Source organism: Desulfobacter latus (assembly GCF_013389365.1).
In the GTDB taxonomy this organism is placed as follows: Bacteria; Desulfobacterota; Desulfobacteria; order Desulfobacterales; family Desulfobacteraceae; genus Desulfobacter; species Desulfobacter latus.
The window spans coordinates 54,730-106,601 of record NZ_JACADJ010000006.1 but is presented as its reverse complement, the minus strand read 5'-3'; the positions used below and the strand labels follow the sequence as shown (position 1 = coordinate 106,601).

42 protein-coding genes, 6 tRNA genes and 1 pseudogene (1 of these 49 running past the window's edge) are annotated in these 51,872 nt (G+C 46.0%); 32 read left to right on the top strand and 17 right to left on the bottom strand.

Translation table 11 applies throughout. The features are described from left to right. Positions 1-114: 114 nt before the first annotated feature. Together HXW94_RS03360 and HXW94_RS03355 are read right to left on the bottom strand one after the other, a co-directional pair. Complete coding sequence (locus HXW94_RS03360; RefSeq protein WP_178365475.1) at positions 115-867, bottom strand: hypothetical protein; 753 nt, start codon at positions 865-867, stop codon at positions 115-117. A gap of 354 nt (positions 868-1,221) precedes the next feature. Further along, the gene (locus tag HXW94_RS03355) at positions 1,222-2,370 is read right to left on the bottom strand and encodes a Vps62-related protein (RefSeq protein WP_178365474.1); all 1,149 of its coding nucleotides are present in this window, start codon (positions 2,368-2,370) and stop codon (positions 1,222-1,224) included. Positions 2,371-3,140: 770 nt separating this feature from the next. On the opposite strand from HXW94_RS03355, the gene HXW94_RS03350 reads away from it, so the two are divergent. The 4 genes from HXW94_RS03350 (at position 3,141) to HXW94_RS03340 (ending at position 5,916) form a co-directional block, all read left to right on the top strand. Then, the gene (locus tag HXW94_RS03350) at positions 3,141-4,625 is read left to right on the top strand and encodes a cobyric acid synthase (RefSeq protein WP_178365473.1); all 1,485 of its coding nucleotides are present in this window, start codon (positions 3,141-3,143) and stop codon (positions 4,623-4,625) included. 105 nt (positions 4,626-4,730) lie between these two features. Continuing rightward, on the top strand, positions 4,731-5,033 hold the full coding sequence (locus tag HXW94_RS03345) for a helix-turn-helix domain-containing protein (protein WP_178365472.1): 303 nt from the start codon (positions 4,731-4,733) through the stop codon (positions 5,031-5,033). After that, on the top strand, positions 5,033-5,206 hold the full coding sequence (locus tag HXW94_RS19390) for a hypothetical protein (protein WP_246293711.1): 174 nt from the start codon (positions 5,033-5,035) through the stop codon (positions 5,204-5,206). The genes HXW94_RS03345 and HXW94_RS19390 overlap by 1 nt, the downstream gene beginning before the upstream one ends. After that, positions 5,197-5,916 (top strand): type II toxin-antitoxin system HipA family toxin, encoded by a 720-nt coding sequence (locus HXW94_RS03340; protein WP_246293710.1) that lies wholly within the window; start codon positions 5,197-5,199, stop codon positions 5,914-5,916. The genes HXW94_RS19390 and HXW94_RS03340 overlap by 10 nt, the downstream gene beginning before the upstream one ends. 293 nt (positions 5,917-6,209) lie before the next feature. Here the strand turns inward: HXW94_RS03340 and HXW94_RS03335 are convergent, their stop codons facing one another. The 4 genes and pseudogenes from HXW94_RS03335 to HXW94_RS03325 form a co-directional block, all read right to left on the bottom strand. Continuing rightward, positions 6,210-6,683 carry a universal stress protein gene (locus HXW94_RS03335; protein ID WP_178365471.1) on the bottom strand — a complete coding sequence of 158 codons (474 nt, stop codon included), beginning with the start codon at positions 6,681-6,683 and terminating at the stop codon, positions 6,210-6,212. 60 nt (positions 6,684-6,743) lie between these two features. Next, entirely contained in the window at positions 6,744-6,971 is a 228-nt protein-coding gene (locus tag HXW94_RS19385) for a hypothetical protein (RefSeq protein WP_246293709.1), read from the bottom strand. Positions 6,972-7,056: 85 nt separating this feature from the next. Beyond that, positions 7,057-7,176, bottom strand: a pseudogene (locus tag HXW94_RS20065) (universal stress protein); the annotation flags it as partial. Positions 7,177-7,248: 72 nt separating this feature from the next. Then, on the bottom strand, positions 7,249-8,826 hold the full coding sequence (locus HXW94_RS03325; RefSeq protein WP_218576546.1) for a bifunctional aminoglycoside phosphotransferase/ATP-binding protein: 1,578 nt from the start codon (positions 8,824-8,826) through the stop codon (positions 7,249-7,251). Positions 8,827-9,021: 195 nt separating this feature from the next. Between HXW94_RS03325 and cfa the strand changes: the two genes are divergently transcribed. Next, entirely contained in the window at positions 9,022-10,143 is a 1,122-nt protein-coding gene (cfa, locus tag HXW94_RS03320; protein WP_178365470.1) for a cyclopropane fatty acyl phospholipid synthase, read from the top strand. 95 nt (positions 10,144-10,238) lie between these two features. Further along, positions 10,239-11,186, top strand: coding sequence for an NAD(P)/FAD-dependent oxidoreductase (locus HXW94_RS03315; protein WP_178365469.1), 948 nt, complete (start codon positions 10,239-10,241; stop codon positions 11,184-11,186). Positions 11,187-11,189: 3 nt separating this feature from the next. On the opposite strand, the gene HXW94_RS03310 is transcribed toward HXW94_RS03315, so the two are convergent. After that, positions 11,190-12,251 carry a molybdopterin-binding protein gene (locus tag HXW94_RS03310; protein WP_178365468.1) on the bottom strand — a complete coding sequence of 354 codons (1,062 nt, stop codon included), beginning with the start codon at positions 12,249-12,251 and terminating at the stop codon, positions 11,190-11,192. A gap of 2 nt (positions 12,252-12,253) precedes the next feature. Next, positions 12,254-12,733 (bottom strand): cupin domain-containing protein, encoded by a 480-nt coding sequence (locus HXW94_RS03305; RefSeq protein WP_246293708.1) that lies wholly within the window; start codon positions 12,731-12,733, stop codon positions 12,254-12,256. 375 nt (positions 12,734-13,108) lie between these two features. Here HXW94_RS03305 and lipB point away from each other — a divergent pair, with 375 nt between their 5' ends. The 10 genes from lipB (at position 13,109) to HXW94_RS03250 (ending at position 24,749) form a co-directional block, all read left to right on the top strand. After that, positions 13,109-13,810 (top strand): lipoyl(octanoyl) transferase LipB, encoded by a 702-nt coding sequence (gene lipB / locus HXW94_RS03300; RefSeq protein ID WP_178365467.1) that lies wholly within the window; start codon positions 13,109-13,111, stop codon positions 13,808-13,810. After that, positions 13,807-14,718, top strand: a complete 912-nt coding sequence (gene lipA, locus HXW94_RS03295; RefSeq protein ID WP_178365466.1) for a lipoyl synthase — start codon at positions 13,807-13,809, stop codon at positions 14,716-14,718. Before lipB ends, lipA begins: the two co-directional genes overlap by 4 nt. 140 nt (positions 14,719-14,858) lie before the next feature. Beyond that, positions 14,859-16,145 carry a diguanylate cyclase domain-containing protein gene (locus tag HXW94_RS03290; protein WP_178365465.1) on the top strand — a complete coding sequence of 429 codons (1,287 nt, stop codon included), beginning with the start codon at positions 14,859-14,861 and terminating at the stop codon, positions 16,143-16,145. 315 nt (positions 16,146-16,460) lie between these two features. Next, positions 16,461-17,939 (top strand): ribosome biogenesis GTPase Der, encoded by a 1,479-nt coding sequence (gene der / locus HXW94_RS03285; RefSeq protein WP_178365464.1) that lies wholly within the window; start codon positions 16,461-16,463, stop codon positions 17,937-17,939. 125 nt (positions 17,940-18,064) lie between these two features. Continuing rightward, a complete protein-coding gene (locus HXW94_RS03280; RefSeq protein WP_178365463.1) occupies positions 18,065-18,220 on the top strand; it encodes a hypothetical protein in 156 nt (51 codons plus the stop codon). Positions 18,221-18,946: 726 nt separating this feature from the next. Next, positions 18,947-21,499, top strand: coding sequence for a DNA gyrase subunit A (gene gyrA / locus HXW94_RS03270; RefSeq protein ID WP_178365461.1), 2,553 nt, complete (start codon positions 18,947-18,949; stop codon positions 21,497-21,499). Further along, positions 21,477-22,193: a RadC family protein gene (gene radC, locus HXW94_RS03265; protein WP_178365460.1), complete on the top strand. Its 717-nt coding sequence runs from the start codon at positions 21,477-21,479 to the stop codon at positions 22,191-22,193. The genes gyrA and radC overlap by 23 nt, the downstream gene beginning before the upstream one ends. Continuing rightward, positions 22,193-22,465: a hypothetical protein gene (locus HXW94_RS03260; RefSeq protein ID WP_178365459.1), complete on the top strand. Its 273-nt coding sequence runs from the start codon at positions 22,193-22,195 to the stop codon at positions 22,463-22,465. Before radC ends, HXW94_RS03260 begins: the two co-directional genes overlap by 1 nt. Positions 22,466-22,473: 8 nt before the next feature. Then, positions 22,474-23,649, top strand: a complete 1,176-nt coding sequence (locus HXW94_RS03255; RefSeq protein ID WP_178365458.1) for a phosphoglycerate kinase — start codon at positions 22,474-22,476, stop codon at positions 23,647-23,649. Positions 23,650-23,693: 44 nt separating this feature from the next. After that, entirely contained in the window at positions 23,694-24,749 is a 1,056-nt protein-coding gene (locus tag HXW94_RS03250) for a hypothetical protein (protein ID WP_178365457.1), read from the top strand. Positions 24,750-24,859: 110 nt separating this feature from the next. Here HXW94_RS03250 and HXW94_RS03245 read toward each other — a convergent pair whose 3' ends face one another. The 8 genes from HXW94_RS03245 to HXW94_RS03210 all read right to left on the bottom strand — a co-directional run bounded on the left by HXW94_RS03245 (position 24,860) and on the right by HXW94_RS03210 (position 34,312). Next, on the bottom strand, positions 24,860-25,318 hold the full coding sequence (locus tag HXW94_RS03245; RefSeq protein WP_178365456.1) for an N-acetyltransferase: 459 nt from the start codon (positions 25,316-25,318) through the stop codon (positions 24,860-24,862). 3 nt (positions 25,319-25,321) lie between these two features. Further along, on the bottom strand, positions 25,322-27,034 hold the full coding sequence (locus tag HXW94_RS03240) for a HEAT repeat domain-containing protein (RefSeq protein WP_178365455.1): 1,713 nt from the start codon (positions 27,032-27,034) through the stop codon (positions 25,322-25,324). Between the two features lie 15 nt (positions 27,035-27,049). Continuing rightward, entirely contained in the window at positions 27,050-27,892 is an 843-nt protein-coding gene (locus tag HXW94_RS03235) for a CheR family methyltransferase (RefSeq protein ID WP_178365454.1), read from the bottom strand. A 32-nt stretch (positions 27,893-27,924) separates the two neighbouring features. Further along, positions 27,925-29,016, bottom strand: a complete 1,092-nt coding sequence (locus HXW94_RS03230; RefSeq protein ID WP_178365453.1) for a protein-glutamate methylesterase/protein-glutamine glutaminase — start codon at positions 29,014-29,016, stop codon at positions 27,925-27,927. Next, positions 29,016-29,465: a chemotaxis protein CheW gene (locus HXW94_RS03225; protein WP_178365452.1), complete on the bottom strand. Its 450-nt coding sequence runs from the start codon at positions 29,463-29,465 to the stop codon at positions 29,016-29,018. The genes HXW94_RS03230 and HXW94_RS03225 overlap by 1 nt, the downstream gene beginning before the upstream one ends. A gap of 38 nt (positions 29,466-29,503) precedes the next feature. Continuing rightward, positions 29,504-32,719 carry a hybrid sensor histidine kinase/response regulator gene (locus tag HXW94_RS03220; RefSeq protein WP_178365451.1) on the bottom strand — a complete coding sequence of 1,072 codons (3,216 nt, stop codon included), beginning with the start codon at positions 32,717-32,719 and terminating at the stop codon, positions 29,504-29,506. 236 nt (positions 32,720-32,955) lie between these two features. Then, a complete protein-coding gene (locus HXW94_RS03215; protein ID WP_178365450.1) occupies positions 32,956-34,185 on the bottom strand; it encodes a peptidase U32 family protein in 1,230 nt (409 codons plus the stop codon). A gap of 52 nt (positions 34,186-34,237) precedes the next feature. Beyond that, a tRNA-Arg gene (locus HXW94_RS03210) sits at positions 34,238-34,312 on the bottom strand. Between the two features lie 335 nt (positions 34,313-34,647). Here HXW94_RS03210 and HXW94_RS03205 point away from each other — a divergent pair. Further along, positions 34,648-36,561 carry an FAD-dependent oxidoreductase gene (locus HXW94_RS03205; RefSeq protein WP_178365449.1) on the top strand — a complete coding sequence of 638 codons (1,914 nt, stop codon included), beginning with the start codon at positions 34,648-34,650 and terminating at the stop codon, positions 36,559-36,561. A gap of 479 nt (positions 36,562-37,040) precedes the next feature. Continuing rightward, positions 37,041-38,417 carry a KamA family radical SAM protein gene (locus tag HXW94_RS03195; protein WP_246293707.1) on the top strand — a complete coding sequence of 459 codons (1,377 nt, stop codon included), beginning with the start codon at positions 37,041-37,043 and terminating at the stop codon, positions 38,415-38,417. A gap of 133 nt (positions 38,418-38,550) precedes the next feature. On the opposite strand, the gene HXW94_RS03190 is transcribed toward HXW94_RS03195, so the two are convergent. After that, a complete protein-coding gene (locus tag HXW94_RS03190) occupies positions 38,551-40,293 on the bottom strand; it encodes a LysM peptidoglycan-binding domain-containing protein (protein ID WP_178365447.1) in 1,743 nt (580 codons plus the stop codon). Positions 40,294-40,696: 403 nt separating this feature from the next. Here HXW94_RS03190 and HXW94_RS03185 point away from each other — a divergent pair. The 14 genes from HXW94_RS03185 to rpoC form a co-directional block, all read left to right on the top strand. Further along, positions 40,697-40,772 (top strand) — tRNA-Thr (locus HXW94_RS03185). Positions 40,773-40,782: 10 nt separating this feature from the next. Then, a tRNA-Tyr gene (locus HXW94_RS03180) sits at positions 40,783-40,867 on the top strand. A gap of 84 nt (positions 40,868-40,951) precedes the next feature. Then, positions 40,952-41,027, top strand: a tRNA-Gly gene (locus HXW94_RS03175). Positions 41,028-41,082: 55 nt separating this feature from the next. After that, positions 41,083-41,159 (top strand) — tRNA-Thr (locus HXW94_RS03170). Between the two features lie 53 nt (positions 41,160-41,212). Next, positions 41,213-41,371: a 50S ribosomal protein L33 gene (rpmG, locus tag HXW94_RS03165; protein ID WP_178365446.1), complete on the top strand. Its 159-nt coding sequence runs from the start codon at positions 41,213-41,215 to the stop codon at positions 41,369-41,371. Between the two features lie 15 nt (positions 41,372-41,386). After that, positions 41,387-41,463 (top strand) — tRNA-Trp (locus tag HXW94_RS03160). A 60-nt stretch (positions 41,464-41,523) separates the two neighbouring features. After that, positions 41,524-41,877, top strand: a complete 354-nt coding sequence (secE, locus tag HXW94_RS03155) for a preprotein translocase subunit SecE (protein ID WP_178365445.1) — start codon at positions 41,524-41,526, stop codon at positions 41,875-41,877. Positions 41,878-41,905: 28 nt separating this feature from the next. Beyond that, a complete protein-coding gene (nusG, locus tag HXW94_RS03150) occupies positions 41,906-42,436 on the top strand; it encodes a transcription termination/antitermination protein NusG (protein ID WP_178365444.1) in 531 nt (176 codons plus the stop codon). A gap of 36 nt (positions 42,437-42,472) precedes the next feature. Next, complete coding sequence (rplK, locus tag HXW94_RS03145; protein ID WP_178365443.1) at positions 42,473-42,895, top strand: 50S ribosomal protein L11; 423 nt, start codon at positions 42,473-42,475, stop codon at positions 42,893-42,895. A gap of 24 nt (positions 42,896-42,919) precedes the next feature. Further along, positions 42,920-43,609: a 50S ribosomal protein L1 gene (gene rplA, locus HXW94_RS03140; RefSeq protein WP_178365442.1), complete on the top strand. Its 690-nt coding sequence runs from the start codon at positions 42,920-42,922 to the stop codon at positions 43,607-43,609. A 195-nt stretch (positions 43,610-43,804) separates the two neighbouring features. Continuing rightward, positions 43,805-44,329, top strand: a complete 525-nt coding sequence (gene rplJ / locus HXW94_RS03135; RefSeq protein WP_178365441.1) for a 50S ribosomal protein L10 — start codon at positions 43,805-43,807, stop codon at positions 44,327-44,329. A 70-nt stretch (positions 44,330-44,399) separates the two neighbouring features. Continuing rightward, the gene (gene rplL, locus HXW94_RS03130) at positions 44,400-44,792 is read left to right on the top strand and encodes a 50S ribosomal protein L7/L12 (protein ID WP_218576544.1); all 393 of its coding nucleotides are present in this window, start codon (positions 44,400-44,402) and stop codon (positions 44,790-44,792) included. A gap of 112 nt (positions 44,793-44,904) precedes the next feature. Beyond that, positions 44,905-49,035, top strand: a complete 4,131-nt coding sequence (rpoB, locus tag HXW94_RS03125; protein ID WP_178365440.1) for a DNA-directed RNA polymerase subunit beta — start codon at positions 44,905-44,907, stop codon at positions 49,033-49,035. A 10-nt stretch (positions 49,036-49,045) separates the two neighbouring features. Continuing rightward, positions 49,046-51,872 carry the 5' portion of a DNA-directed RNA polymerase subunit beta' gene (gene rpoC / locus HXW94_RS03120; RefSeq protein WP_178365439.1) on the top strand. It continues 1,556 nt past the right edge of the window, so the window shows 2,827 of its 4,383 coding nt (coding positions 1-2,827); it begins with the start codon at positions 49,046-49,048; the stop codon falls past the right edge of the window.

Below are 51,872 nucleotides of genomic sequence, written 5' to 3'. Positions count from 1 at the left end.
CTTGCCGTAGAACCTGGAGCTGGCGAGCACCCCAGGGTACCTGTTTCCGATCTAACGTAGTGCTCGAAGCACTTAGACTGGTCAACTTTGGGGCTTTTTCAAGCCCCTCGGTCTTTAGCCGAGGGGTGGTTGACCGATATCTGTGTCATCTGTGTCATCTGTGTCATCTGTGTCTGTGTAATTAATATCTGTGTCATCTGTATCTGTTATAGTCGCATCTTTTTTGTTGGATATGATTTTGCTATTTTGATTGTCTTGCCGACTGATGATTTTGCTACTTTGATCGTCTTGCCGACTGATTGATGAAGATACACCAGCGTTCATATTGACCTTGGTGTCATATGAAATATTTGAAGCTTCTGTTTTTGCCACATCCTTGATGACATCCAGTATTTTCGCATAAATTGTCATAATTTGACCCGAATCGGCTTGAGTATTGTAGGCCATTTCATTTAACCGGTATAACAACTCCCTTGCGAGAAGCACATATGAGACTCTTCCAGTTAAAGGCAAGTCCTCGGAACCTTCACTGATTGAGTCTGTCTCTTTTTGGCTTCCTCCAACGTTCAAAAATGTTAACGCTATATTTGCATCATCATCATAGGAAAAGGCCGCATCAGGGGCAGCCTCCGAAAGAACCCAGTACCTGTCGCCATGTTTTAATAAATGAACTGCCCTCAGATCAGCAGTGTAAGATAAAGAATGCGCATTCTTATCAATTTGAACATGATGAGGTTTAGGATATTCCATTGATGAGCATCCATTAAAAATCAAAATACTTAACACAATAAACAAAAACAAAAATACTTTATTTATTGTATCATTCTTGTTCACAACGCGCAGGCGTTTTAGGTTGTTTTTTTTCATTTATATAGCCGATCCGATCATATCATATGCCTTGATGCTGAAATTGAGTTTTTAATATTTTAAAAACAATATGTTAATAATTTAAAATATTATCACTCAACCACAGCCGTTTTTGGTCTGAAAGAGACGGGATATTGACTCTCTTTTATCATAAAAATGGGCCTTGATCATCATTTGGACCACCGTGTAGGTTGGGTTGAATGGGTTGAACGAAGTGAAACCCAACATTTTGTATTTGTTGGGTTTCGTTCCTCAACCCAACCTACCTTCCACGCATTGGCCGAAACAATGATCAAGGCCTAAAAATGCTGTAAATTTTCAAACTTCTACGCATTTAGGTTACACTCTAATATTTTAGTCCCACCAACTTTTGTCTTCAGGGCCAGTTGGACCATTCCCATATGCTTTTGACGGAATTTTAGATACTATCAATTTTTCCACTCTACCTCGTGGATCAACACACCATTTTCCTGCAACACAACTTTTCCGAGGAATAGTGCGAGATACTACTTTATGGACCACCTTATCACACCGGGTTTGATTGCTTGGCCCCCACTGCCCTTTATAATAGTACCAATCGGGTGTGGAGACTTCTATTCCTGAAATATTTTCAACTGCAATCAAAGAAATGCGCTGAGATGTATCGTACCTTATTCCATTTTCATCACAATCATTTCTTAATCCGCCTCTTACAGTGAAGACACTTTTACATACTTTTTTGACTAGAATATTAATACATGCTTCGAAATGTGTAACAAAAGATGAAGTTAAATTTGAGCCAGGTTTATAGTAAGTAGCATGGCCATTTCTGGAGGAATAGACAACAGGATGACCTTTATCAAAAGTCATGTGGTCCTTCATTTCCGTTTTTGTCAAAATTTCTGCGTCACCATGCTGATATATACATATTTCTTGGATATTAAAATTATCATCATTTAATTTTACTATGATATGTTCCCAGTCCCCCTGATGTTCTCCAAAAGGGGCTAAACTTTGTCTGCGGAAATTTTTTAGAGACGTATGAATATTAAGACTGCCCGCGCCATTATACGGATAAAAGAAAAAATATTGTATATATAGTGAGTTATCTTTATGCTTAACCCTTACATATGTTTTTGATTTTTCAATATTTCCCCGGATAATATGAGTGTCTGTGATTTTTAAATGGTGATTTTTATCAAGATTTTTTAAATTCTGTTCGCTTGCTTTACCTAATCTGCTTTTGCCATGATATAAATCGGTTGCTTCTAAATAATCATCAACATTACCAGGCCGGTAATGATCATCAGAGTGCAAATATACGATCGGTGCATTTTCTTTTATAACCATATTCAATGCTTCGTTTGAGATATTAAAAGCCGATTCGCTATCTGGACTTTTTGGTATCTTCGGTATCTTCGGTAGCTGTATAAAATAATCATAAGAAGAATCAAAAGACAATACGCTATTTGTTTGAAAAACAAACAACCCCAGAATGACAAGTAATAAAACTTTTTTTTGCATTTTTTTCCCTTTCAGTAAATGTTCTGACCCTGAGAGCCAAAACGTGGATTAATTTCAGAGAGCATTAACTACTTAGCGTCCTCACACAAATTTGAAAGCCTGTTCTTAGAAAATTTGGAAAAATTGAACGGTAACGATTTAAGATTGTCTGTTTCCAAATGCATTTGTAACTTTTCTTTGGAATGAGAAATAAAGCAAATAACATGCCATAATTTTGTTCAGTATCACTTGAGGATCCAGCTTTTTGTCAAATCGTGTAAAAATACTGGGCTATATAGTTACCAACTCCATAGAGAAATATAGAGATTGGTCTTAAACAGGTTGATTGACTGTCAGCGGCGAACCACCTATCTCTCGAAGCGTATAGCTCAGTTCTAACCTGTCGGATGCACTACGAGCATCCGGAAACCGCTTAAAACAAAAACGGTTTCATTTTGCGAAAATCTGTTAAGTCCTTTAGCTCAACATCTCCAAAACGTTTGGCTATGTTTTTGCCAGCATTAACATTCGCATTATCGATGTAATAGGCGTATTTTGCTCTATTGTCAACTATTTTATGTTATATTTTATATGGAACTTCACGATACTATGATTTTCGGCATCCTTCATTTACCAGTTTACACTTTTTGGAGCAAGCACCCTATTTTTTATCAATCATTCCCCCAAAAAGTGTAAAGTAAAGATGATGATACTGGTAAAAGAGTCTTAATTTTACTATTTTTTGTTATTTCTTGATTTTGTTTTATAACCTGGGAAGAAGTGAGGATTGGATGAAACAGGCAAAATGTATCGCTGCCCTGGGCACAGGGTCTGATGTGGGCAAAAGCGTGGTGGCCACAGCCCTTTGTCGGATTTTTTCCGACCAAGGGTATAAGGTGGCGCCTTACAAGGCCCAGAATATGTCCAATAACTCCGGGGTTACCCCGGAAGGCCTTGAAATGGGTCGGGCCCAGATTGTCCAGGCCGAAGCCGCCCGCATTGCGCCCCATGTGGACATGAACCCGGTGCTGCTTAAGCCCGTGACCCAGGTCGGCTCCCAGGTGGTGTTGCTGGGAAAGGTGCATAAAGATCTGTCCGCTGCTGAATATCACCGGGAAAAGGCAAAGCTCTGGGATACGGCCTGCGGTGCCCTGGACCGCCTGCGCGCCGCCTATGATGTGGTGATGCTGGAAGGGGCCGGTTCCTGTGCTGAAGTCAATCTCATGGCACGGGATATCGTAAATCTGAAAATGGCCGCCTATGCCAAGGCGCCTGTGATTCTCACCGCTGACATTGACCGGGGCGGGGTGTTTGCCCAGATCGTGGGGACCCTGGCGTGTTTGAATAAGGCTGAACAGGATTTCATCGCAGGCTTTATCATCAATCGGTTCCGGGGCGATATTGCTCTGTTTAAAGATGGTGTGGACTGGATTGAAAAAAAGACCGGCAAACCGGTTTTCGGCGTATTGCCTTGGATGAAGCATCATATCCCCAATGAAGACTCTGTGGCGATCGAACATCCCGTGGCAAAAACTGATCCTGCCCAAACCCCTACAGTGCTGGTGGTGCGTACCCCTCATATCGCCAATTTTACCGATTTTGATGTCCTGTCCCAAGTGGAAGGATTGGGTGTGGATTTTGTTGAACATCCAAGGGACCTGTCCGCTTATAAAGCCGTAATCCTGCCTGGTTCCAAGAGTACTCGCAGCGACCTGAACTGGCTTGCCAAAACCGGATGGACCCCCAAAATTCAGGCTTACGTTAAGAACGGCGGCCATGTCCTGGGCATATGCGGCGGTTATCAGATGCTGGGCACAAAAGTCCATGATCCCCAGGGTCTTGAAGGCATGCCGGGCGACACCGACGGATTGGGGCTTCTCCCCCTTGAAACGGTTCTCAAAGCCCCGAAAACCACGACCATCTCCCGGTTTGAATGGGATGGCGCTCCGGGTCTTGGTTATGAAATTCACATGGGCCGGACAGCTTCGGACAAGGCCGCAAACGACGGCCTGTTAGACGTAAAAAAAAGAAATCAACAGGCTTGCATCGATTTTGACGGGACCATGGCCGACTCGGGCCGGGTCATGGGTACCTACATGCACGGTTTTTTTGATTCGGCACCCATTTTGAAAAAATGGCTTTCTCTTTTGGGCTTAAGCGAACTTGACCCCCCGGAATCCTGCGGCCTGCAGGGCCGGGACAGGCAGTATGATATGTTAGCCAGGCATTTTGAGAAACATGTGGATGTGGCCGCTATTATAAACGCCATGGGCTAAGGGATGCGGAAATTTTTATAGTATAATGAAAATAATTATTTTCATTAATAGGAATATATACTATATAACACAAATAAATATTTGTGTTATATATGGGTGTTGCTTATGAACGATTCGTTTTGTAATAATGTACTAAATCAGCTTGGGCAGCGTCTGAGGCAGGCCAGGTTGGTGCGGGAAGACACCCAGGCGGATTTTGCATTCAGAATCGGCGTTTCTATTCCTACGCTGCGCAAAATGGAGACAGGCAGTCCCCAGGTGTCCATCGGCACCTGGGTAAACGCGTTGGATATTCTTGGTTGCATTTCTGACATGGATAAGCTGATTGCACCTAAAGAATCGTTGGCAGAACGGTTTGAAATTCAACAAAAGTATGCAGGCCGACAACGCGTCAAACGGAGCAGGTAATGCTGAAGCTCAATGTTATGATAACCCTTCATGACGGTCGGCAGTTGTTTTGCGGTGAAATTTTTACTACCACACCTGATGCCCGGGGGCGGATTCAGGGATCCTTCCGGTATACAAAAGAGTACCTGTCAAATGCGGATGCGTTCCCCTTGATCCGGTACACTTGCCTTTAGGCACTAAAGCGCTGATTAGAAGCAATGACGGTAGGCAGTGGATCGCAAAATTTCCTAAACTCAATGACCACTATCATGTTGAAGCAATTGAAGCAGCAACCCTTTGCTTGGCAGACAATGCCGGCCTGAATGTGCCCAATTTTTTAATCCGAAAAGCCGGCAATCGAGGCGTCCTGCTTGTGGAACGGTTTGATATGACACCGTCCTGCGGTCGCAACCACATGATCAGCATGCAGACCTTACTGGACGCTGACGGATATTACAACTTGTCTTATTCGGATATGTTTGTGATTATCAATAAATTCAGTAGCAAGCCCCGGAAAGATACAGATGCGCTGTTCCGGCAAATGGTATTTAATGCCGCGATTAGCAACACAGATGACCACCTTAAAAATTTTGCCATGCTTCATACCGAATCCGGATATTGTCTCTCCCCGGCCTATGACTTGGTCCCGGATATTTATCATAACAGGGAGCATTGTTTATCTTTTCCCCAGGGGGCTGGGAGATTGCCTCCGGACAGAAAAATTCTGGAAAGAATCGGCAATGTATATAAAGTGTCAAATCCGGGCCGAATCATCGGCGAAATTTATCAATCCGTGTCTCGTTGGCAAGATATATTTGAAGAATATGACGTTCCCCAAAAGGATATCCAGCGGCTTGAACCTGCCATCAGCCGTGGGTTAAGCCGATTGGACCGTAAGGGTTAATTGTCCGCTATGGACATATCAGGACGTACCGGAGGGCATTATTTTACGAAACCTTTGGTGCTTATTAACAAGTGACGATAATTGTCAATAATCGTTTTTCGGTTCGTCAATATATAACAGCGATGGGCTGAGTTCCTTTAATCAACACCCAAGCCCATCTGCTTCTTCATCGGCAGCGATTCACCTGTCAGAGTGGACCGGCCAATTTTCATTTGTATGAAAACAATCCTTTACCGCTGTGGTAAGATTATCTACCGCTGCGGCGCCGCCGGACGCCGGGCAGGGGTATTGATTTATTCATAGCGCTTATATTCCAGATCCCTTTTGACCAGGAATATGGAACAGGGCATTTTTCGAATCAGTTCCCGAATGTCTTGACCCATCAGCAGATGTTCAAGATAACCCTGCTCATGGGCTGTCATGACCATTAAGTCAATATTTTTTTCTGAAATGAATTTTGTGATTTCCTGCACAGGTTCCCCCTGCATGATGCTTTCCTGGATGGCCAATCCTTCGGTATCTTCCGCCTTGATATAATCCTGAAGGTCCTTGCGGGCATCCTCAAGTATTTTTGTGAACTCGTCCTTTATAACCTTGGCTGAGGATATGGGCAGACTCCAGCCTTCAAGCCCAAAGGGGTTGTGTACGATATGGGTGACAAAAAGTTCCGCCCCGTAATTGCGGGCGAAAGAAATGCCCCACTGAACGGCTTCAAGGGCCTGTTTCGTTCCCATGGATACAACGAGAATACGTTTCGGATGTTTCATGTTTGATCTCCTTTATTTTATGGTTTTGTATATTAGAGGAATCTTTAATTGCCGATTTCCTTATTCATGGCGCTTGCCGGTAAACACATGGATCGACCGGTCTTTCTCTTTACCGATTGCCGGATCATTCGGGGCGTTTTCATCCCAGGCAATCAGGGCTTCCGGGTCCGTTACCACGATCACCGGGCATCCGGCACGGAAGGCGGTCCGTTCCACGGCACTGCCGGCATACCATTTTGCGCCCTCTTTTTTTGTGTGGGACCCCAGAATCGAAGAGTTCTTTTTCAACAAGTTCCTGATACGCCGGCGAAAAATTGATCTCCTCGTCTGTTTTAAAATCCTTAATCAGGTGCCGGTTGTTTTCATGGGAGGATTCCGCTACATGGAGAATGTTGAGCCTGGCTTGATGGGTTTCGGCGATTGCTGCAGCGCCTGTCACCACCGGGTCCTCGACGCCCACAAGATCTGTCGCTGCTAAAATATGCTTAAACATAGTCCTCCTTTTTTATTGATTGATTTATTTGTGCATCAGGCCCTGTGCCTGTTGCTTGTGTGCTTTAATTTTTCAGAGCATAAGGGGCAAAATTTTTAAAAGACATGCATCCATGGATGCTTCGGTATTTACTTTTAAATGACGGTCCGTCTCTATTTTTTGAATGGGTTCAAACCGATTTTTAAATGATTGAAAATGGGAAATCCGCGCATCGGATGTTGTGTTCCGGCCATTTCTCATGATCAATCTTTCCTGCAGAACAGCATCCGGTACCGTACATTCGGCAAACACGATGCCGGCGCCTGATTTCGCAGCCAGGGAAATTACTTGTTTTCGATATTTTTCCCGGCCGAAGGTGGCATCCAACGCCACGGAATTGCCTTTTGAAATCTCTTTTTCCGCCAGCGATAAAAGCGTGTCATAGGTTTGTCTGGTGGCGGTTTCGGAGTACATTCCTTTTTCAAAAGGCATGTTCTCGGGATCGGTCGGCGCGGCTGGAAATATTTCTTTCCGGACCACATCCGAATTGATGGACCGGATATTCAGCGCCAGGGAAAGGGCTTGTGCCAAGGTACTCTTTCCCGATGCCGGCATGCCGCAGACTACCCAGATCCCGGGCCTGGAGAAGCGCTCTGCATAACGGTCTGAAAGGGCAAGGTATTTTTTTGTCTGTTCCAAAAGTTTCTTGCGTTCCTGTTTGCAGACATCATGCGCCTGCAGGCGGATGCAATTAACCTTAAAGCGTACCATGGCGCGGTAGCATTTATAAAAATTTATCAATACATATACTTCCGGATCATAACGATAGCCTGCATAGGCTGAAAGAAGCGTTTCAGCTAAATCTGAAAACCCCAGAAATTCCATATCCATGGTCAGAAAAGCCAGGTCCGCACCCACGTCCAGATACCGGAACCGGTCATTGAATTCAATACAATCAATGATCTGAATCCCGGTATCTGTAAAATAAATATGCCCGGTTCTTAAATCCCCATGGCAATCCCGGAACCATTTATGTTCCATGCGGCGAAAAAATAAAGGTTTTTGCCGGTCTAAAAAAGCGATTGTTTTTGACCATACCGACTGAAAACAATCGCCGTCAAACTGCGATCCGAGCAACGGCTGGGTTTGTTTAAAGTTTTCATCGCAGTTTTGCCGGATTGTTTCAAAGGCCGCTTCCATATCGGGCGGCTTGTCGGCGGTATCGGAATCGTAAAAATCGCACAGCTTCATTGCCAGGCGATCCATATCCTGATGACCGATCTTTCCGGATCGAAGCAACTGTTTCATGGAATCGGTCTCAGACAGTTTTCGCATCTTTACGGCATATTCAACAACGGCTCCGTCGCCGTCTATATAAAACCGGTCCCCTTTTTGTGTGATTTTCGTCACACCCAGGTAAACGTCATTTGTCAGCCGGCGATTCAATGCCACCTCACGGGTGCAAAAATGTCTGCGTTTTTCAAGGGTGGTGAAATCAAGGAAGTTCAGGTCCACGGATTTTTTTATTTTATAAACAACGTCACCTGCCAGAAAGACCATGGAAATATGGGTTTCACAGACCGTTACGCTGTGGACGGGGTGGGGATAAAATTCCGGATTCCACATTTGTTTAAACAGCGTTTCCTGACGAGTCGATTCTTTTATCTTCATTGATTTTTCCCGTTTAGAAAATTTTAGATAGTCTTGATTATAACACAAATACAGTCAAATACAATGTTATCATATTTTAGATAACTGACTGGACAAACGTATGCGATATTGATTATATTAACAGCATCACTCGTAGCATGGGAGAATAGATCTTTAATATTTATGACTTCATTATTTCTAAAAAGAGTGAAAAATATGAAAAATCAGAATATCAAGAAATCCATCCACAAATTATTGAAATTTGCCGGCATCACCGTTAACGGAAATAATCCCTACGACATTCAGATTAAAAATGACCGGCTTTACCGGCGGGTAATCCATGAACCTGCGCTGGGTCTTGGTGAAGCCTATATGGATGGCTGGTGGGAATGCCGCGCCCTGGATCAGTTCATGGCAAAAGTGATGTGCGCAAATCTTGCGGAACTATTGAGAAAAGAATGGCAGATCAAATGGGATCTCTTAAAGTCAAAGCTTTTTAATCAACAGTCTTCCAGGCGGGCGTTCATGGTGGGTAAAACCCATTATGATATCGGCAATGAGCTTTATCAGGGCATGCTGGACAAACACATGCAGTATACCTGCGGATACTGGAAAGATGCCGCCACCCTTGATCAGGCCCAGGCGGCGAAACTCGAGCTGGTTTGCCGGAAGTTAAAACTGGCGCCCGGTATGAAAGTACTTGAGCTGGGATGCGGTTTTGGCGGGTTTGCCCACTATGCCGCAACAAATTACGGCGTTGACGTGACCGGATACACCGTTTCCAAAGAGCAGGCTAAATTTGGAAAAGAGCTGTGCCGGGGGCTTCCCGTTGACATCCGGCTGGCAGATTACAGAACCGCCACCGGAGAATATGATCGGGTGATCTCTATCGGTTTAATGGAGCATGTGGGGTATAAAAATTATGGGACTTACATGAAACTGGCCAACCGGTTGCTGAGGGATGACGGCATGGCCTTTGTTCATACCATTGGTAGCAATACCAGTTGTTCTGCCTGCAACCCGTGGACTGCAAAATATATTTTTCCCAATGGCATGCTTCCCTCCATTGCCCAGTTGGGAAAAGCCATGGAAAACCAGTTTGTCATGGAGGACTGGCATAACTTTGGAGAAGACTACGATAAAACGCTAATGGCCTGGCATGAAAATTTTAAACAGGTGTGGCCCAAGCTTAAAGATAGATACAGCGATCGGTTTTATCGCATGTGGGAGTTCTATTTATTAAGCAGTGCCGGCGGATTCAGGTCACGAACCATGCAGCTATGGCAGATTGTGATGACTAAACAGGGGACGCCGGCGCCCTGCTGCCGCGTTATGTAAGAGACAAGAGACAAGAGACAAGAAACAAGAGACAAGAAGGTGAAGCGCCTGTGGCGCTCGATTTAAACAGTCTTCGACAATAGGTTGGGAGTGGTATGATTGAGAAGGAGATCATTATCGTCGGAGGCGGTCCTGCCGGTGCCGCCTGTGCCTGGAAGTTGAAGCAAAGGGGCATCACGCCCCTGGTGCTGGATAAAGATTCTTTTCCCCGTCCCAAGGTTTGTGCCGGATGGGTAACCCCTGACGTATTCAGGCTTCTCGAATTTCAAGGGGGTGATTATCCCTACACCTTCAGTCAATTTGACCGAATTTATTTTCATCTGTTTGGTATAAAAATTCCTGTGCCCACCCGTCAATATGCCGTCAGGCGATATGAATTTGATGCCTGGATGATCTCCCGCGCCCGTGTTCCGGTTCACACCCATTGCGTAAGAAATATCATTCGGGAGAACGGCTTTTATATCATTGATGACCAGTATCGATGCCGGTATCTCATCGGTGCCGGCGGTACCCACTGCCCGGTTTACAAGACGTTTTTCAGTGAAAAGCGTTCTCGTCCCACCAAGTCTCTCATTGTTGCCGTTGAAAAGGAATATCCATATGATATTTCTCATGATCAATGCCATTTGTGGTTTTTTGATCATGGACTGCCCGGCTATGCCTGGTATGTTCCCAAGGGGAATAGCTGGTTAAACATCGGCATTGGCGGAAAATTCCACAGGTTGAAACAACGGGAACAGAATATCATGGAACAGTGGCATCATTTTACAAAGGCCCTTCAAAAAAAGGGGTTCATAGGAGAAAAACCACCCGGCCCCAAAGGTCACAGCTACTATTTCCAGCATGGTCCGAAAAATTACCGACAGGACAATGCCTTCATCATTGGAGACGCGGCAGGACTTTCCACCCTGGATATGGGAGAGGGTATCCATGGCGCTGTTTTAAGCGGTATCCGTGCGGCAGATGCCATTGTAGAAAACAAACCGTTTGCTTTGCCGCACCTGGCAAGGTTCAGCCTGCCGAAAATATTGCTGCCTGACTGATACTCAGATACTCTTTCCAAAAGCGCAGTTGGGAAACCGGCAGGTGGGGCAGTTCCGGCACAACCCGCCGTGACAAAGGCGTGCCAGTTCGCGTTTCCCAGGACGTTCTCCGGCCATGACCCGGGGAAGTATCAGGTCAAATATGGTGGTGCGGTGATACAACCCGCAGGCCGGCACTCCCATGATCGTGGTCTCAGAGCTATAGCCCAAAAGAAACATGGCCCCGGGCAGCACAGCCGATGAATAATGGACGTCATCAAACCCGGCGGCCTCAATAGATTCCCGGGTGACATCATCGGGGTCCACGGACATGCCGCCGGTGGTGATGATCAGATCGGTCTCCTTGGCCATGTAATCCCGGATTTGAGCAGTGATGCGCTCCCGGTCATCAGGCAAAATAGTCACCTCAAGCACATCGGCCCCAAGCCGGGCGGTTTTTTTTTCCACAATGGCCTGGAACCGGTCCTGGATCAGGCCGTCATACACCTCATTGCCGATGATGGCCAGGCGGATTTTCAACGGGTTGAACATTGAAACGGAAAAAACGGGATAGGCGGATTTTGCAAGGGCTGTGGCCTGGTCGAGTTTTGCCCGGTCTATGACCAGGGGGATGGCCCGGGTGGCGGCCAGGCTGTCGCCTTTGTTCACGGCGGTATTGGTATGGATGCCGGCGCACATGACATCGTCCAGCATGTTGAATTCCGTCAGTGCGTCCACATTCACCCGGAACAGCCCTGGATATCCCGCATATAACTCCAGCTTGCCTTCGCTGGGGGTGGCGGAAAATTCAACCCCCGGTCCGGCCAGGGCCGATGCAAGTTCAAACACCGCCTCATCTTCATGTACCTGGGTCTCATCGAGATCCAGCACATAGAGGTGCTTTTTCCCCATGCGCATGAGCCGGCAGATGTCTCCGGCCTGGACCCGGTCTCCCCGTTTAAAGGCCGGTCCCTTGAATTTGTCGGGAACGATTTCGGTCATGTCATGGGCAAGGGTCATGCCGCAGGCGTCCTGGACAGGCACGGTTTTAAAGAGTGGGTGTTGTGGGTGCAGCTGTTTTTTCATGGTTACATGCCGATATATCCGGCCAGTTCCGGGGCCAATGAAACAAGTTTTTCTGCCGCTGGAGAGTGGTACGCCATAAGCGTAAAATCTGAAAATTCAAACCCTGGCGCGACGGAACAGCCGGCCAGCACCGTTTCTGAAATGGGCGCAGCCGCCTGCCAGGTACCTGCAGGAACAACATGGCAAAAACAGTTTTCCCGGGCTGATAAGGTCACACATTGAGGCGGTGAGTCTGTTTCAGCCCACAGAAATAAATGGACACCTTCTCCCTGATAAAGATGCCAGATTTCATCTGAGGTCACTTTATGAAATCGGCTGATCTCTCCGGGGTTTAATGAAAAATAGATATGGGTTACGGCTGGTCTGCCGGTTCCGTCATATTTGGATACTGTGTGGGCGGATCTAAAAACTTCACGATACCTGCCGCCTTCCGGATGTTCGATGAGATCAATGGGCTTCATTTTTATAATTTGATGATTCATTTGATGATTCTTTCGTTTAATTTTTGTTAAAGCTGTATCAAACATTCTAATCCTTTTCAACAATCAAGTAACGCCTATTCTCGCACAAAGCCTCAAAGGCACCAAGAATCAAAAAACCAAATAAGCGCTTGATGTTTTTGTGCGCGTTTTTCAACGAAACGTTTCATATTTGGAATTGCTGGTTCAAACCAGGTATTTCTTGATTTGCCCGGCAATTAGTGGTAACCGGAACGTATATTTTATATAATGGCCATGTCCTGACGGACACAACAAACGATGAAAAATATTTTAACCACAGAACACACAGAATTTTATCTTCAGTGTCTTCTGTGATTTCCGTGGTTAAATTTTTTCATATAAAATAAGGATCAAATCATGACCGGACACGCCCTTTCAGCGGATAACAGATGTGCTGCATTTGAGGACCTTGGTATCCGGGATTATGTTTCGGTTCTTGATCTTCAGACCACTGCCCGGGAAGCGATGATCCAGAACCCGGTCCTTGGCGACCGGGTTCTTTTTGTCCAACATCCGGCGGTTTACACCTTAGGCAAAAGAGGAGGGCGGGAAAATCTTGTGGTGTCGGAACGGTTTCTGGCCGAAAAAGGGATTGAGATCGTCCAGACCGCGAGGGGCGGAAACATTACTTTTCATGGGCCGGGCCAGGCTGTACTCTATCCCATCATTAACTTGGAGCGATCCAGGATCGGGGTGCCCGACTTTGTCCACGGACTTGAGGAGATCATGATGAGAACGGCCCGGCACTTTGGTGTAGAGGCCCGAAGAGATCCACAGAACCATGGCCTCTGGGTAGGGACGAAGAAAATCGGCAGTGTGGGTATATCTATTAAAAAAGGAATATCCATCCATGGCCTGGCACTGAATGTCTGTCCGGACCTGACCCCTTTTACCTGGATCAATCCATGCGGTCTCCAAAACTTATCCATGACGTCTCTTGAACAGGAAAATCATAACATTTCCTTTGACCCGAACACTTCCATGGAACGGGTCAAAGAGTTGCTTTTCAAATTTTTTTGCGAAATTTTCAATTTTAACACACATAGGCCAAATCAATGAATTCCATTTGCAACAGCCATACAGAAAATCGTTCTTCCGATGCCATCCGGAAAGGCAAGCCCAGGTGGCTGAGAAAAAGCATGCCCAAAGGCGGCGAGTACCAGCGGGTTACCCGGCTTTTATCCGAAGCCGGCCTTCATACCGTCTGCCAGGAAGCGGCCTGTCCCAACATGTTTGAATGTTTTTCAAAGCACACTGCCACGTTTATGATCCTGGGAGCCAACTGCACCCGGAACTGCCGGTTCTGCAATGTGACATCAAATACGCCGACGCCGGTTGATCCCGATGAACCCCAAAAGGTGGCCGACACCGTACTCAAACTGGAATTGACCTATGTGGTTGTCACTTCCGTAACAAGAGACGATCTTCCCGACGGGGGGGCATCCCACTTTGCACATGTAATCCAGGCCATTAAAAAGGCCGGCCCCGGCATGCGTGTGGAGGTTCTGATCCCGGATTTCCAGGGAGATGTTAACGCCCTTGAAACCGTAGGCAAAGCAGAACCGGACGTGATCAACCACAATATCGAGACTGTTAAGGGCCTTTACGCCAGGGTGCGTCCCCAGGCCCGGTACCAGCGCTCTCTTGACCTGATTCGAAATGTTAAAAAACGTTTTCCCGGCCTGCCGGCCAAATCCGGCATCATGGTGGGCTTAGGCGAAACACTGGAGGAAATCAGGACCACTTTCCAGGATCTGTACGATCACGGCTGCAATATCCTCACCGTGGGCCAGTATCTTCAGCCCACAAGGGATCACCTTCCCGTGGAAAAATTTTATAGTCCGGAAGAATTTGAACAGCTTGACCGCATGGCCCGGGACATCGGATTTGAACAGGTGGCTGCCGGTCCCTTTGTGAGAAGTTCATACAAGGCCGGGGAACTATTTGATTCGTTATTGGAAGATTAATATGCAAACATGTCATCAAAACAACATGTTAACACGAGGACTTACCTGTAGTATAGACTCAGTTTTTAGATTGAAAGACCGATCAATACAATCAATACGTACGGAATAAACGTGCAGAATAAAATAAGCATGAAAACATTATGAAACTCATTGAACGCGTGCTTGCTCTTGGCAACCTGCTGGAATTCTCCGATATAGCCTATATTGAAACAGATATTTCCCTTCGTATTATATCCTGGAATTCAGCGGCACAAAGGCTGTTTCATTATTCGGAAGATCAGGCCCTGGGTCGGTATTTAAGTAATTTGATTCCTGTGGATAAAGAGACCCTGCTCAATTGTACCCGCACAGAGAGGCAATCCATTCAAATCCAGGATAAAGCAGGTGAAAACTGCGATTATCAGATTACCTGTACGCCCATCAAGAGTCTGAAGGCAGAAAGACTGGGCGTTGCCCTGACGGTTGAGAAAATGTCAAGTCCTCCTGAAATACATCCGGGATTAAAAGCATTATCCGAGCAGGAAATTCAGGAGCTTTGCAACAGTGCGCCCATTGGGATATACCATGTCAGTCTGGACGGCAAACTTAACGTGGCCAATTCAGAATATGCCTGGATGCTCGGGTATGAATCCCCTGAAGCGGCGATAAGCCAGATCCATGATTTTGCCCGGCAGGTGTTTTTTGATGAGAAAAAAGCTGAAGAATTCATGTTTAATATTCTTGAATCAGATCAGATTGTCAGCTTCAGAAGTCGATTGAAACGTAAAGACAATTCATTTATTTGGGCCCTCTGCTATGCAAAGGTAACCAGAAACGAATCAGGCCGGGTAAACGGATTTAACGGATTTTCCATTAACATCAGTGCGGTGGTAAGGACCGAAAAGGCGTTGGAGGAGGCAAATCAAAAACTGAAAATCATTTCCATCATAGACGGACTCACCCAGATCCCCAACCGACGGCACTTTGATGAGACCCTTGAAAAAGAATGGAAGCGCCATTTAAGAAAAGAAGAAGAGCTGTCGGTTATCCTCTGCGATATTGATTTTTTTAAACCTTATAATGACACCTATGGTCATCAAGCTGGAGATGAATGCCTTAAGAAAGTTGCCCGCACCATCCAGGCATCCGTCCTGCGCCCCGAAGATTTTACAGCAAGATATGGCGGGGAAGAATTTGTTCTTATTCTGCCGAACACAAATCTGAAAGGTGCGAAAGAGGTGGCAGAGCGGGTCCGAACAGCAGTAGAAAACCTTGAAGTTCCGCATGAGGGCTCCAGGATTGCCCCCCATGTGACCTTAAGTCTCGGGGGTGCCACCGTCACTCCCCATGAACACTGTTCCGCCCACACCCTTGTTGATATGGCAGACCAGGCCCTGTATGAGGCAAAAGAAGGGGGACGGAATCAAAGTCTTGGCAAGCAGATGTGATCCGATTGAGGACAATAATTTCAAAGTTTTAGTTGCTCGATCCAAATACTATCTATAAACTAATGCAAATGGAAGGTAGTTCTGCCAAATAAGTTGGAAAAGCAGCTTGTTTTGCCGGAATTGTCAGAAAGATTAAATGAAAAGTGTATGGCTTTTGAATACCGAAATTTTGTGTTAAAAACGTGGTCTGTTCCCTATTTCCCCTAATTTAATTTTACTCTGACCCCAATTCCTTCACAAGATTTCTCTGTAATTCTGGTGTGTTTGAAAGATTTGATTTTTTTTTAACCCCTTTTTTATCCGGGAGAAACAAATATGAAACCGGTTGTGGCCCTTGTGGGCCGCCCCAATGTTGGAAAATCCACATTGTTTAACAGAATTACAAAATCCCGCCAGGCCCTGGTGGATGATATGCCCGGTGTCACCCGGGACCGGCAGTATGCCGATGCGCAGTGGGAGGATAAAGCCTTTACCCTGGTTGATACCGGTGGTTTTTTAAGTGCGGATGATGACTATTTTGCTTCCCAGATCAAGGAACAGCTGTTGCGGGCCGTGGATCAGGCCGATGTCCTGGTGTTTATTATGGATGGCCGGGCAGGGCTTTCCCCCTATGACCGGGATCTTGCCGATCTTTTACGCCGCACGGAAAAGCCTGTTTTTTACCTGATTAATAAAGTTGAAAGCCTGCACCGACAGGAAGACGGGCTTGGGGAGTTCTATACCCTGGGGGTGGACCGGTTTTACAAGGTATCCGCCGAACACGGCCTGGGGGTAGGGGATTTCCTTTCAGACCTGGTGGCCCTGCTGCCCGATGTCCCGGTGCCGTTGGAATCGGATGAGCCGGAAGAAGATGACAATGGTCCCATCCGCATTGCCATTATCGGGCGTCCCAATGTGGGGAAATCCTCCCTTGCCAACCGGCTTTTCGGAGAAAAGCGTGTGGTGGTCAACGATAAGGCCGGCACCACCCGGGATGCCATTGAATTGTCCGTGAACCGGAAAGGCCGGGAATTCATCCTTAAAGATACCGCAGGTATCCGCCGCAAGGGCAAGGTTTCGGATAAACTTGAAAAATTTTCCATTCTTAAAGCCCTGGACAGTATGGAAGACTGTGATGTCGCGTTGATTCTCATCGACTGTTCCGAAGGCATCACAGACCAGGACATCACCATTGCCGGCTATGCGGAAAAAAGAGGCTGCGGGGCCATTTTCCTGCTCAATAAATGGGACCTTGTGGACAAGTCCGAAAAAGGGCAGCAGGCGTTTATCAAAGAGTTGCGCCAGGAGGCAAGATTCCTGGCCTTTGCCCCGGCCATCACCATTTCAGCCAAAACCGGCCAGCGCTGCCACAGGATTTTTGATGAAGTGGAAAAAGTTTATAAGCAATACTGCCATAGAACCAATACCGGTATGGTCAACCGGATCATTGAAGACGCCGTGTACCGAGATGAGCCATCCCTTCACAAAGGGCGCCGCATCAAGTTTTTTTATGCGTCCCAGGTGGCGGTGAAACCACCAACCTTTGTCTGTTTTGTCAACTACCCCGACGCCGTACACTTTTCTTACAAGCGCTATCTGGTCAACCAGCTGCGCCAGATGATCCCTTTGACGTTGACCCCTGTTAAACTGTATTTCAGGGAAAAAACCGGTAAAATTGAATTTTCCGGCAATACCAAGGCGTTCAGGCGAATCCAGGAAAAGAAAAAGAAGGTCATGACAAAGCGGGGTAAGCAGCGCAAAGAACAAAGCCGTAAGAAACGCGAACGGGATCAAAAAAACGCATTGTTGAAATAAAAAGGCTGCCGTGGACAACTGACGGTGTTCTTTATCCTTTACTTACCCCCCCTAAAATGGTAAACGAATAAATTGATATTGTCGATAACTGATTGGAATTGAATTGAAAAAAGAGGTGTAAAAACATGGATATTCCACGCAAACTTGGGATATTGATATACACGGCCGTTCCTGCCATCGTAGGCGGCGGCATTGTATACCATTTCTTTGGAAGTTTTACCCAGGTTATTATCTGGGAAGTATTGCTGCTGCTGGCTGCCCTGGGATTTATCAGCAGTTAGGCAGCGCGCCGAATTTTTATTCGTATTCAAGGCGGGACAACGCGCGCATAACGCGCACGGATAAAAAGGCAGGGTTTGATTGTCGGCCATTGTTTGTAGGGGCAATCCTCTGTGATTGCCTGCGTTAGGGCAGGCACGGGGATCTCACCTACAGCGGCCGACGTTGGAACCAATCTCAAAAGACAAGCCATGTGGTAAATTTTATTGTTTCCATGGCCCTTACCTCGTTTTTCAATCACCAGGCAGGTAATATTGGAAGCATAATTTTTTTTCAGCGGGCGGTGTTCTTTTTTTTTCTGACTTTGTTTTGCTCATCCATTTTCCTTGTGGGAAAAGTGATAGCCCTGTTTTTTGCCGTTTTTTGCAAGCTTGCTTTTGGGTCTCGTCATTACCGGTATTTTTCAGCCTGTTTTCAGGATGCCGGCTAAATTCATGCCTGCACGGATAACTTCGGTTCTCACCTGTCCGGCCGTTTTTTTGTTGTCTTTATTCCGGTTGTATTTTTTGTGGGTGTTCTTTCCAGGGAAGCCCTGGGGCTTTAAAACCTGGCAGGGGAAGGTGTTCAAATTTAAGGCGGAAACAATTTTTAACCGGTACCGAATTTGGGCAAATTAACAAAAATTTGATCATCGGGTAACAGCCATGGGCTGATCTGATATATCAACACCCAGGTTCAACGCACAACAAAAAATGAAATCAATTTAATCGGGAGCATTTAATATTAGGATGATTCAAAACGAAAGCACCAGTATCGAGAAAGAGATGAAGCAGTCCTATCTCGAGTATGCCATGAGTGTCATTATCGGGCGGGCGTTGCCTGATGTCCGGGATGGGTTGAAACCGGTTCACCGTCGTGTGTTATATGCCATGCAGCAGCTTCACAATGACTGGAATAAACCCTATAAAAAATCTGCCCGTATCGTGGGTGATGTTATTGGTAAATATCATCCCCACGGTGATTCTGCCGTGTATGACACCATTGTCCGTATGGCCCAGGACTTCTCCCTGCGCTATACCCTGGTGGACGGCCAGGGAAATTTCGGCTCGGTGGACGGCGACTCTCCGGCTGCCATGCGTTATACGGAAATCCGCATGCGCAAGCTCTCCCACCAGATGCTGGCTGATCTTGAAAAAGAAACCGTGGAATTCATCCCCAATTATGATGAAACCATAGAAGAACCTACGGTACTCCCCACTAAATTTCCGGCATTGCTGGTCAACGGGTCCTCGGGCATCGCCGTGGGCATGACCACAAATGTACCGCCTCACAATATCAGTGAAGTCATTGAGGGGTTGAAGGCGCTCATTGACACCCCGGATATGGACACAAGGGCGTTGATGGCCCATATCCCGGGACCGGATTTTCCCACCTATGGTCATATTTACGGCACCAAGGGGATTTTTGAAGCCTATGACACCGGCCGGGGCATTATCACCCTGCGGGCCAAAGTCGAAGTCGAAGAGAACAAGAAAAACGGCCAGGAAACCATTGTGGTCACGGAACTGCCCTACCAGGTGAATAAAGCCAAGGTGGTGGAAAAGATCGCCGAGCTGGTCCGGGACAAGGTGATTACCGGCGTCTCCTATGTTCGGGATGAATCCGACCGCCAGGGTATGCGTATGGCCATTGGGCTTAAACGGGACCAGATCGCTGAGGTGGTGATTAATCAGCTTTATAAGCACACCAATATGCAGACCAGTTTTGGTATCATTTTATTGGCAGTGGTCAATAACCGGCCCGTGCTGCTTTCTCTTAAAGAAATTTTAAATCACTTTATTTCCCACAGGGCCAACGTTATTATCCGGCGCACCCGTTATGATTTACGTAAAGCAGAAGAACGGGCCCATATTCTGCAAGGGTTAAAGATTGCTTTAGATAATTTGGATGAAGTCGTTGCCCTGATCCGGGCCTCCCAGTCACCCGAAGAGGCCCGAACCGGTTTAATAACCCGGTTTGACCTGACACAAATTCAGGCTCAGGCCATTCTGGATATGCGACTGCAGCGACTCACCGGACTGGAGCGGGAAAAAATCGAAACCGAATACCAGGCCCTGCTCAAGGATATTGCCTGGTTCAAGGAGATCCTTGGCTCGGAAACCGTGGTCCGGGGACTGATTAAGGATGAATTGACCGAACTCAATGATGAGTTCGGGGATGCACGCCGCACCCGTATCCTGGAGAGTACGGCTGAAATTTCCATTGAAGATCTGATTGCCGAAGAAGACATGGTGGTCACGGTGACCCGCAGCGGATATATTAAGCGTAATCCCGTGACCCTTTATACCAGCCAGCACCGGGGGGGTAAAGGCAAAACCGCCATGGGAACCAAAACCGACGATTTTGTGGAACATCTTTTTGTGGCCTCCACCCATGCCACGTTTTTGTTTATTACCAATTTCGGCAAGGTGTATCAGGCTAAAGTGTATGAACTGCCCATGGCAGGCCGCTCCTCCCTTGGTAAAGCCATTGTGAACCTGCTTAATTTTGATGAAGGTGAAAAACTTGCCACCGTACTCACCGTGGATGAATTTTCAGAGAATCGATATGTGGTCATGGCCACCAAAAACGGCCGGGTGAAAAAGACCGAGTTGATGGCGTATTCACGTCCTCGGTCAGGGGGCCTTATCGGGGTGAAGCTGGCTGACGATGATGAACTCATTGCCGCACGCATCACCGATGGCACCCAGGAGATTTTTTTGGGATCCGAAGGCGGGAAGGTGATCCGGTTTAATGAAGAAGATGTCCGTGATGTGGGGCGCGGTTCCATGGGCGTGCGGGGTATGCGTTTGGAAGAGGGGGGCCGGTTGGTAGGTATGGAAGTGCTTGGAGATGAGGATACGCTTTTAACGGTTACGGAAAACGGTTATGGTAAGCGTTCTTACATTGAGGATTACAGAACCCAGACCCGGGGCGGCAAAGGGGTCTTTTCCATTAAAACGTCCGAGCGCAATGGTAAAATGATGGCCCTTTCCCTGGTGGGGGATAATGATGAGTTGATGATGATTACGGATAAGGGAAAACTGATCCGTACCGATATCTGCGGGATCAAAGTGATTTCCAGAAATACCCAGGGGGTCAAACTCATTAACTTGGCCAATGGGGAAAAGCTTATCGGCATTGCACGACTGCCTAAAGAGGAACATCACCCTGATGATGAGAACACATGTTTTCATCCGGATGGTAATGATGCCGACACGATAGATGACCGGGAAATGGATATGAATCCCGAAGAACTTGATACGGAAGACCCGATAGATGGCCCGGGAGACGACGCATAAGGGTGCCGGACATCGCCAACGCCTGAGGGAACGCTTTCTTCGGGCCGGCTTGTCAGGGTTTCATGACTATGAGGTTCTGGAACTGCTTTTGGCCCTGAATACCCCGCGAAAGGATACCAAGCAGGCAGCCAAAGATCTTTTAGCTGAGTTTAAAACCCTGCCCCGGGTGCTGGAGGCGGATACTCAGGCCCTTTGTCAGGTTAAGGGGGTCGGGCCTGCCAACAGCTTCGGAATTCATCTGATTAAGGCTGTGGCAGACCGGTATCTTGAAACCCGGATAATTAAGATGGATGTGGTGAGTAATCCCGAAAGTCTGATTGCATATTTAAACCAGATCATTGGTTACAAAAACAAAGAGCATTTTTTAGGGATATTTCTGGATGCCAAGAACAGGGTTATCGCATCCGAGGTCCTTTTTACCGGGACCCTTTCAGCCTCGGCTGTCTATCCGCGGGAAGTGATTGCACGCAGTCTGGCACACAATGCGGCTTCAGTGGTTTTAGCGCACAATCACCCGTCCGGGGATATTACCCCCTCAGCCCAGGATGTCCGTATTACCCGGACCCTGTTTTTTGCTCTGGCATTTGCGGGTATTCAAATCCACGACCATCTTGTCACAGGCAGCCAGGGGTATTACAGTTTTGCCGCCCAGGGGGTAATGGCGCAGTTTCAAAAGGAGTTTGAACAGATTTAATGACAGACAAAGACGATTTTCCCGACTGCTTTGGGGATCTTGAAAAAGTGTTTCCCATGGGACCCAATGGGTTGCGTGAAACCCCGGAACACTGTTTTTACCATTGTCCTGTGAAAACAAAGTGCCTTCAACAGGCCCTGGCCACAAAGGATGGAATTCAGATTGAAGAAGAGGTCCTTGAACGTTCCACAAAAGCCGGGGGCATCTCTTTTTTTGAACGCTGGTCCAGAAAAAAACAGGCACACCGGCGTGGCCTTAAAATGAAAAAATAGGAGGAGGCATGAAATCGGTTCGAGACATAGACGTAACGGGTAAAACCCTTTTTATCCGGGTGGACTATAATCTGCCCATGGATGATCAGGGGAATATTACTGATGACAACCGGATCCGGGCCACCCTGGAACTGATTCGCTATTTAATTGAAAAAAAGGCCAAACTGGTCCTGGCCTCCCACCTGGGCCGTCCCAAAGGTGGCCGGGACGAAAAATTCAGCCTTAAGCCGGCAGCGGTAAGACTTTCGGAGCTTTTAAATATGCCTGTGGCATTTGCCGATGATTGCATTGGGGATGCGGTGAAAACGCAGGTGGAAGCCCTTGAACCCGGTCAGATCCTTATGCTTGAAAATTTAAGATTTTATGATGAGGAAAAGAAAAACGATCCTGAATTTGCAAAAGCCCTTGCCGATCTTTGTGATGTTTATGTGAACAATGCCTTTGCCGTATCCCATCGGGACCAGGCATCAGTTACCGGTATTACCATGTATGCGAAATTGTCGGCAGCCGGTTTTCTGCTTGAAAAAGAGGTACGTTCATATTACGATTCCGTAGAAAATCCGAAAAGGCCGCTGGTCGTTGTCATTGGCGGCGCAAAAGTTTCCAGCAAACTGGCTGCCCTTGAAAATATGCTCAAGTTTGTGGATTGTATGATTATCGGTGGTGCCATGGCCAATACCTTTCTTGCGGCAAATGGCGTGGATACCAAAGGATCTATGATTGAAACGGATTTAATCAAGACTGCTTCGGATATCATGGCCCATGCAAAGGAAAACGGCATTGACCTGCGTTTACCCGTAGACCTGGTTGTTGCGGATCGTTTTGATAAAGATGCCGAATCACGCACCGTTTTTCCGGATGAGATTCCGGATGGCTGGATGGCCCTGGATATTGGTCCTGAAAGTGCAAAAAATTTTGCCAATGCCATTGCCGGTGCCGGTACCATTGTGTGGAACGGCCCTATGGGCGTGTTTGAAATGGATCGGTTTGCTGCAGGTACCCGGACCCTGGCCGATGCCATTGCCCTGTCTTCCGCTTTTTCTGTTGTGGGCGGTGGTGATACGGGCCTTGCCGCCAAGCAATGCGGGATTACGCAAAAGGTCAGCTATATATCTACAGGGGGGGGGGCTTTTCTGCACATGATGGAAGGGAAAGTGCTGCCCGGCGTGGCTGCCCTGGAATAGTTCAAACGTGATGATCGAGTCAAACCAGAAAGGATTAACGTGGGGTGAAATTTTGCAAATTACGGCATGCGCTGAGCAAGGAGGACCGGCTGCGTCGATCCTATTACCAGGTATTAAGAGATGACCTGGATCAGTTTGTCCTGGACTACAGCCTTGTGGGGTCCTACAATAATTTTTTAAAACTGCGGACCCCTTATCCCTTTGTTGAGTTAAGGGAACTCAAACCCCGGGCACGCATTCCTTCCGTGGAATTTGAAGCACAAAATTCCTTTCTGATCATTTTCTGTGAAGATTATATTGATAAAATCCACAAAAAGTATATCCGATTTTTTGACGTCAATAAAACTACGAAAACCAATCTGCTCGGGCTTAAAGATTTTCCTGATCTTGAAAATTACAACCGGAACATAAAATGTTTTGAGTCCGACGGTTTTTTTTCTCTTCTTAAAAATCTGCTCCCGGTTGATTATGCCATTTTAATCCAGCCCAACCAGCGACTCAAGCCCCAGTACGCCTTGACCCATTTTCACGTCAGGGTGGATTGGCCCATTGCTGATGCATCGGAAGATCTTGCCAAATTTTTACGTTATATCTCCAAAGATCTGTACGAGAAGGGGGATTGTTACGCTGAGAATATGCAAAAAAAATTGTTTGAATATTATGGGATACCTGTGTTGGCCGGTGGCCGAAGGACGGCTGCCATTGTCGCTGCCCAGTATTTTCGGCAGCTTGACTCGATTACAACGGTGTATGTTGCCTCCAGCGAATCACGAAGCCTGCTGCGCTTAGATGAAAAAGGCGTATCAAAGTCTGTCCTGGTAAAGCTTGTGGTTGACCAAGTCAAGGAGTTGTCCCAGCAGATAGGTATTCCCCAGAGTACGTTTACCAATAATTATGTGGTGGCCCGCCAGGGCAAATTTTATATCTGCATTTTCAATGTCTGGTATGATTACACCAGCCATGCCCTGCCATCCGAAGGCGGGCGCCTTCGGGAGCTGAATCCGGATAATAACTGGCTCACCGTGGCCGAAGAGCATATTCTTCCCAAGCCCTCCGTTTCAAAATATGCGCCCATTCCCTGCAAGATGGTGTATACTTGAACTTGGGCGTGGGCTTGTTTAAAACTTGAGAGTATCGGAATTTCCATTTCCCAGTACCCAGCACCCAGCACCTAACAACCCGCCCGAAGGGCGCTAAGTTCATGAATCGGCTACAATTTTTTTGTCATGGCGATTTCATCACAATCCGGAAATTTAACACAGTCCAGGCAACCTGCCCATATTTTGACCATGGGCAGATTGGTTTTATCCGTTATTTCAAATCCGAAACGGGCAAAAAACTCCGGGCGGTAGGTCAGCGCAAACAAGGTTTTTAATTTAAAATAGAATGCTTCCTGGATACAGCGTTCTGTAAGGGCCGATCCGATCCCCCGGCCATTGTATTCTTGTTTTACGGCAACGGAGCGGATTTCCGCGATATCTTCCCAGCAAAAGGCCAAAGCGGCACATCCTGTTATTATGCCGGTATCTTCATCCTCATATACCCAGAAATCGCGTAAATGGTCGTAAAGATTGCTTAAAGAGCGAGCTAAAAGTTCTCCTTTATCGGCGTAAAATTTAAGCAGGGCATGGATTGGGGCAACATCATCAATGAGTGCTTTTCTTATCATGGGCTAAACTCCCGTTTTATGGGATTCTTTTTCATTAGATCCGGTGGATAGCAGTTTAAATACGGATTCTTTAAACTCAGTGTCATTAAAGGGTTTGTGAAGGATTTTATTGATGCCGGACTTTTTCAAAAGGGACTCGTTGACATCTACATCCCCTTGTTTTTCTTCTACAAAATCACTTTGGGTGGTGATCATCAGAATGGGCAGATCCGTTCGGGTAAATTTACGCCTTATTTCCGTGGTGAGTTCCAGCCCACTGATATTGGGCATGTTCAAATCCGTAATAACGAGGTCTGTTTTTTGGGAGCGTATCCGCTTCAATGCATCTTCCGGGCGGTGAAAGATTTCACAGGCAAGTCCTAAAAGTGACAATTTGTTTTGGTAGAGCTTGAGCATCATTTTTGAATCATCCACCACCACAATTTTCATTGAAGACGACGATTCTGCCTGATTCGTTCCGGTGATGTTGGCGGCAACTGTTTTGGCAAATTCAACCTGACCAATGGCGGCCATGTTTTTTATGAAGGCCTTGCGGGTGGAAGGCGATGCTTTTTCGGCAATATGTGTTTCGGCAAGTTCCCTGAAGGATTCTTCATCCACTAGGAAATTGAAAATATTGGTTGCATTTGTATCTATGAGTGTCTCCACAGTTGACATCGCTTCGGGGGATTTTTCCCGGATAATATTTTTTAATCCAGCGACCAATGGTTTTGACAGATTTTTATCAACGGCCCGGGCAGCACTCATGCGTACGGATTCTTCCGGATCCTGAAGGCCCTGAACCAGGCAGATGGCTGTACGCGGTGAAGGAATACGTTCCATGGCTTCGTAAGCGGCCTGGCGGATGTTGGCATCCTTGGGTTGGGTATTAATGATGTTCATGATTGCGGGAATGGCAGCCTGATCCTTTATATAACCAAGGGTGGTGATCAGGTGTACCATATAGTCGGCTTCTGCATTTTGGAAAGCCTTGGTAAGAAGCGGTGTGGCCTTTTTCCCCATGTTTATAAGCTCATCAATGGCCGTGTCCCTGATAATGGTGACAGGGGACGATAACAGATGCGTTATTTTTTCCAGATCATAGAGATCCTGCTTTTCTGCCAGGGCCTGGACAACAAGTTTGTTTACGGTTTCATCTTCGCATAAAAAGCTTATCAGGGTATCTGCTGCTTGAGGATTAGATAGGGCGCCAATGGCGAAAATGGCTGCTCTGATGATGTCGGGGTTTGAATGTGTGGTAAACGAAGAAAAAAGTTCAAGATGTTCGGGTTTACGGAATGCGGCAAGTGAATTAATGGCAGGTGTAATGATTTCCGGATCTGTTTCGCTCTGTACCACCTGGATCAGAACCGGGATGGTTTCTTCAAGGAACAGATCGCCGGCCGCCCGGATAAATTGAATCCGGGTTTTTTTTTCGTTGCTGGTTATATATTCTGTGACCAGATTGGTATTGCCGTATGCTTTGTCCAAAATTAAATCATACAGGTTTTCCTGGACCGCCGTGTTCGAAATTTCTATTTTGGTGAGGTATTCAAGCAGAGGAAAAACAACGTTTTCAGGGCCTTTTGCCAGTTCGGCAAGGGCCTGTTTCTGCACCTGGACATCAACGTTGGCGTCTGATGCGAATTGAAGCAGGGCCTTGGCTTTAACCGTATCTTTTGCGTTGAGACAGAAAATCAGTTCATTAATGAAGTCTTGTGAATTAATCCTACCCATAAATATTTGGCTCCGTTAACGCTTAAAGCGGTAAAATACCGAGTTTAAATATCTGAAAGATGAAAAAAGGTCTGTATCATTGATCAGGGATTCTGTGGAACCGATCAAAAGGTACCCGTCCGGTTCCATGACTTTTGAAATATTAGAATAAATTTTTCGGCGATCCTCAGTGGTGAAATAGATCATCACATTCCGGCAAAGAACGATATCATATTTTCCAATACCGATAAACGGTTTCATCAGGTTCATCTTTTTGAACTGAACCATGGCCCGAAGCTCGTCTTTAACCTTATATTTATCGGCCATCGGTTGAAAGAACCTGTTAAGCCGTCCAGGCTCAAGTCCGCGCGCTACTTCAAATTTATTATAAACCCCGTAACTTGCCTTGGCAATGGCTGCATCGGAGATATCCGTACCAAGCAGTTTGATATTGTACTTATCAAGGGTTACGCCCATTTCAATCATGGTCATGGCAAGACTATATATTTCCTGTCCCGTTGAATTGGCCGCACTCCATATCCGTATGGTCGGTTTGCCGAAGTTTTTTTTCGATCGTTTATCAATCAGGTCCGGCAGTATTTTATGTTGGAGAAGTTTAAAGGGCGTTTTATCCCTGAAAAAATAGGTTTCATTCGTGGAAATGGCATCAATAATTTCATCTTCAAGTGTTTTGTTAAAATCGTGTTTGGATTTTTTCATCAAATCCGAATATGAGGTACATTGGTATTTGGAAAGCAGTGGATTAAGTCTGGTTTCCAGAAGGTATTCTTTTCCTACATCCAGAAAAATTCCTGATATATCCAGGATATATTTGGCAAAGGCTTTAAATTCTTCCGGAGTTACTTTGATTTTTCTCATAAGTATGGTGTCGGTACCGTCTGGGTTGCCGGTTAAACGGTTTTTACGATTTCAGCTGCAATTTTTTCCAATGGTGCAATGACATCGACGATCCCGGATTCTGTGGGTTCTTTGGGCATACCGTAAACGGTGCATGTGTTTTTATCCTGGGCAATAATAACACTGCCGTTATTTTTCATTTGAACAAGCCCTTTGAAGCCGTCAGAGCCCATGCCGGTCATGATGACGCCTGTGGCTCTTCCAATATAATGCTGAGCAATGGAGCGAAACAGGTAATCTGCCGAGGGTTTGCACGAGTTTTCAGGTGGATCATCCGTGATTTTTATTTTTCGGGTCAAACCATCTGCCCCTGCAACAATCTTCATCTGTTTGCCCCCGGGCGCAATAAAGATTTTTCCGGATTTAATTGTATCTCCATCCGTGGCCTCTACAACGTCAAGGGCTGATTTTTTATTCAGGCTGTCGGCAAGGGATGCCGTAAATACCGGGGGCATATGCTGCACAATGAGAATCGGTACCTTGAGATCCTTGGGCAGCATGGGTATCATTTTTGTCAATGCATTTGGCCCGCCGGTTGATATGCCGATGCCTATGATTTCAGATTTTGACCTGATGCCTGGTCGACTGACCTGTGCCGGCCGATGGATAATCTGCCGATCCCTATCTTTTGCCGACGCCGGAGGTTTGGGTCTAATTGTGCGATCAATTCTTCCAAGTTTATGGCGTTTAACATGGCGTACGATCGGCTCAAGGGTTTTTTGGACCTTGCGCATATTCTCTGCCATTTTGCCGTCTTCAGGTTTTGGCAGAACGTCAAATGCACCAAGTTCCAGAGCCTGCAGCGTCAGCTCACCGCCCTGGTGAGTCAGGGTGGAGACCATGATCACCAAGGGCGGATTATCCATATTTTGAAGTGCCTGGAGAAGCTCAATGCCGTTCATTTCAGGCATTTCAATATCCAGGGTCATCAGATCCGGTTTAAGGGTTTTAATTTTTGAAAGGGCAATTTTTCCGTTATTGGCAGTACCTACCACTTCAATGCCGGGCATCTGCTTGAGGGCGTCGCCAACAATTTTTCGGTAAACAATCGTATCATCAACAACAAGCGCTTTGATGGTGTTCATTATTCTTTGAGCACCTCATCAATATCGAGAATGCCGATCAACTGATCTTTTGTTTTTAAAACGCCCTGGAAATATTTGCCTTTGATATTACCGATATTTGAAGGGGCCGACTCTATATTCTCTTTCTGGGTGATGACCACATCGGAAATGGCATCCACCAGTAGGCCGATATGCTCATCGTCGGAATTGACAATGATGTTACGGTTGTCTTTGCTTGGGGCGACCGGGGCCAGCCCCAGTTTTTTGCCAAGATCAATAATGGTTACAATTCTGCCCCTAAGATTCAATATGCCTTTGACGTATTCAGCGGACTGGGGGACCTGTGTAATTTCAAAATGTTTATTGATTTCCTGGATATTTAATATGTCGATACCACAAATAGCCCCGCCAACATAGAATGTGGAAAACTCTATGTCATTGGATGTGGTCTCTTTGGTCGTTTTTTCCATGTGAATCTCTCCTTAACGGGTTGTACTTTATGGACGTTTTATAAATTCGTATGTTGTCTGATAACAGCCATCAATTTTTCCCTGTCAAGTTTAATCTCATATTCGTCAATTCCCACAGATTTGCCCTTTTCAATATGTGCTTCACTGGCAAGGGATGTCAAGGCAATAACCCCGAGATGAGAGTAGCTGGGGTCACTTTTAATCCGCTTGGTCAATTCAAATCCGTCCATATTGGGCATTTCCAGATCCGTTACAACCAGGTCAATTTCTTCGACACGTTCTTTTAACAGCTCCCAGGCAATCAGCCCGTCTTCCGCTTCAATAACCTTGAAGCCATCCTCGACCATGAACTGTTTGACCTGATTTCTAAAAAAGGCTGAGTCTTCAGCAAACAGAAGAATTTTTTCCCCGTCTTCGGCCATGGTTGCGGCAGCTTGGGCCTCGGCATCAAACCATTCCGGGTTCAACGTTTTAACCAGTTCAAAAATATCCACCAGTAATGTGGTGTGATTGTTGATAATCATGGAGCCGCTGACAGCTGGTTGCTTCAGGGTGGCGCTGTCAACGTTCAGCACAACTTCCTGGGCATCCACCGGCGGGGTAACCATAAGGCCTATTTCCCGGTCTTTAACCTTGAAGACAATAACTTCCCGCTGGTCCCTTTCCGGCAGTTGTTCCACGTTTGCCACCTGGGATAGTTCATATAGGGGCAGGGAGCCACCGCGGTACTGGACAACCTTGAGGTCGCCGATTTGTTCAATATCGGATGTCTTGATACGTTCAATACGTTCCACAATGCTTAACGGCGCGGCAAAATGTTCTTTTTCATTGTTTTTGAATGTCAGTAGCGCGACTTTATCTGCTCTGGCCGCCGCTTCTTCCTCTGCGGTTTTGGCTGCATTCCGGCCGGCTTCTGCAACGGCGGAAAGTTCCGCCATTTGGGCAAGATTGGAGATGTCAAGGATTAACGCAACCTTACCGTCACCCATAATCGTGGCACCGGCATAGGCTGTGCATTTCTTTAAATGCCGCCCCACAGGTTTAACAACGATTTCCTCGGAATCATGGAGTTGATCCACCACAAGGCCGTATTTGAATGCCCCGGCAGATACAACCGCAATATTGATCGCAGATGAGGCATGATAACGACGATCGCTTTTGGCTCTTTTAGTTTCCTCTTTGGCTTGCTCTTTAAGATTAGAACTTTCTCCGGGGATGTGAACCTTTGATCTGCGGTCAGAGATCCTGGCTCTACGTTCTTCGCGTTCTTCACCGGTTTCCGGATCAACAAATGTACGCTGTATGCCGAGCATGTCCGCCAGGTTCAAAAGGGGAAGCAGTTCTCCTCTGAGCCGGACAACATCCGCATCCCCAACTTTTTCGATTTTTTCCTTGATCTGACTTGCCGGAATTCTAAGCAGTTCGTTAAGGTTGACCTGGGGAACAGCATAGCGTTCATTGCCCACAGAGGTGATCTGACTGGGAATAATGGCCAGGGTTAAAGGCAGCTTGATTTGAATATCCGTTCCCTGTCCGGGGGTTGAGTCAAGTTCTATGATTCCGCCTAACGCCTCAATGTTTGTGACCACTACATCCATGCCTACGCCCCGGCCGGACACATCCGTGACTTCTTTGGCAGTTGAAAATCCCGGTAGAAAAATCAGTTCTGTTTTTTGTTTGTCCGACATTTCCTCAACCCGAGATTCGGATATCAGGCCTTTTGCAATGGCAGATGAAGATATTTTATCAGGATCCAGTCCCCGGCCATCGTCTGAGATGACAATATTCACCTGACCTGCATCGTGGAATGCCTTTAAAATAATTTTTCCCGTGCCCTTTTTGCCCATCTGTTCTCGTTCCATGGGTGTCTCAATACCATGGTCGACAGAGTTTCTTACAAGGTGGGTCAACGGATCATTGATGGATTCCAGGATGGTTTTGTCCAATTCAACATCCTTGCCTTCGATTTCCAGCTCTATGGATTTTCCTAACTGGTGGGACAAATCCCTGACCACCCGGGTAAATTTGTTCAGAATATTGGCAATGGGTTGCATCCGCGTACGCATGATTGCTTCCTGGAGTTCTGATGTAATCATGTCAATTCGCTGGCTGGACAACTCTGTTGCCTTTACGTTAGACGAGTTGACCCCCTGAAGAAGCTGGTTTCTGCTGAGTACAAGTTCTCCGGCAAGGTTCATCAATGTGTCTAACAACCCCACATTAACACGCAAAGAGCTCTGGGTTTTACCGCCTGTGGTGCCATCTTTTTCCTGGGCTTTGGCCACAGGTGTTTCCATGATTGCCGGTTTGTCCGGCTGTTTTTCACTTGCAGGTGCGGGTGTGTTTACAGGAACGGGGTGGACTGCCACTGCCGGTTGGGGCGTTGCTTCTACGGTTTCAATAGGTTGTGGCAACGGTGGCGGGATTTCATCGGCGCGGCCTGCTATGGCGCTGATCATATCATCTGTAATGATGTGGATACATTGATTTGCGACACCAAATAGTGTCTCAGCCATATCATATTCAATAATAGAGGCAAGCAGTATCTGGAAAGGAATTTTTCCGGGCATACCTGGGTCGCTGAGGGTACCGGCACCAGTAATATCAATCCTGGTTTCAATAAGGGTACCGGTTTTACACAGATTGTTTAAAACCGCCATGGGATTTTTGGATTGCTGTTGAAAATCGCCAATCAGGTCATATTCAACAAGGAATATATTTTTGCCTTCAGCTTTGCTGGTTTCAATTCCTTTAAGCGCCACCTGCTGAAATTTTCTACCGTCCTGGAGTGCAATATCTGCAAGCGCTTCTATCTGTCCCGCTTCCTGTTCCTCTTGTTGTATTGTTTCCTGCTGGGCAGGTTCAGGTGCGGACGCACTGGTTATATTTTCCAAGGCCTGGATATGGGCGGAAATATCAATGTCATTGCTAGTTTGAATATTGTTCAATAAACTTTCAAGTTCGTCAAAGCCTTTGAGCAATATGCTGATTTTTTTAGAATCAGGGATCAGTTCTCTGTTTCGAATCATCCCTAATACATTTTCAAGATGGTGTGCAAGGTTTTTAATGGTTGTCAGCCCCATGAATCCAGCACCGCCTTTGACGGAATGGGCTGCCCTGAAAACATTGTTGACCAGATCTATATCAATATTTGCGCCGCCTTCTTCAATTGTCAGCAAATCGCTTTCAATGTCTGCCAGGTGATCCAGCGACTCTTCAATATACATCTGTAGGGTTTCGTCGTCTTCAAACATATTAAATAAAACTCCTGAAAGAATGTCATGGAAATGATTTCAAACATTTAATATGAAAATATATCTACAGAATATATGATGAAAAGTCAAATTTAAGATGTTATTGCGGTTTTATATAAAAGTCAATATAAGTTTTTGAATTGATTGTATATATTGTTTCGGGTGCGCCTGACGGTTTATATATCCGGATCAGCGCCTGGCTGTTATTAACAAGAATCTCATAGTCGATGATCGATTCATATTTTGCGAATGATATCGTTGTGATAGGCCTTTAAAGATATTCGGATCAGCAGGCGGCTATTGGGTTTGGCATTATCCACGGGTTCGCCTTTTTCATTCATCAGTGCTAATACTTTGGTTTGCCGTGCAGGCCCCTGGGGACTGAGGACCTCTATGTTGTCACCAGGAACCAGCTTGTTTCTAACATTGAACAAATATAAATCTTCTCCACGACGTTCAATGATTTTACCTATGAAACTGTGAATCTTTCCTTTGTGCATGTTGCCGGGATTCAAGGTGTTTTTTGATTCATTATCCGGATGACCGAAATAGAACCCGGTGCAATAAGCCCGGTGATAGACCTGGTATAGCTCTGAATGCCATTCCGGACGCACGGAATACAAATCCGGTTCTGTGATATATGCGTCAATGGCGTTGCGATATGTTTTTACCACAGAACCCAGGTAATTTATTCCTTTCATCCTGCCCTCTATTTTAAAGGCGGAAATTCCGGCATGGATTAATTCGGGAATGTGATCTATCAGGCACATATCCTTGGAGTTAAAGATGTAGGTGCCGCGGCTGTCTTCCTGGACAGGGTAGTATTCATTGGGCCGGAGTTCTTCCATGACCGCGTAATTCCAGCGGCAGGGATGGCTGCACAGGCCTCTGTTGCTGTCCCGCCCGCTTAAAAAATTGCTCAAAAGACACCTGCCCGAATAAGACATGCACATGGCGCCGTGGACAAAGGTTTCGGTCTGGATTGTTGTGCGTGATATAATGGTTTTTATCTCTTCAATGGATAATTCCCTTGCCAGGTTTATTCGTTTAACGCCTTGCTGTTCCCAGAAAATAACTGCATTAAAATTTGTGGTATTGGCCTGGGTGCTTAAATGGATGTCAATATGAGGGACAATTTCTCTGGCCTTTAGAATAATGCCCGGGTCTGAAATGATAATGGCATGGGGTCCGATATTGCCTATTCTTTCCAGGAAGGCTTCGATACTGTCCTGCTCGTGGTTGCGGGAGTATATGTTGCAGGTAAGATATACTTTGACGTGGTGCTTTTCGGCAAATTTTATCGCATCTTCAAGTTCGCTGTCGGTAAAATTGCCCGAAAAATTCCTCAGGCTGAAATCTTTGCCACCCAAATAGACAGCGTCTGCCCCGTAATGGACTGCAATTTCAAGTTTTTCAAAGTTACCCGCCGGCGCAAGTAACTCAGGTTTTTTTAAAACATCCGGCATTGTATCCCAGTTGCGGCAAAGATGCCTGCACAGCCAAGGCCCGTTAAATTAATGGTGCCCCCGGCAGGAATCGAACCTGCGCTCAAGGATTAGGAATCCTATGCTCTATCCACTGAGCTACGGGGGCACATATTTATTAGTTCGAGCTATAAGTATCATAAACCGGCCTTTTAGACAATACTCAAGCCGCTAAATAATGGGAAATTCGGATATATTCAAAATTTATCATGAAAGCAAGTCATAAATTAATCCGGATGTGATTTTTTTATTTTAAGAGTATAGGAATTTCCATTTCCCAGCACCCAGCACCCAGTACCTAACAGCCCGCCCAAAGGGCGCTAATTTAATTTACCATTCATCATATTTTTTCCTTGCAAGTTTAAGCTAAACAAGGATATTTTATAATTATATTGTTAGCTATGCAAAACTGGAGCTAAATAGGAAACAATAAGGATATTTAAAATGGAAAGAATGTTTAGTACATTTAACTTAGGCAATCTGGCGCTATTGAACAGATTCGTATTCCCCCCCATCAAGATCGGGGCCGGCAATCCCGATGGTGCCGTAACAGATCAGCAATTGATTTTCTATCGGCAGATCGCACGAAGTGGTCCTGCAATTGTTATCATTGAGCCTGTTTCGGTCACTGCCAACGGCAGGGAGCATCCCAAACAGCCCTTTGTCCATTTACCGCAAAGTGTTTCGGAACTGCGAAAGATTGCAGATGTCATACATGAGGAGAATCGCCTTGCCTGTCTTCACCTGAATCATGCGGGTGCCGCCGCCCTTCCCAAAATAATCGGCGGCCGGCCAAAGGCGCCTTCCGTAATGACATGCGTTGCCAGAAACGGAAATGTTTCAGAGGCGCTTTCAGAACAAGACATAGAAGAGATTCTGGATGGGTATGAATCCTCGGCCCAAAAAGCACAGGAGGCCGGCTTTGATGTCATAGAAATCCAGGGCGGGCATGGCTATCTTATTTCCCAATTCTTGAACAGTAAAATTAATAAGAGACAAGATGCATACGGACAGGATAGGTTACTCTTTGCGCGAGAGGCTATTTCAAAAGTCAACGCCGGTTCGCCCGATATACCTCTTATCCTGAGGATTTCCGGAAATGAGATGTCACCTGAGTTCGGCGTCAGCGGGGAAGACCTTCTTCCATTACTTCAATTCGCAGAAGATAAGGGAATCCATGCCATACACGTGGGTATGGGAAACGCCTGTTTCAGCCCTGCATGGTATTTTCACCATGCCAGTCTCCCGGACAAGCCCCAGGTAGATGCTTTAGCCTGGGTTCGTGAACACACGTCGCTTCCCCTGATCGCCGCCGGCAGAATGGGAAGAAAGGATAAGGTCGTCCAGTTCCTGGATGACGGATTAACGGATCTTGTGGCCCTTGGGCGGCCGCTTCTTGCGGATAACGATCTGGTAGAGAAATGGCACAACGGATTGGATGACCGGATTAACTATTGTGGCTACTGTCTCCAGGGGTGTCTCCATCGTATGAAAAGCGGCGTATCTTTAGGGTGTAATTTGAATCCGGAAATCGGCAAACCGGCCCTGGAAAAAACCCAAAACCCCTTGAACGTCCTGATTGCCGGGGGAGGTCCGGCCGGTATGAGTGCGGCCTTGTACCTGGCAAAACGCGGTCATCAGATTACCTTGGCTGAAAAGACAGATCATTTGGGCGGCCAATTCGCCATTACCTGGCAGGCCCCGGGAAAGGAAAAAATGAAGCAGGGCCTCGATTCTATCGAACAGAATGTGAAAAGAAACATCGATGCCATTGTCATGAACAGATCCGTCGATGCCGATTTGGTCAAGGCGGTCCGGCCTGATCTTCTCGTTTGGGCAATCGGGGCCATTCAGAATATTCCAGACATCCATGGTCTTGATGCACAGCATGTTATGACATCTATAGAATATTTTCAGGGCGAAAAAGAGCTCAAAGGGCCAAGGGTCCTTGTTATCGGTGCCGGAAGGGCCGGTGTGGAAATCGCCGAAAAACTGGGTAAGGCCGGTTATGAAGTCGTTGCCACAAAGCGGACCGATCCCATAGGAAGTATGATGGAAATGATTACGAAAAAATTGACCCTGATGAGGCTCGAACAGATGGAAAACGTTAAACTTATGCCGCATACAACGGTTAAGGATTTCACAGATGACGGCGTTCAAATCGAACAGGATGGGAAGACGTTAGCTCTCGAACCCTTCCAGACCGTTATTCTGGCCTCCGGTATGCGCCCTGCGGCAGGCCCTGGTGAAGAAATAAAAAGAGACGTATCCAGGATCGAGATTATAGGAGACGCCAGGGAGGTCCAAGATATTTTTACGGCCGTACACGCGGGGTATTCGCTTGCGTTGAATTATTGACTCGATGATCGGGAGTGATATATAAATTAGCGCCCTTTGGGCGGGCTGTTAGGTGCTGGGTGCTGGGTGCTGGAATTTCCTATACTCTAAATTTATATGGCGCATGTGCTTGAGGGGCATGCGCTTTTTTATATGCGTCTTGTTGCGGCATGGGCAATCTAAAAAAAAATGTACCATGACTATTATCTGAAACGATGTAATGCCAAATTTCAAATTGGATGGAGAGAAAATTGCATTGCTTTAAGTAAATACGTTTGTTAAAGTAGGTAGGTTGATCGGTTCGTAAAAATTCAAGAATGGCAAAATCACTATATATCATATAAACAGGTTGCATTATAAAAATAGCCAAATCGGACTTTTTACGAGATTGTCAATGGTTCGATATAATGAAAAATTTTCCGGCTGTCTTTTCAACCTGTCTTCTCAGTATTTACAGCCGGAGTTCATCGCAGTTGTAAATGCGAAAGAAGCGGAGGTGTATGATGTGTTTATGTCAATCCCGAAAAATTGTATCAGCAGGAAGTACAGAAAAGTATAAATCTTATACCCTGAGTAATTATCGCAACATCAGGCAGATTGATCGTCTTAGCGAGGAGCAGAAATTTGACATTGATGTGGTCGCCAGGGTTTTGCCGTTCAAAACCAATAATTACGTGGTTAATGAATTGATTGATTGGGATAATTTACCCAATGATCCGATATTTATACTGAACTTCCCTCAACGGGAGATGCTTCATCCACATGATTTTGATAAGATGGCCAAATTGCTGAAACGCGGCGCATCCAAAAAAGAAATTACGAATTGCGCCAATCAGATCCGTATGGCGCTTAATCCGCACCCTGCCGGTCAGATGGAACTTAATCAAGCATGTTTGGATGGCAAGATTCTTTCTGGACTGCAGCATAAATATGGAGAAACACTCCTCTGCTTCCCAAGCCAGGGGCAAACCTGTCATGCTTACTGTACCTTTTGTTTCCGTTGGCCTCAGTTTATCGGGGTAGAAAAGTTTCGGTTCTCCATGCACGACGCAGAAGAATTGGTTAAATATTTGAAGGTCCATACAGAGGTAACGGATGTCCTCTTTACCGGCGGCGACCCGCTTATCATGAGAACTAAAATATTTGCTCGTTATTTGCGCAAACTGATTCATGCCGATCTTCCTCATCTGAAAACAATTCGGATTGGGACAAAGGCGCTTTCTTACTGGCCGTATCGTTTTATTGATGATGCGGATGCGGATGATTTGCTTCATTTGTTTGACGAAGTGATTGCAGCGGGAAAACATTTGGCGATAATGGCCCACTTTAATTCTGTAGAAGAGCTTGCGACGGATGCGGTGCGCCATGCAATCTGCCGTATCCGATCAACCGGTGCGCAGATTCGCACGCAATCGCCTTTACTTCGGCATATTAACGATCAACCGGAAAGCTGGATCGCGTTGTGGGAGCAACAAGTTAAACTCGGTTGTATCCCTTACTATATGTTTGTTGTCCGCAATACAGGTAACAGGCATTATTTCAGCGTTTCCCTTGCCCGGGCCTGGAAAATATTCCGTGCAGCTTACAGTCGGGTGAGCGGAATAGCAAGGACCGTTCGAGGGCCATGCATGTCAGCGTTGCCCGGCAAGGTACAGGTTCTGGGAACAGCTCAAATTAAAGGCAATAAGGTGTTTGTTCTGCAAATGATTCAGGGCAGAAATCCGGAGTGGGTACTACAACCTTTCTTCGCTTCCTTTGATGACCAGGCGATATGGCTTGATGAATTGCGGCCCGCCTTTGATCAGAGTCATTTTTTTTACCAGGATGAATTGGATATGCTGATGGAAAGCAGCCTGTTGTCTGAAGGGGTGGCTTAATTGCCGGGGGGTGTCTGGGCTTGGCGTGTAATCACTAAAATACGCAGTTAGGGCAGGCCCCCGTGCCTGCCCTAACTGCCCCAATGTAATCAGAAAAGCATGTGGTGGATTTTATTGCTTTGCATGACCCGAACTATTCCACGAGTAGGCTCTGGCCGGGATAAATTTTGCTTCTTTTGCTTAAATGGTTTAATGACAGCAAACGGTTAAGGCTCATATTATGTCTTTTTGCAATACGGAGAGGATTATCTCCGGATTTAACTTTATATCTCGATAATTTTTTGCTGTCTGTTTTATCGTTAGTGATAATGGTCAGGTGTTGCCCAATGTTTAGTCTGGTTCCTGATAATTTGTTAATTGATTTAATCCGTTTTGTGGTCGTAGAAAACTTTCTGGCAATCAGCCACAGATTATCTCCAGCACGCACGGTATAGGTGATTTTTTTTGATGTTTTAGCGGTGATTAAATTATTTTTTATACTTGCCTTATGGTGTGTGCCTGGAATTTTCAATACCTTGCCAATAATAATACAGCTTTTTTTTGAAATTTTATTGCATCCGGCAATGGCATTTACAGATGTTTTAAATTTTCCGGCAATGCCTGATAAGGTATCTCCCTTTCGTATGCGGTAATAAGTATACTGCAGGTTCTGGTGATCATTGGTTTTAATGGTATTTAGCTTGGCCATAAACCCGCCTGCGTGATCTACAGGTATTTTTATCGTATAGGGCTCGGGGGGCAGAGTTTTATAACGCAGTTCCGGGTTGAGAGAAACAAGTATATCTGTATCGACATTAATTGCCTTTGCAATTTCGTTTAAATGGACCTGCTTTTTTATGTTAAAGGGTTTGTATTCAAGCGGTTTTAGTGGGTTGTCTATCGTAATATTATATTTTTCCAAATTTTTGACAATATGAACGGTGGCTAGGAATCTTGGTACATATCTTGCTGTTTCTCTAGGCAGGTTCTGATATAGATCCCAGAAATTATCCAGATAGTTCAGTTTCTGTCTGCGAATTGTCTTCAGTACACGGTATTCACCACAATTGTAAGCGGCAATAGCAGTGGTCCAGTCTCCGAACATATTGTGCAGTTCCTTGAGATAATCAATGGCGGCTCTGGTGGCTTTTTCAGGGTCCATGCGTTCATCAATATAGTGATTGCGGTTTAATCCGAATTTATTGCCGGTTGACGGTATGAACTGCCACATACCAAGCGCTCTTGCAGGGGATAAGGCCCTATTCTTAAAACCGCTTTCAATCAAGGGGAGCCAAGATATCTCTTCCGGCAGTCCGGATTTTTTAAGCGCCTGGACGATAAACGGCCGGTAACGGCAGGAGCGGTTGAGTGAACGGATAAAAAAATTGCGTTCGGGGCCGGTTAAGCGTTTTATCTCAGCATTCACATGGTCGTTTAAAGTAATGGGAATGGCGTCATGATGACCGGTTACAACAATATGCCGAGACGCATAGATTTCAAGAACTCTTTTGGAGATAAGATAACGAATGTCCTCTTTTTGCTGATTGAATTCGGGGTTGTGATCGGTATCTATTTCAAGCATTAGGGCGTAGGCCGCATCAAGGGTTGACAAAGCCTCATCAAGATTTCCCTGTTCCCAGCAATTTTGTGCTACACTGCAAAGTTCAAGGGCCTGGTCTATCTTGGTTTGATTAAAATCCGGAATTTGATTCTCGTCTTTTTTTTGTTTGCTTGTCTCGTGTTGAAGGGTGTTTTGGTTTAAAGGTTCTATGGGCTCAGCAGGTTTGAGGGTCTGGTCTGTTAACGGTTTATTGGCTGGCAAATGGGACTGTTGGCAACCGGTAATCAAGAATAGGGATAAAGCAAAAATTAATGCGGCCGGTTTGTAAGTGTTCACTTGGTCTCCTTACCGATAGCTGTCTATGTATATGATTAAGTTAAGTTGTAAAATCACGTCAATATAGTATTTTTTGCGATTGGCGCCTATGTTTTTAATAGGCGTTTTAGGGCCATGGCGCTTAGTCTATGGCTGTTATTAGAATATTTATTGGTGTAATGAAGATAGTGTTGGATGTCAATGAAAAAATACCATACAATCATTGTATTTAAAAGGATATTAAAGCGTTTTATCGGAATCTTGTCCGATATTTTGCTTGTCTCTGTAACTATTATAAATTTAACTGTTGATCGTGGGATGGAAAAAAATATGCATTTTTTTAAAAAAAGGGGTTGCTATGTTAAAAATGTTCTGATACATTTGCTCGGTCTTTTCGCTACGGAGATTGTGTAGCTTAAAGTAAGCCGATATAGCTCAGATGGTAGAGCATCTCACTTGTAATGAGAATGTCCTCCGTTCGATTCGGGGTATCGGCTCCAAAATAGCTTAGGTGGGGTTCCCGAGTGGTCAAAGGGATCAGACTGTAAATCTGACGGCTCAGCCTTCGGAGGTTCAAATCCTCCCCCCACCACCAAAGCAAATGTAGGAGATCTGTTAATGGATTGCTGGGACTACATAGTCGGTTTGGTTGATTGACTTACATTTAGTCTTATCATAAGCGGGAGTAGCTCAGTTGGTAGAGCTTCAGCCTTCCAAGCTGAATGTCGCGAGTTCGAGCCTCGTCTCCCGCTCCACTTACGATCTTTTATTGTACACAGGTTTAGATTATTTAGATTATATGGTGCGTTAGCCCATGTAGCTCAGTCGGTAGAGCGCTTCCTTGGTAAGGAAGAGGTTCACCAGTTCGATTCTGGTCATGGGCTCCAAATTGTGCTGAAAAAAAATAGACGTCAATAGACGTCAAGTCAAGGGGTTGAAAGTGGACAGAGTGCTTATCGCTCTTGCTTGTAATGAATGCAAGAGGAAAAATTATACGACGACCAAAAATAAACGCAAGACTCCGGACAAGATTGAATTTAAAAAATATTGTAAATTCTGCAATAAACATCTTGTCCACAAAGAGACTAAAATAAAATAAATTGCATTGCTATGCAGGTCAGTAGCTCCAATTGGTAGAGCTCCGGACTCCAAATCCGGCTGTTGGGGGTTCGACTCCCTCCTGACCTGCCATATTTTCATCACCTTCTGCCGATATTTGATGTTGGTCAGAAGGTGATTTATCGGTGGGATATGTCGAAATTACAGAAAAAAAAACCTCAGAGTGAGAAACGAAAGCGTGTTATTGAAACTGCTGATGATAAATCGGGAGTTGCTGTAAAATCGACTGTGGAAAAGAAACCGGTGCGGTCGTTATCTGATGCTGGAACTGAAAAATCCGGGCAGCCTATGGCAGGTAATTTTTTTGCAAGGACAGCAGAGTTTTTTCGGGAAGTGAAGGTAGAGTTGAAAAAAGTTGTCTGGCCAACCCGAAAACAAACAACCGGAACGACGGTTGTGGTCGTTGTTTTTGTGTTTATTGTTGCCGTTTTTCTGGGGATTTTTGATTATAGTCTGTCTAAAATTGTCCAAGTTGTCCTGACTTAGATCAAGACTTAGATCAAGGGAAATTAAGATGTCTTTAAAATGGTATGTCGTCCACGTTTATTCCGGCCATGAGCAAAAAGTGAAGCTTGCTCTGGAAGAAAAGATACGGGGATTAAAGCATCCGGAAAAATTCGGGGACATCCTGATTCCCTCCGAAAATGTTGTAGAACTGGTGGATGGAAAGAAGCGTCAGTCTTCCAGGAAGTTTTATCCTGGATATATCCTTGTGCGTATGCATCTGGATAACGAGACGTGGCATATTGTAAGTTCCACTGCTAAGGTTACCGGTTTTCTTGGTGGAAAAAATAAGCCTGCCCCCATAAGCGACAGGGAGGCCCAAAGCATTATTGAAAAAATGGAGCAGGGTAAGGAAAGGCCTCAGCCTAAGTATTATTTTGAGCCGGGAGATGATGTGCGGGTTGTTGACGGACCTTTTTCCAATTTTAATGGGACTATTGAAGAAGTGTCTCCGGATAAGGAAAAGGTTAAAGTGCTGGTTAGCATTTTCGGGCGCGCCACGCCGGTCGAATTAAATTTTATACAGGTAACCAAGATATAGCCGGGTTATAAATTTAAGAGTTTCAGGAGTTGTAAAATGGCAAAAAAAGTAATGACACAAATTAAGCTTCAGGTTGAAGCCGGCAAGGCAAATCCGTCCCCCCCCATTGGTCCGGCTCTGGGGCAGCACGGTGTCAACATCATGGATTTCTGTAAAGCGTTTAACGCTAAAACTGCTAATGATGCGGGGCAGATTATTCCTGTCGTTATCACTGTGTATCAAGATAGGTCTTTCAGCTTCATAACCAAAACGCCGCCTGCTTCAAGACTGCTTTTGGCTGCGGCCAAGCTTGCGAAGGGATCAGGGGAGCCGAATCGTGATAAGGTCGGCAAGGTGACAAGAGATCAGGTTGTTGCGATTGCAGAAACTAAAAAACCGGATTTAAACGCCTCGGATATTGATGCTGCCGTTAGAATTATTGAAGGCACTGCCAGGAGTATGGGAATAGAAGTCGTTTAACTTTCAAGTATAAGAGTGATTAAAATGCCTAAGCGGAGTAAAAAACATAACGAAGCACTGAGCAACGTGGACAGAATGGTTCAGTATGGACCCAAAGATGCCCTGGAAATTGCTGTATCTTCCAGTTATGCAAAATTTGACGAAACGGTTGATGTCGCCGTAAGGCTGGGGGTTGACCCGCGGCATGCAGATCAAATGGTGCGTGGGACCGTCGTTCTGCCCAATGGACTTGGTAAAGAGGTAAAGGTCCTGGTATTTGCCAAAGGTGAAAAAGAACAAGAAGCCCTTGATGCAGGTGCAGACTTTATTGCCACAGAAGAAATCGTTGAGAAGATCAAGGGTGGCTGGTTCGGATTTGATAAGGCCATTGCGACACCGGACATGATGGGTACCGTTGGTAAACTCGGACGTATCCTTGGCCCAAGAGGACTTATGCCCAATGCAAAAACCGGTACTGTAACATTTGAACTTGCCAAGGCCATCGACGAAGCAAAATCCGGTAAAATCGATTTCAGGGTTGAGAAAGCCGGTATTGTGCATGTTCCTGTCGGTAAAATATCTTTTGGTGCTGAAAAGCTGTTGGAAAATGTAACTGTTTTTCTCGATAAAATTGTCTCTCTCAAACCTGCATCAAGCAAAGGAACCTATCTGAAATCCATCAGCGTATCTTCAACAATGGGTCCTGGTATCAAAGTGGATCCTTTATTAATCTAGATTTCATGTTGATCAAATAAATAATAGACGTATTTCGTTCGCATTAAACGAAATACGTTTTAGCCTGTCATAGACAGTAGGTGCATAGTAAATGCATAATCGGATCTGCCGGCCTGCCGAGACAGAAAATAAATTTTGTTTTGGTTTCGTTGGCACCTTCGACACAAATTTATTTATGGAAGGAGGTGTAGAAAAATGCTGAATATTTCCCAGAAAAAAGAACTGGTCGAAAAGCTCGCAAAGAATCTCGGCGAAGCAGAGATTTCTTTTTTGATCGACTACAAGGGATTGACTGTATCCCAGGTGACGGAACTTCGCGCAAAACTTCGGGAGACCGGTGCTCAAATGGCGGTTGTAAAAAATACCTTGATGAGACTGGCGGTGAAAGGGACCGGCTCGGAGGTATTAACTGATCTTTTTAAAGGACCGAATGCGATCATCATTTCCAAGGATGATCCTGTGGCACCGGCCAAGGTCATCTCGGAATTTCTGAAAACCAATGAGAAAATACAGCTTAAGGGCGCGTCACTTGATGGAAAATTTTTAAGCGAAGAAGATGTCAAGCAGCTTGCTAAGATGCCTTCCAGAGAAGAGTTGTTGGCCAAATTGGTATACACACTCAATGCCGTTCCCACAAATCTTGTCAATGTACTGGCCGGGGTTCCCAGGTCTTTTCTCAATGTGCTTAATGCGGTTAAAGATCAGAAAGATGCAGCGTAACTTAAAATAAACCAAAACTTTAAATTTATAAGTACGATTCAGATATTCGTATATTTTTCAGGAGATTAAAATGGCTGATATTACAAAAGATGATGTAATTGAATTTATTTCAAATATGAGCGTTCTGGAGCTTTCCGAACTGATTAAGGAGCTTGAAGATAAATTTGGTGTATCTGCAGCTGCACCGGTTGCCGTTGCTGCAGGTGCCATGCCTGGCGGCGGAGATGCCGGTGGGGCTGCGGAAGAAGAAAAAACCGAATTTGACGTTATCCTTGAAGCTGTCGGTGACAAAAAGATTAATGTGATTAAAGAAGTTCGTGCGATCACCGGGCTCGGACTGAAAGAAGCCAAGGCACTTGTTGAAGAGGCGCCCAAAGCTGTAAAAGAAGGTATTGCCAAGGAAGAGGCAGACAAAGTTAAAGAGCAGCTTGAGGGGGCCGGCGCCCAGGTGTCTGTAAAGTAGTTTAGCATAGCTGATAAGCACAAATAGTTTGTGCATAAACTATACGCGGGGGCAAGGCCAGTGGGTCGTGTCTCCGCTTTTACGGTTGGAAAAACTCACATCGGGAGATATCATGGCCGGAAGTCTTTTGACGAACAAGCGAGTTAGAAAAGAGTTTGGCGGTAAACGTAAAATTATAGACATCCCTGATCTTATAGGGATGCAAAGAGATTCCTTTGAAGGGTTTCTTCAAAGGGATGTTCCACCCCAGGACAGGGAGGAAAAGGGCCTGCATTCGGTTTTTAAGTCCGTATTTCCCATCAAGGATTTTACCGATACATCTTCCCTAGAATATGTCTCTTATTCCTTTGGGGAGACCAAACACTCCATGCAGGAGTGTATCAGTCGCGGGATGACCTATGACATCCCGGTCAACATAAGGGTTCGGCTTGTCGTCTATGACCATGACAAAGACACGGATGTGTCAACCATCCGTGATATAAAGGAACAGGAAATATATTTTGGCACTATTCCTTTGATGACACCCAGGGGCACTTTTGTCATCAACGGTACTGAGCGTGCAGTTGTCTCTCAGCTTCACCGGTCGTCCGGTGTGTTTTTTGATCATGACAAAGGCAAAAATTATTCCTCGGGCAAGATTATTTATAATGCCCGTATTATTCCTGTGCGTGGTTCCTGGATTGACATGGAAATTGATGCCAAGGATATTGTCTATATCCGTATTGACCGCCGGCGTAAATTTCCTGTTTCCATTCTTTTCAAGGCATTTGGATACACAGGGGAAGATATTCTTGATTTCTTTTACACCAAGGAAAAAATTCTACGTAAGAACGGCTCTTATTTCAGAGAATTTATTCCTGAAAATTTAGTCCGGCAACGGGCCGTCTATGATATAAAATCTCCTGAAACCGGTGAGGTTGTGGTCAAGGCGGGTCGAATTTTTACCAAGCGAGCCTTAAAACAACTTGCCGATGAACATTTGGATTTTATTCCTATTTCTGAAGAGGAACTCATAGGCAAAGCGTTTGCTGGTAACTTTTTTTTGGAAAGCAGTGATCAAGCCCCGTTGTTCAGAGCCGGTAATACCATTGCAGAGGACACGTTTGAACTGCTTGAGGAAAAGGATATTGACAGCTTTGAAATTCTCTATGTAAATCCCCGCAGTTCAGATTGCATGCGTAAGACCCTGATTTCAGACAAAATTGAATCCAAGGAAGAGGCTCTGATGGATATTTACCGCAGGCTTCGTCCCGGCAATCCGGCGACCATTGAGGTGGCCCAGGATTTTATTGATCATCTGTTTTTCCGCCAGGCATATTACGATTTGTCCAAGGTGGGACGCCTTAAAATGAATCATCGCCTCGGGGTGAATACGAAAATTGATGTAAAAACCCTGAGAAAAGAAGATGTGCTGCTTACCGCAGCTACGTTGATCGAGCTCAAAGACAGCCAGGGACAAGTGGATGATATTGACCACTTGGGTAATCGGCGGGTCAGGGCTGTGGGTGAACTCCTGGAAAACCATTATCGCATCGGTCTTGTCCGTATGGAGCGGGCCATTAAGGAAAAGATGAGCATGCAGGAAGTGGACGCCATGATGCCCCACGACCTTATTAACCCCAAGCCTGTCTCTGCGGTTGTTCGTGAATTTTTCGGCACCTCACAGCTATCCCAGTTTATGGACCAGACCAATCCGTTGTCTGAAACCACCCATAAGCGGCGTCTTTCAGCTTTGGGGCCAGGTGGGTTGACCCGTGAGCGTGCAGGGTTTGAGGTGCGTGATGTTCATCCGTCTCATTATGGTCGTATTTGTCCCATCGAGACCCCTGAGGGCCCCAACATCGGTTTAATTGTTTCCCTGTGTACCTATGCCCGGGTAAATGATTTTGGATTTATTGAAACCCCATTCAGGATCGTAAATGAAGGGAATGCCAGCAAAACAATTCAGCATTTAAGTGCATTTGAAGAAAAGGAACATCCCATTGCCCAGGCCAATGCTGTTTTGGATGCTGATGGAAATTTTGTCGATTCTACGATATCTGCCCGCGTGGCCGGGGAATTTGAGATGGTGACCCCCGAAGATATAAAATTTATGGATGTCTCGCCGAACCAGCTGGTATCCGTCTCCGCATCCCTGATCCCTTTTCTTGAAAATGATGACGCCAACAGGGCGCTGATGGGGTCTAACATGCAGCGACAGGCTGTGCCGTTGATACGCAGTGAAGCCCCTTTAGTGGGTACCGGTATGGAAGCCGTTGTTGCCAGGGACTCCGGGGTGACCATTGTTGCTGAGTGCGACGGGGTGGTGGTGGATGTCGATTCAAAGCGTATTGTTGTTAAAAATGATGACAATAACGATCCTAAATTTAATAAGGCTGTTTCCATTTATAACTGTATCAAGTTTGTTCGTTCCAACCAGAACACCTGCTTTAATCATAGACCTATTGTCGAGAAAAATGAGCGGGTTAAAAAAGGGCAGGTCATTGCTGACGGGCCCTCCACGGAACTGGGGGAACTGGCGCTTGGAAAAAATGTGACCGTGGCCTTCATGCCCTGGGACGGGTATAATTATGAGGATTCTATATTGGTATCCGAGCGCCTGGTCAGGGATGGTGTGTACACGTCCGTTCATGTCGAGGAATTTGAAGTTCTGGCCAGGGATACCAAGCTTGGCAAGGAAGAGATCACCAGGGACATTCCTAATGTGGGTGAAGATGCTTTGAGAAATTTGGATGACAGCGGCATTATCCGTCTGGGTGCTGAGGTCAAACCGGGTGATATTTTGGTGGGGAAAATTACGCCCAAAGGCGAAACGCAACTCTCTCCTGAAGAAAAATTGTTGCGGGCCATTTTTGGTGAAAAAGCCGGTGACGTAAAGGATACGTCACTTTGTGTCCCCCCGGGTGTTCATGGAAAGGTGATTGATGCCAAGGTCTTTTCACGCCGTGGTCTGCCAAAGGATGACAGAACACGCCAGATCGAAGATGAAGAGATCGAGCGTTTTGAAAAAGACCGTGATGATGAGATAAAAATTATTTCCGATGTCGGTCGACAGAAAGTTGAATCCGTACTTGACGGGCACGTATTGTTCAATGATCTGGAACGAAACGGCAAAGTGCTGGTTAAGGCCGGAACCAAAGTGGCTCCCGGTATTTTTGAAAAAGTACCTGTCTCCATACTGGTAAATGTTACGGTTGAAGATGCCGTATTGACCGAAAAGGTTCAGGTCATCCTTGAGCAGGCCCAGGAGCAGATAAAACAGGCCCGGGAGCATTTCAACCGTCAGGTATCAAGATTTGAAAAGGGTGACGACCTCCCGCCGGGGGTTCTCAAGCTCATTAAAATTTCTGTTGCCATGTTACGGGTACTCTCCGTGGGGGACAAAATGGCAGGCCGCCACGGGAACAAGGGTGTTGTATCAAGAATTCTTCGGGTCGAGGACCTGCCTTATTTTGAAGACGGCCGGCCTGTTGATATGGTGCTTAATCCCCTGGGCGTGCCGTCCCGTATGAATGTGGGTCAGATTCTTGAGATCCATCTGGGCCGGGCTGCCTATGCCCTGGGGCAGCAAATTGACGAAATGCTGGAGGAAAAACGACTGGATGCGTTGCGGGATAAAGCCAAACAAATGTTTTCTTTGACCCGGAAACAAAGGGATGGGCAGGCCGATGATGTCATTGTCCGGGATATTGATGCGATGGATGATGAGCGTTTTTTGGATTTCATCTCCCTTTATAAAAATGGGGTTCATACTGCCACGCCGGTATTTGATGGTGCCACAGAGGAAGAGATCAAGGAATTAATTGCTATGTCCGACAGTGACCCCTCAGGTCAATCCATCCTTTATGATGGTCGAACCGGCAGGCCTTTTGACAAACCGGTTACTGTGGGAACCATGTATATGCTTAAGCTTCACCACCTGGTTGATGACAAACTGCATGCACGATCTATTGGGCCGTACTCCCTTGTAACCCAGCAACCGCTTGGTGGTAAGGCGCAGTTCGGCGGCCAGCGTCTTGGGGAAATGGAGGTCTGGGCCATGGAAGCATATGGTGCTGCCCATGCGCTCCAGGAATTTCTTACGGTGAAATCCGATGACATGACCGGTCGGACCCGTATGTATGAAAAAATTGTTAAAGGCCAAAATGTCCTGGAACCTGGAATGCCTGAATCCTTCAGGGTTCTGATAAAAGAGCTCAATGCTCTGGGGCTGGATATGAATCTTATAGAAGGTAGCAAATAAGGAGAAGACATTGGATAATATTTATGATTTCTTCGCAAAACCCAAGGATCCTCAAAGTTACCAGGGCGTTCAGATTAGCCTTGCATCATCTGATCAGATTCGGGAATGGTCCTACGGCGAAATAAAAAAACCCGAGACCATTAACTACAGAACGTTTAAACCCGAACGTGATGGTCTTTTCTGTGCCAAGGTGTTTGGACCGACCAAGGATTACGAGTGCAATTGCGGTAAATACAAACGCATGAAACACCGGGGCGTGGTTTGTGAAAAATGCGGGGTTGAAGTTATTCAGTCCAAGGTCAGGCGCGACCGTATGGCACATATTGAGCTTGCTGCGCCGGTATCCCATATCTGGTTTTTAAAAAGTCTGCCTTCCAAGATCGGTAATGTCCTGGATATGACATTGAAGAATCTGGAAAAAGTACTCTACTTTGATTCGTATATTGTTATTGATCCCAAGGATACCGAGCTGAAAAAATTACAGCTGCTTTCCGATGACCAGTATTATGAAGCCATAGAAGCATTCGGTGAGGAGGGTTTTGTTGCCGGGCTTGGTGCTGAGGCGATCTTAACGTTGCTGAATGAGATTGATCTTCAGGCGGTTCATGATGAGCTTATCGAAGAGATCGGTCTGACCAAATCCATGGCCAAGCAGCAAAAAATGGCCAAGCGCATGAAGGTCATTGATGCCTTTTTGACATCAGGCATAGAACCTTCCCGGATGATCCTGACGGCCTGCCCCATTCTGCCGCCGGATCTGCGCCCTCTTGTACCCCTTGAAGGGGGCAGGTTTGCCACCTCGGATCTTAATGATCTGTATCGTCGGGTACTCAACCGCAATAACCGACTTAAACGGCTGGTTGAGCTCAATGCACCGGATATTATTGTTCGAAACGAAAAACGGATGCTTCAGGAAGCTGTAGATGTGCTTTTTGACAATGGACGTCATGGCCGGGTGGTCACAGGTACCAACAAACGTCCGTTGAAATCTTTGTCTGATACACTTAAAGGCAAACAGGGGCGTTTTCGACAGAATCTTTTAGGTAAACGTGTGGATTATTCCGGCCGTACCGTAATCACCGTGGGGTCTGAACTGCGCCTCCACCAGTGCGGCATTCCCAAAAAAATGGCTTTGGAGCTGTTCAAACCATTTATTTACAATTATCTTGAGCAGAAAAACCTGGTCTCCACGGTTAAAAGCGCTAAAAAAATGGTTGAGCGCGAGGAGACCGAAGTATGGGATGCCCTTGAAGCCGTGGTAAAGGAATACCCGGTGATGCTTAACCGTGCGCCTACCTTGCATCGTCTCGGGTTTCAGGCGTTTGAGCCGGTATTGATCGAAGGCAAGGCCATTCAGCTTCACCCCCTGGTGTGCCCGGCATTCAATGCTGACTTTGACGGTGACCAGATGGCCGTCCATGTGCCGTTGTCCCTGGAATCCCAGCTTGAAGCCAGGGTCATGATGCTGTCCACCAACAACATTTTGTCTCCGGCAAACGGGCAGCCCATTATTGTTCCCACCCAGGACATTGTATTGGGCATTTATTATATGACCCGGGCAATGTCAGGCCGGCAGGGCGAAGGGGTCACTTTTTCAAGTATAGATGAGGTGCGTTTTGCTTTTGATGCCGGAGCGCTGAATATTCATGCCAAAATCAAGGTTCGTATTGATGATGTGATTTATGAGACCACGACAGGCCGTGTGCTTCTATGGGAAACCATTCCAGGTGACGTACTGTTGAACATGAGCCGTATCCGCACCGAAAACCTTGAGGATGCCGAGGCTGCGCTTGCTGAACTAAAGGCCGGTGAAGATTTTGATGCGATACTTAACAAGTACGGGGATGAGGAAATTAAAAAGACCCGGGGGACAACCGGTGTTTTAACGCGTAAAGAATTTAAAAATATTTTTCAGGTTTCCGACGTGGTGGTGGAGCAGCTTTACGGACTGAAACAAGGACAGTTTACCGATGTCCGGATGGTGGGCGACAAGTACACTATTTTCAAGGTGGATGAAAGAACGTCTACGTTGCCGTTCAGTCTGGTGAACAAGCTGATGGATAAAAAATCCATTGTAAAGCTCATTGACTATGCCTACAGAAATATCGGCTTAAAAGAAACCGTTATTCTTTCCGATCGCCTGAAAAATATTGGATACAAAAATTCAACGCTTGGCGGTCTGTCCATCTGCATTGATGACATGATTATCCCGGCGAATAAGTGGGAGTTGATTGGTAAGGCCGAAAAAAATATTGAAGATATCAAAAATCAGTATTCCGAAGGTCTGATTACCCGGGGTGAAAGGTATAACAAGGTGGTTGATATCTGGGCCCAGGCCACAGACGAGATTGCCAACGCTATGATGGAAGTTATGAAAAATCCACCCAAAAAAGAGGGCACAGACAGTTCCGAGGAACTCAATGCCGTCTATGTCATGGCGGATTCCGGCGCCCGTGGCTCCAAAGATCAGATGCGCCAGTTAGCTGGTATGCGCGGATTGATGGCCAAACCTTCCGGTGAGATTATTGAAAATCCTATCACTGCATGTTTCCGTGAGGGGTTGTCCGTACTTCAGTATTTTATCTCCACCCATGGTGCCCGTAAGGGATTGGCGGATACGGCACTGAAAACAGCCAACTCCGGTTACCTGACCCGTCGTCTGGCTGATGTTGGCCAGGACTGTACCATCGTGGAGCCTGATTGTGGTACCATCAACGGCATTGAAGTTGAAGCGCTGTATGAGGGTGGAGAAATTATTCAGACCCTTGGGGAAAGAATTCTTGGGCGTGTCACCCAGGAGGATATCCGCGATCCTTATTCCAATGAATTCATCGTGG

What these genes read in the sequence shown, in the direction of transcription:
- HXW94_RS03360 (WP_178365475.1), bottom strand. Translation starts at nt 867, where the DNA reads ATGAAAAAAAACAACCTAAAACGCCTGCGCGTTGTGAACAAGAATGAT.
- HXW94_RS03355 (WP_178365474.1), bottom strand. Translation starts at nt 2,370, where the DNA reads ATGCAAAAAAAAGTTTTATTACTTGTCATTCTGGGGTTGTTTGTTTTT.
- HXW94_RS03350 (WP_178365473.1), top strand. Translation starts at nt 3,141, where the DNA reads ATGAAACAGGCAAAATGTATCGCTGCCCTGGGCACAGGGTCTGATGTG.
- HXW94_RS03345 (WP_178365472.1), top strand. Translation starts at nt 4,731, where the DNA reads ATGAACGATTCGTTTTGTAATAATGTACTAAATCAGCTTGGGCAGCGT.
- HXW94_RS19390 (WP_246293711.1), top strand. Translation starts at nt 5,033, where the DNA reads ATGCTGAAGCTCAATGTTATGATAACCCTTCATGACGGTCGGCAGTTG.
- HXW94_RS03335 (WP_178365471.1), bottom strand. Translation starts at nt 6,683, where the DNA reads ATGAAACATCCGAAACGTATTCTCGTTGTATCCATGGGAACGAAACAG.
- HXW94_RS03325 (WP_218576546.1), bottom strand. Translation starts at nt 8,826, where the DNA reads ATGAAGATAAAAGAATCGACTCGTCAGGAAACGCTGTTTAAACAAATG.
- cfa (WP_178365470.1), top strand. Translation starts at nt 9,022, where the DNA reads ATGAAAAATCAGAATATCAAGAAATCCATCCACAAATTATTGAAATTT.
- HXW94_RS03315 (WP_178365469.1), top strand. Translation starts at nt 10,239, where the DNA reads ATGATTGAGAAGGAGATCATTATCGTCGGAGGCGGTCCTGCCGGTGCC.
- HXW94_RS03310 (WP_178365468.1), bottom strand. Translation starts at nt 12,251, where the DNA reads ATGAAAAAACAGCTGCACCCACAACACCCACTCTTTAAAACCGTGCCT.
- HXW94_RS03305 (WP_246293708.1), bottom strand. Translation starts at nt 12,733, where the DNA reads ATGAATCATCAAATTATAAAAATGAAGCCCATTGATCTCATCGAACAT.
- lipB (WP_178365467.1), top strand. Translation starts at nt 13,109, where the DNA reads ATGACCGGACACGCCCTTTCAGCGGATAACAGATGTGCTGCATTTGAG.
- lipA (WP_178365466.1), top strand. Translation starts at nt 13,807, where the DNA reads ATGAATTCCATTTGCAACAGCCATACAGAAAATCGTTCTTCCGATGCC.
- HXW94_RS03290 (WP_178365465.1), top strand. Translation starts at nt 14,859, where the DNA reads ATGAAACTCATTGAACGCGTGCTTGCTCTTGGCAACCTGCTGGAATTC.
- der (WP_178365464.1), top strand. Translation starts at nt 16,461, where the DNA reads ATGAAACCGGTTGTGGCCCTTGTGGGCCGCCCCAATGTTGGAAAATCC.
- HXW94_RS03280 (WP_178365463.1), top strand. Translation starts at nt 18,065, where the DNA reads ATGGATATTCCACGCAAACTTGGGATATTGATATACACGGCCGTTCCT.
- gyrA (WP_178365461.1), top strand. Translation starts at nt 18,947, where the DNA reads ATGATTCAAAACGAAAGCACCAGTATCGAGAAAGAGATGAAGCAGTCC.
- radC (WP_178365460.1), top strand. Translation starts at nt 21,477, where the DNA reads ATGGCCCGGGAGACGACGCATAAGGGTGCCGGACATCGCCAACGCCTG.
- HXW94_RS03260 (WP_178365459.1), top strand. Translation starts at nt 22,193, where the DNA reads ATGACAGACAAAGACGATTTTCCCGACTGCTTTGGGGATCTTGAAAAA.
- HXW94_RS03255 (WP_178365458.1), top strand. Translation starts at nt 22,474, where the DNA reads ATGAAATCGGTTCGAGACATAGACGTAACGGGTAAAACCCTTTTTATC.
- HXW94_RS03245 (WP_178365456.1), bottom strand. Translation starts at nt 25,318, where the DNA reads ATGATAAGAAAAGCACTCATTGATGATGTTGCCCCAATCCATGCCCTG.
- HXW94_RS03240 (WP_178365455.1), bottom strand. Translation starts at nt 27,034, where the DNA reads ATGGGTAGGATTAATTCACAAGACTTCATTAATGAACTGATTTTCTGT.
- HXW94_RS03235 (WP_178365454.1), bottom strand. Translation starts at nt 27,892, where the DNA reads ATGAGAAAAATCAAAGTAACTCCGGAAGAATTTAAAGCCTTTGCCAAA.
- HXW94_RS03230 (WP_178365453.1), bottom strand. Translation starts at nt 29,016, where the DNA reads ATGAACACCATCAAAGCGCTTGTTGTTGATGATACGATTGTTTACCGA.
- HXW94_RS03225 (WP_178365452.1), bottom strand. Translation starts at nt 29,465, where the DNA reads ATGGAAAAAACGACCAAAGAGACCACATCCAATGACATAGAGTTTTCC.
- HXW94_RS03220 (WP_178365451.1), bottom strand. Translation starts at nt 32,719, where the DNA reads ATGTTTGAAGACGACGAAACCCTACAGATGTATATTGAAGAGTCGCTG.
- HXW94_RS03215 (WP_178365450.1), bottom strand. Translation starts at nt 34,185, where the DNA reads ATGCCGGATGTTTTAAAAAAACCTGAGTTACTTGCGCCGGCGGGTAAC.
- HXW94_RS03205 (WP_178365449.1), top strand. Translation starts at nt 34,648, where the DNA reads ATGGAAAGAATGTTTAGTACATTTAACTTAGGCAATCTGGCGCTATTG.
- HXW94_RS03195 (WP_246293707.1), top strand. Translation starts at nt 37,041, where the DNA reads ATGATGTGTTTATGTCAATCCCGAAAAATTGTATCAGCAGGAAGTACA.
- secE (WP_178365445.1), top strand. Translation starts at nt 41,524, where the DNA reads ATGTCGAAATTACAGAAAAAAAAACCTCAGAGTGAGAAACGAAAGCGT.
- nusG (WP_178365444.1), top strand. Translation starts at nt 41,906, where the DNA reads ATGTCTTTAAAATGGTATGTCGTCCACGTTTATTCCGGCCATGAGCAA.
- rplK (WP_178365443.1), top strand. Translation starts at nt 42,473, where the DNA reads ATGGCAAAAAAAGTAATGACACAAATTAAGCTTCAGGTTGAAGCCGGC.
- rplA (WP_178365442.1), top strand. Translation starts at nt 42,920, where the DNA reads ATGCCTAAGCGGAGTAAAAAACATAACGAAGCACTGAGCAACGTGGAC.
- rplJ (WP_178365441.1), top strand. Translation starts at nt 43,805, where the DNA reads ATGCTGAATATTTCCCAGAAAAAAGAACTGGTCGAAAAGCTCGCAAAG.
- rplL (WP_218576544.1), top strand. Translation starts at nt 44,400, where the DNA reads ATGGCTGATATTACAAAAGATGATGTAATTGAATTTATTTCAAATATG.
- rpoB (WP_178365440.1), top strand. Translation starts at nt 44,905, where the DNA reads ATGGCCGGAAGTCTTTTGACGAACAAGCGAGTTAGAAAAGAGTTTGGC.